Raw genomic sequence first — 48,521 nt, 5'->3', positions numbered from 1 at the left:
AGCTCCAGCTTCGACAACGCCAAGGAGCGCTCCTGGCAGGTGCGCCACGACTACAACTTCGCCGCCCTCGGCATCCCCGGCCTGACCCTGATGAACCGCTACATCAGCGGCGACAACGTGCAGACCGCCACCGTCACCGACGGCAAGGAGTGGGGCCGCGAGACCGAGCTGGCCTACACCATCCAGAGCGGAGCGCTCAAGAACCTGAGCATGCGCTGGCGCAACGCGACCATGCGTCGCGACTTCAGCAGCAACGAGTTCGACGAGAACCGCCTGATCTTCAACTACCCGCTGTCGATCCTGTAACGCCGCTCCACCCGTTTGCTCCTGTTACGGCATTTCCTTTTTGGCCCGTCCTCGTGACGGGCTTTTTTTATGCCGTGGCAGACCGGGTGGCGATTCGCAGCGTCCAGTCACGCTGCATCGACTCGCCCGGCGCGAGCCATTGCACGCCGTGCGCGGCGGGGTCCGGTTGATTGAGCGCGTTGTTCAGGTGCGACACCGGCTCCACCGCGAAGAAGCCATTGACGGCCGGCGGCGTGAACACCACCAGGTGATCGAGCCCGGCATCGGCCTCGAGCGCCAGCTCCAGCCCCCGCCGCGGCCAGCGAATCCGCGCCTGGCGGTTCCAGCCGGCGAAACAGTTGTCCAGGCCCGGTTCCTCGAGCGGCCGCGCCACGCTGAAGTCCCAGTCTGGCGGCACCGCGCCGGCCCGTGCGGGCAGCTGGTTCGCGTCGCCATGCCAGACCTGGTCCGCCACGAACTGCAGCATCACTGCGTCGTGCCGTGGGAAGTAGGGATGCCACCCCAGCCCGGCCGGCATCGGCCTCGCATCGAGGTTGTGCAGGCGCAGCTGCAACCGCAGCGCATCGCCGTCCAGGTGCAGGCGATGCTCGAGGCGGAAACCGAAGGGCCAGTCCTGGGCGCCTCCGGCCGTGTCGGCGTGGTGGGTGTAACCCAGCGTCAGGCTATCGGGCCGCTGCTCGAGCACCTGCCACTGGCGCTTCCAGACGACGCCATGAATGGGCAGGTCGTGATCGGGCGAGTTTCGCCTCAGCACGTGGCACTGCCCGTCGGCGCTGAACTGGCCACCACCCATGCGGTTGGAATACGGCGCCAGGACGAAGCAGCCGCTGCGCCGCACGCTGTCGGAACCATCCCAGGGCCGCAGGACGTCGAGGCCGCCGAAACGCAGGGCGGTAATGGCGCCACCGAGCGCCGGGCACAGCGACAGCTGCCAGTCGCCATGTTGCAGATGAAGTTCGGTCAGGGACGAATGTTCAGGCATCGAAGGGCTCCCGTGTCGAGCGCCAGATCATCGCATCTGCCGACCGACGGGTCGCGCTTTTTGCTCAGCGCAACAGCAGCAGCGGCGTACGGCTGGCCCGGATCATCGCGGTGGTGATGCTGCCGACGAAGAACTGGCGGATGCGCGAGTGCCCGTAGGCGCCCATCACCATCAGGTCCACGCCCTTTTCTTCCTGGTAGGCGTGCAGCGTGGGCTCGACTTCGCCCGAACGGATCGCGAGCTCGACCCTGAAACCGACGCAGCGCAGCCCCTCGCCCGCCGCTTCGAGCTGGGCGCGATTTTCCGGGGTATCGGCCTCGACCATCACCAGGTGGACCGGCAGCGAGGCGAACAGCGGGCTCGCCGCGAGCATGGCGACACCCTTGCGCGCGGTGGTGCTGCCATCGAAGGCCAGCATCACGCTGCGCGGCGCCGTGAAGTGCTCGGTGGTGACCAGGATCGGCCGGTGCAGGGTCCGCACCACGCTTTCCAGGTTGCTGCCGATGTGCTGCCCGAACAGGCCGCTGCCCTCGCCCTGCCGGCCGATCACCAGCAGTCGGAAGTCGTCTTCCAGCTCGCTGAGCGTATCGGCGAGATCGCCATGGCGCTGGCGCGTGTCGGCCTGCGGGACGCCCGCCTGGCGGGCACGCTCGCAGGCCGCCTCGAGCAATACCCGCCCGTGCTCGAGGGCCAGCTTGGCGCGCTTTTCATCGAGCGCCGCGAGCTCTTCGAGCAGGTATTCGCGGCTGCCCAGACCCAGGGTGCCGCTCAGGTCTCCCGAGACGGGATAGCGCCGCTGGTCGAGCACATGCAGGAAGGTCAGGGGGGCGCCGAGGGTGCTGCTGGCCCACGCCGCGCAATCGCACACCGCCGCCGCGGAAGGTGAGCCATCGATACAGGCCAGGACGTGGGACATCGCAGGTAGCTCCTCAGTGGCTCATCAGCTTGTCGATCGCGTCGGGCTTGTCCGCCACGCCGAAGCGATCGACCAGAGTGGCGCTCGCCCGGTTCAATCCCAGGACCTCGACCGCAGCGCCTTCGCGCCGCAGCTTGAGCACCACCTTGTCCAGCGCGCCAACGGCGGTGATGTCCCAGAAATGGGCACGACTGAGGTCGATGATCACCTTATCCTGCGCCTCCCTGAAATCGAACGCCGCCGTGAAGCGGTCGGCCGACGCGAAGAACACCTGGCCGACCACACGGTAGGTCCGCGTATCGCTGGCGGCATCCTGCTCGGAGGTCACGTCCAGATAGTGGGCGATCTTGTTGGCGAAGAACATGGCCGCCAGCAGGACCCCGACCAACACACCGTAGGCCAGATTGTGAGTGAAGACCACCACCACGACGGTGGCCACCATGACGATGTTGGTGGAGAGGGGGTACTGCCTGAGGTTGCGCACCGAATCCCAGCTGAAGGTGCCGATCGACACCATGATCATCACCGCCACCAGGGCCGCCATCGGGATCTGGCTGACCCAGTCGCTCAGGAACACCACCATCAGCAGCAGCACCACACCCGCGATGAGGGTCGACAGCCGGGTGCGCCCACCCGACTTCACGTTGATCACCGACTGGCCGATCATCGCGCAGCCGGCCATGCCGCCGAACAGGCCGGAGGCGATATTGGCCACGCCCTGCCCCTTGCACTCGCGGTTCTTGTCGCTGGAGGTGTCGGTCAGGTCGTCGACGATGGTCGCCGTCATCATCGACTCCAGCAGGCCGACCACCGCGAGCGCGGCCGAATACGGCAGCACGATCAGCAGCGTTTCGAGGGTCAGCGGCACCTGCGGCCAGAGGAACACCGGCAGGGTATCGGGCAACTCGCCCATGTCGCCGACGGTGCGGATGTCCAGACCCAGGACCATCGCCACCGCGGTGAGCGTCAGGATGCACACCAGCGGCGAGGGGATGACCCTGCCGAGCTTCGGCACGTAGGGAAACAGGTAGATGATCGCCAGGCCCGCCGCGGTCATCGCATAGACGTGCCAGGTGACGCCCGTCAGCTCCGGCAGCTGCGCCATGAAGATCAGGATCGCCAGGGCGTTGACGAACCCGGTCACCACCGAGCGCGAGACGAAGCGCATCAGCGACCCCAGCCGCAGGTAGCCTGCGCCGATCTGGAAGACCCCGCAGAGCAGCGTGGCCGCCAGCAGGTACTGCAGGCCGTGCTCGCGCACCAGCGTGACCATCAGCAGCGCCATCGCCCCGGTGGCCGCGGAGATCATTCCCGGGCGGCCACCGACGAAGGCGATGACCACGGCGATGCAGAACGAGGCATAGAGCCCGACCCTGGGATCGACCCCGGCGATGATGGAGAAGGCGATCGCCTCGGGAATCAGCGCGAGCGCGACCACCAGCCCGGAGAGCACGTCGCCGCGCAGATTGGAAAACCAGGTTTGTCGAATCGAAGAAAGCATCGGGGTATCCAGAACGAAGGCATCGCCACCCCAGGCGCGGGCGGACGGATGCGAAGGCTGAGCTGAAACAGGCTGCGGGGACGAAATCCATACACGGCAGCAGACGGCCGGCGCGGAGGCAGCGGTATTCGCGCGGCGAGGCGGGGGCGTGGCGCTATGGCGGACTGGGCTGCCAGGTGATGAACATGCGAGGGGTCATGCGTGGGTCGTCTCGATCGTGAGCGCTGGCGATTCTAGCCGATCGACCCGGGGGTCGCGACCCGCTCGGGCCGCCGGGCGACGACCGTGCGGCATCGGCGACGTCGGCCTGGCCGCCCGGTTGCGCGTCCGCGGCCGACGCACAACGCCAGGGCGGCCGCTAGACGGCAATGCTGCGGATGACCTGGATCAGGGTGTCCAGGTCCACCGGCTTGCGCAGGTGGGTGCCATAACCCGCCGCCTTGGCCTTTTCGACATCCTGCAGGGTGCCGTAGCCGCTCAGGGCGATGCTGGGGGTCGCGGCGTTGGTTCCACCCTGGCGAATCGCGCGCATCAGCTGGTGGCCGTCCAGGCGCGGCATGCCGATGTCCGAGAGGATCAGGTCGAAACGGGTCCCTTCGGCCAGGGCCAGGGCCTCTTCCCCACCCGGCGCGGTGGTGACCTCGGCGCCCTCGCTTTCGAGCAGCATCTGCAGGGTCTCGAGAATGTCTTTCGAGTCGTCCACCAGGAGGATGCTCAGCCCGCTCAGCTCACCCGGGCGCTGCGAACCCTGGGCCGCGTCGAGCTCGATTTCGGTCTGCAAGTGGATCGGCAGCCAGAGGCTGAAGCGAGCGCCGCGGCCGATGCCTTCGGAATAGGCCTCGATCTGTCCGCCATGGGCTTCGACCAGCTGCTTGACCAGCGCCAGGCCGATCCCCAGGCCATGCCTGGCGCGCTGGGCGTGCTGCATTTCGGCCTGTCCGAACATGTCGAACACCTTGGGCAGGAAGTCCTCGGTCATGCCCTGCCCGCTGTCGACCACGTCCAGTCGTGCCATGTCCCCTTCGCGGTCCAGCGTGAGCCGGATCAGCCCGCCCGAGGGGGTGAATTTCCAGGCGTTGTTCAGCAGGTTCCAGACGATCTGCTCGAGCCGGGTGGGATCGCCCTTGACGTACAGCGGCTGGTCGAATCGGATGACGTCGAAGGCCAGCCCCTCGCCATCGGCCAACGGCTGGAACACCGTCTCGATGCGCGACAGCAGCGCCTGCAGGTGCACGGTATCCATGCTCAGTCGCAGCTTGCCGGTGCGGATGCGCGAGACGTCCATCAGGTCGTCGATGATCTGCGACTGGCTGCGTACCGCGCTCTGGATCGCCTGCACCGCCTTGGTCAGCGAGGGCGCGCCACGTACCAGCGGCGAGCGCGCGATCAGGTCGCTGTTGAGTTGCACCAGGTTGAGCGGGTGCTTGAGCTCGTGGGAAAGCACGGCGAAGAACTGATCCTTCTGCAGGCTCGACGCCTGCACCGTCTCCAGCTCGCTCTGCTGCTGCGCCGAGCGCTGGCGCTGTTCGGTCACGTCGCGGGCGATCTTGGCGAAGCCGACCGGACTGGTATCGATCAGCGGATTGACCAGCCCGGTGCAGAACACCCGCGAGCCGTCCTTGCGGCGGTGCCAGCGCTCGTCGGAGGTCTGCCCGTCGAACAGCGCGTCCTGGCGCTCCTGCTCGGGTCGTCCTTGCTCGATGTCTTCCGGGGTGAAGATGATGTCGATGGACTGGCCGACCGCTTCCTGTTCCGTGTAGCCGAAGATCGCCTCGGCACCGGTGTTCCAGGTGGTGATCACCCCGGCGCAATCCTGGGTGATGATCGCGTATCCCCGGGTGCTCTGGGCCAGCAGCTTCATGTGCGCTTCGCCGGCGCGCATGCGCTCTTCGGCCTTGCGCCGCGCGGTGATGTCGAGAAAGGCGAGCACCGCGCCCTGGATACGGTCGTCCATCGTGCGGTAAGGCAGCAGCCGCGCCAGGTACCAGCGGCCGTCGTGGCTGGCCACCTCGCGCTCGACCAGGTGCAGCGCCTCGAAGGCCTCCGACGCGTCGCGGGTGAGCTGCGGATAGTCGAGCCGGTGGGTGATGTCGAGCAGCGAGCGCCCGGTGTCGTTGCCGATCACGTTGAAGATGTCGCGGGCCCGCGGGGTGAACCACTTGATGCGCATCTCCCGGTCGACGAACACGGTGGCGATGTCGGTGGAGGTGATCAGGTTCTGCAGGTCGTCGTTGATCTTGCTGGTTTCGTCGACCTTGGCCTTGAGCTCGGCATTCACCGTGATCAGTTCTTCGTTGATCGACTGCAGCTCTTCCTTGCTCGTCTCGAGCTCCTCGGTGGCCGAACGCAGCTCCTCGTTGATCGCCTGCAATTCCTCGTTGGAGGCCCGCAGCTCCTCGGTGGAGGTCTCCGAGTGCTCCACCGTGATCTGCAACTGTTCCTTGGTGCGCTGCAGTTCGTTCTCCAGCTGGGTCAGGACGCTGTCCTTGGCCGCGCCGTGGACGCGCTCATCGCCGCCCCCCATGACGTCCTCGACCTCGTCGAAGAGCACCAGCATGAAATCGTTGCCGGCCTCGTCATCGCGGAAGGGTCGCACCACCATGTTCACGTAGTAGGTCCGGTCGTCCCGTTCCAGCCGCACGCGCCTGGCCTCGACGCTCTTGCCGGTGTGTACGGCCTGGTAAAGCGCGGTGCGCAACTCCAGCCGCAACTCGGGCAGCACCAGCGCCGGCAGATTGAGCGACGGCTCACCGCCGATGTAGCGCAGGAAACGCCCCGCGCGGTCGGACATGTGCACGATTTCCGATTCGTGGTTGACCACGACGCTCGGCGGCGCGTACTGCTCCAGCACGCGCTGGTGCACGTCGGCGAAGGAGAAACGCTTGCGCCGATTGCGCGGCTCCTTGACCAGGGGCGACGGCATGCTGCTGGGCATCCCCTGCAGGGTGGTGATCGGCGAACGTCGCAGGCTCGAGGCCACGTCGAGGGCACGGTAGATGCGGTTCTTCTTGTCCACCGGGGCGAAGAGATGGGAACAGGCATCGGCCGTCTCGGAGCTGCCCAGGAACAGGTAGCCGCCCGGATTCAGGGCGAAATGGAAGATGCGCAACACTTCGCTCTGGATGTCGCGGTCGAGGTAGATCAGCAGGTTGCGGCAGGCGATCAGGTCGAGCCGGGAGAACGGCGGGTCGCGCAACAGGTTATGCCGGGCGAACAGCACCTTCTCGCGCAACTCCTTCTTCAGCCGGCAGTGGTTGCCCTCCTTGACGAAGAACTGGCGCATCCTCGCGGGTGGCACATCGGTCATGATCGCCTCGGGATAGAGGCTCGAGCGGGCGGTTTCCAGGGCGCGCTCGTCGATATCGGTGGCGAATACGTGCAGCGCGGCGTCGCTGTTCTTCAGGTACGCCTGCTCGCTGAGCAGCATCGCCAGCGAATAGGCCTCCTCCCCGGTGGAGCAGGCGGCGGACCAGATACGCAGCTCGCGCTCATCGGGGTCCCGGTTCGCGACGCGATCGAACAGCTCGGGTATGACGTCGCGCTCCAGCGCTTCGAAGGCGTCCCGGTCGCGAAAGAAGTTGGTCACCCCGATCAGCATGTCGTCGAGCAATGCCGGGGTTTCCTCGACGTTCTTGTGCAGGAACGCGGCGTACGACGGCATGTCGCGGACGGCGTTGACCTGCATGCGACGTTCGATCCGACGCAGCACGGTGGCCTGCTTGTAATGGCGGAAATCATGGCCGGTCCGGGTACGCAGCACGGTGAGAATGTCGCGCAGGGCGAGATCGACGGTTTTCGCCAGCGGACGCTCGCCGACCTGCTCCTCCGCGATTTCCGCCTCGGGCGCGAGCAGGGACGGCACTTTCAACTGCTTGATGTTGGTGGAAAGCTCGATCAGCCGCTGTGGCATGTCCACCACCGGCAGCACGATATCCACCTTGCCGGTCTCGATGGCGCTGCGCGGCATGGAATCGTACTCGGCATCGGCCGGCGACTGGGCCATGGTGATGCCGCCCTGCTCCTTGATACGCGCCAGCCCGACCGAACCGTCGGAGCCGGTGCCGGACAACACCAGGCCGATGGCATGGGAGTGGTGCACGTCGGCCAGCGTACGGAAGAACAGGTCGATCGCCACGTGCGCGCCGCGCTCGCGGGTCGGCTCCACCAGGCGCAGGTAGCCGTCGTTCATCAGCAGGTCGCTGGACGGCGGGATCACGTAGACATGGTTGGCCTCGATGGGCACCGCCTTGGTCACCTGGATCACCGGCATCCGGGTGACCGTCTGCAGGATGCGGTCGGCGCTGCTCTCGTGCTTGGGCGAGAGGTGCATGATGACGACGAAGGCCATGCCGCACTCGGCGGGCAGGTGCTCGAACAGAGACATCAGCACCTTGAGCCCGCCGGCGGAAGCCCCTATGCCGACCACCGGGAACTTCAGATCGCTGCGCACGGCGGCCGGGTTCAGGTTGGGGAGCTCTACGGAGTCGCTCATGGGTTCCTCAGGGACAGGTGGTCTTCGCATCGGCGATGACGATTGGCGGACAATACAGCAGTCCGCGAGGCGGCATGCGCTCCGGCCGAAAAAGGGTCCGGCAAAACCGGCGATGATAAGTGCGAGCCGACCGTTCGTCGGAAACAAAAACCCGCGATGGCCCTTTGCCGACGTAAAGCCGCTCGCCGTTGTCGATACCCCAGGCCTTTATCCGGGCGTGCGCAAGAAGCGATTCGACGAGCCTTCGGCCCTTCGTTCGCACGCCCCCAGGTCCACCTCCCGCGAGCACCTTTGGCACGCGGAGACGACACGAGCAGACTTCCTGACCTATGCCGCTATCGACGCCGGGCCGCCTGTCCCGCACCTTGTTCCTGACTTTGTTGCTGCTGCTTTGCACCGGGTTCGTCATCACCTCGCTGCTGAGCTACCACACGTCGCGCACGACCATCCGCAATACCATCGTCAACACCGAACTGCCGCTGACCTCCGACACGGTCTATTCGGAGATCCAGAAGGACCTGGTACGGCCGATCCTGCTCTCTTCGATGATGGCCCGCGACACCTTCGTGCGCGACTGGGTCCTGGGCGGTGAGCGCAACAGCGAGCAGATGACCCGCTACCTGGCGGAAATCAAGGAGCAGTACGGCGCCTATACCGCCTTTTTCGTGTCCGAGAACAGCCGCACCTACTACCAGGCCCAGGGCGTGCTCAAACAGGTCGATGAAGCCGAACCGCGTGACGCGTGGTATTTCCGCATGCGCGCAACGAGCGTCCCTTACGAGATCAACGCCGACGCCGACCTGGCCAACCAGGACAACATGACCTTCTTCATCAACTACCGGGTGCTGGACTACCAGGGTCGCTTCATCGGCGTGACCGGCGTCGGCCTGAGCGTCGACGCCGGGGTGACGATCATCGACGACTACCAGCGCCGCTATGCGCGCTCGATCTATTTCGTCGACCACGACGGCATCGTCACCCTGACCGGCAACAGCACCTCGCCGTACGCGCCGCGCACCGGGCAGTCGCTGGCCGAACTGCCGGGGCTGTCGGAACTGCTGGATCAGCTCTCGCCCGGCGAAAGCACGACCTTCGAATACGAGCGCGACGGCAAATCGCACTTCGTCAACGTGCGTTACCTGCCGGAGCTGGAGTGGTACCTGTTCGTCGACAAGCAGCAGGACGACATGTTCGACGACATCCGCCACGCCCTGCTGGCGAACCTCGTCGTCTGCCTGCTGGTGATCGCCCTGGTGATGCTCCTGGTGGGCAAGGTGCTGCAGCGTTACCAGGCGCGCATCACCTCCCTGGCCTCCACCGACCTGCTGACCGAGCTGCCCAATCGGCGCGGCTTCGAGCTGCTCGCCGGGCAGGCGCTGCAGGAAGCGCGGCGTGACCAGAGCCCGCTGATCACCCTGCTGATCGACCTGGACCACTTCAAGCAGCTCAACGACACCTACGGCCACCTGGCGGGGGACGAGGTGCTGCGCCGCTTCGCCGCCGACCTGCGCGGCCACCTGCGCCAGTCCGACATCCTCTGTCGCTGGGGCGGCGAGGAGTTCATCGTGCTGTTCAAGAACACCGACGCCGCCACCGGCCAGGGGCTGGGGGAACGGATTCGCGCCTTCGCCGAATCGCGTCACTATGCCTTCGGCGAGCAGGACATCACCCTCACCGTGAGTCTGGGCATGACCCAGTTGCACGCCAACGATTCGCTGGACAGCCTGATCGGGCGGGCCGATCGCGCGCTGTACCGGGCCAAGCAATCGGGCCGCAATCGCCTGTGCATCGAGAACGACGTCTAGCCGGGTGACGGCCGTCCGCGCATTCGTCGCGCCGGCGCGGCATCATGGCCGGCTCATGACAGACGAGGAACGACCCGCATGCCCCCGCTTGCCCGACTTTGCCTTCGCGCGCTGCTGGTCTGCGCAGCGCCGATCGGCGCTGCGCTGGCCGATGAGCCGCCCCTGACCCTCGAGATCGAGCAGCAGGCCCGCGCCGCCATGGCGCAGCACGGTATCGACGGCCTGGCGATCGCCCTCACGATCGATGGCCGGCAGCAGTATCACCCGTACGGCGTCGCCTCGCGGGACACGGGCCAGCCAGTCACGCCGGACACGCTGTTCGAAGTCGGCTCGGTGAGCAAGGTCTTCACCGCCACGCTGGCCGCCCTGGCCCAGGCCCAGGGGCGCCTGTCGCTCGACGACAAGGTCACCACCCACCTGCCCGGGTTGCGCGGCAGTGCCTTCGACGACATCAGCCTGCTGGAACTGGCGACCCATACCAATGGCGGACTGCCGTTGCAGCTGCCCGACGAAATCGACAGCGAAGAAGCCCTCACGGCGTACTTCAAGGCATGGCAGCCGGCCCACGCGCCCGGCAGCCAGCGCACCTACGGCAACCCCGGCATGGGCCTGCTCGGCAGGGCCGCCGCGGCGAGCCTGGGCGATCCCTACGCCCGCGCGCTGGAGCAGCGCCTGCTGCCGGCACTGGGCCTGTCCGACACCTATCTCGCGGTTCCGGCCGCCGCGCAGCCCCGCTACGCCCAGGGCTACAACCGGGACGACGCGCCGGTCAGGCTCAACCCCGGCCTGCTGGGCGACGAAGCCTATGGCGTGAAGTCCACCAGCCGCGACCTGCTACGGTTGGTCGAAGCCAACCTGGGCATCGCCGATGTCGGACAGGACCTGCGACGCGCGATCGCCAGCACCCACACCGGCTATTTCACCGTGGGGCCGATGACCCAGGACCTGGTCTGGGAACACTACCCCTACCCGGTCGCGCTGCAATCGCTGCTCGAGGGCAACGCCAGCACCATGGTCTACCAGAGCCACCCGGTCAGACGTCTCGATCCGCCTCAGCCGCCTCGGGAAGAGGTCTGGCTCAACAAGACCGGCTCGACCAACGGCTTCGGCGCCTATGTGGCGCTGGTGCCCTCGGAACGGATCGGGCTGGTGATCCTGGCCAACAGGAACTTCCCGATCGAGGCGCGGATACGCCTGGCGCACCGCATCATCGAGGCGGCGCTCCAGGCGCCACGACCCGAGGCGGCTAGCTTGGCTCGAGCAGCTCGTTGACGGCTTCGAGAATCGCGTCGAGGTTCGCGCCCTTGGCCAGGAAGCGATCGGCCAGGCTCTGCCTGACCAGATCCGGCGGCAGCGCCGCGCTCATCAGCAGGATGGGAATCGCGTCATAGGCGGCATCGGCACGAATCGAGCGAATCATCTCGGCGCCGTTCATCTCCGGCATCATGTAGTCGGTGATGATCAGCTCCGGGGGCTGCTGGGCCAGCAGCTTGAGGCCCTCACGACCGTTCGTGGCGACGATGACTTCGAAGCCTTCGTCCTCGAGCAGGAAGGTCATCAGCTTGGCAAGTCCCGGCTCATCCTCGACCAGCAGGATCAGCGGCGGACTCGCGATCCCTGAGTCACGCATCGTCAGCCCTCTCCCTGGGCTGACGATGCGGCCGCCCGATCAGAATGCCTTCGGTTCGCCTCATCGGCTCGCCGATCCGGACGCCGTCGGCGCCCACCGAGAACTCGAATACCCTCGGCTCGAAACCGCTTTCCCGCATCTTGATGATCGACAGGGTGCGGTACAGCGTCGATTCCAGCTCCGCGTAGCGCAGCAGCATGATGTTCTCGGCGATCGAAGAGATGGCCGAGTAACGAAAGCCGGGTTTGCTGTCGATCATGTCGTGCAGCTCGGCGGTCAGGAAGGTGGTCACGCCTTCGGCACGCAGCACGCTGGTCAGCGCCGTGAGGAATCGACCGAGGCGCGTGGTGTGCACCGCCGACTGTTCGAGCCCGTCGATGCCGTCGAAGAACAGCCGGCGCACGCCCTTGCGACGCACCGCCTCGAGCAGCCGCTCGGCCAGCTCGTCGATGATCTGCTCGGTCGACGGGTAATTGATGACTTCCACCGCGCCCGCGTCGATCAGCGCCGCCAGGTCCAGCCCCATCCCGGCGGCCCGGCGCGTGAGCCGCCGCGTTTCCTCGTGGAAGCTGAAGATCAGCCCCGGCTCCTGGACCGTGCTCTGGCAGACGAAGCTCAGGCCCAGGCTGGTCTTGCCCACGCCGGTGGGGCCGACCAACAGGGTCGTGGAGGAATAGGGCACACCACCTTCGATCATCTCATCCAGGCGCCGGACGCCGGTGGCCAGGCGCAGGTCCGACATCTCCGGTGCCAGCGCATCGCCCGCCACCGCCTCCAGCCGCGGAAAGACCCGGAAACCGTCGCTGCCGATGCGGGTCATGTGGCGCCCGAGCACGAAGCCGCTGCCGCGGAACTTGCGCACCCGCAGGTAGCGGTAGGTGCGCGATTCCTCTTCGGCGCTGAGCAGCTCGATCCAGCCGTCGACCATGGTGAACTCGGGGCTGCCGGACAGCCGCTGGCTGTTGGTCAGCAGCAGCACGGTGCAGCCGGCCACATCGGCGAACACCGACACGTCATTGACGAACTCGCGGAAGGTCCGCTCCGACTCGCCGTTCTCTTCGAGGGCGAACAGCCCGTCGATGATGATCAGCGAGGCACGCTGGCGTTTGCTGTTGCGGGCGAGGAATCGCAGGATGCCTTCCAGGCCGTCCTTGCGCAGGGTATCGAAGGCGCTTTCGTAGTAGACGTTGTCGCCCACCTGGCTGCTGTCCATGAAGTCCATCTTGCGCAGATGGCGCAGCAGGCGGTGATGGGTTTCGGCGAGCAGGGTCACGTACAGCGAGCGTTGGCCGCGTTTGGCCCAGTTGAAGCAGATCTGGTTGGCGAGGATGGTCTTCCCTTCGCCCGGACCGCCCTGGACGATGTACACCGCGCGCGTCAGCAGGCCGCCATTGAGTACCTGATCCAGACCGGGCACCCCCGTTGGGACGTGTTGCAGGTCCAGTTCCTCGTCTCGCTCGATCTCTGTCACAGGGTTGTCCGTAGTTCGGTTGCAGTGTCGGCGGAGTCTAACAACCTCGGCCCGTCTCGTCCTCCCGCCACCCGAAGCGGTCATGACGGCCCCGGATGCGCCTCAGGCCGGGCGATCGGTGCCGATCGGCAGCGCAATGGGGAGAGCACTGGCCGGCCATATCACAGCATTTAATCGAGTAGTGAGTCTCATTTATCGGGAAAAATTTTATCGCCCGCCCATGGATCGCTTCTCCAGGCGGCTTATCATCGCCGGCGCATTTCTCCTTACCCTGCCCCGAGTTTCCCATGCCACTGCCGCTGGACCTGGCGATCGATCCCGCCATTCTGCTTGCCCTTGCCTGCGTCGCCTTTCTCGCCGGATTCATCGATGCCATCGCCGGAGGCGGCGGCCTGCTGACCGTACCCGCCCTGCTCACCGCCGGCCTGCCGCCCCATCTGGTGCTGGGCACCAACAAGCTCAGCTCGACCTTCGGTGCCGCGACCGCCAGCTACACCTTCTATCGCCGCAAGCTGTTCGACCCCAGGCAATGGCGCAACGGCCTCGTCGCCACGCTGATCGGAGCGCTGATCGGGGCCATCGTCGCGCACTGGCTGCCGGCCGAATGGCTGAACAAGATGCTGCCGGTGGTGGTGTTCGGCTGCGGCCTCTACCTGCTGTTCGGCAAGACCCCGGACGCCCCGCTCAATGCCGACGCCCCCATCCCGCGCCGCCGGCAGTGGCCCCAGGGCCTGGGCCTGGGCTTCTACGACGGCGTGGCCGGCCCCGGCACGGGCGCCTTCTGGACGGTCAGCAGCCTGCTGATGTATCCGCTGGACCTGGTGCGCGCCAGCGGCGTGGCCCGCAGCATGAACTTCGTCAGCAACGCCGCCGCGCTGGTGGTGTTCATCGCCTTCGGCCAGGTGCAATGGGTACTGGGGCTGTGCATGGGCGTCTCGCTGATGGCCGGCGCCTACCTGGGCGCCCACACGGCGATCCGTGGCGGTTCGCGCTTCATCCGCCCGGTATTCATCTGCGTGGTGCTGGCGCTCACCGCGCGGCTGGTCTGGCAGCACTGGCTCGGCGCGGCCTGAGCCTTCAGCCGGCCGGCGGCTCCATCAGCAGCTCCGGCACCGGGCGACCGGCGATCAGCTGCTCCTCGACCAGCCGGATCACCGCGGCCTCGTCCGGCACCCGGTACCAGGCGCCCGGCGGATAGACACTCAGCGTGGGCCCCAGGTCGCAGGGAAACTGGCAGTGCGTGCGGGTGATGTGCACACCCCCGGCGCCCTCGAGGCGGCCGGCGGCGACCAGTTGCTGGCGCAGCGTCTTCCACAGTGCCAACGCCCCACGCCGCGTGCAGCGCGGCCCGTTGCACAGCAGTACGCGATAGCGGTGCGGCGGAATGCGCGACCAGTCGTGGCTGTCGGCCAGTGCCGGGACGGCCTCGCAGCCCAGATGCCGCTCGCGCAGGGCGATCAGCGCCGCCAGCCCCGCCTCGTCACGCTCCGCGCCCTGCGCCGCGACGAACACACGGTGCGGTGCGCCGAGCCGGGCCAGCTCGCCGCGCAGCCAGTCCAGGTAGGGGCTCGAACTCTGCGGCTCCATGTCCACCAGCAGCAGCGCCCCGTCATCGGCCGCCAGCGCCTCTGCGACCCGCTGCCAAAGCGCCTCGAAACCCTGGGTGGTGTCGACGATGTCAGCCAGCGCCGCCTCGCCGCGCAGCGCCACCAGTTGACGCTGGAACAGCTCGGCCAACGAGCCGTGCGACAGGTCGGGGCCCACGAAGAGGACGCGGGAATAGAACGAAGCGTTGTCGACGACCATGTGCGTGCCCGAAGCCGGAGGGCGTGACAGTCTACCGAGCGTTTGGACGAGTTGTCAGCGCTACGGCGCCAGCGCCTGCCACAACGCATCGACATCGCCGAAGGTACGATCGACCGGGGCCAGCGCCGGGCGCGCCAGGATGAGTACCGGGAGCCTGCGCTCGCGGGCGACCTGCAACTTGGGCTCGGTGGCGGTCCCGCCGCTGTTCTTGCTGATCAGCACGTCGAAGCCGCCGGCCTCGAACAGCGCCCGCTCCTGCTCCAGGCGGAACGGGCCGCGCGCGGCGATCACGCGCGCCCGCTCGTTGCCCGGATGGGGATCGAGCATGCGCAGCGTCCAGAACTGACCGTCCGGAATGCCATCCAGATGCCCGAGCGCCTCGCGGCCAAGGGTGAAGAAAGGCCGCCGATAGCCTGTCAGCGCCTGGCTCAGCGCAGGCCAGTCGGCGACTTCGCGCCAATCGTCACCGACGGCCGCCTGCCAGCCCGGCCGATGCAGCGCCCAGCACGGGATGCCGGCCTGCCGGGCGGCCCGGGCCGCGTTGGCGCTGATCTGCGCGGCGTAGGGATGGGTCACGTCGAGCAGCAAGCCGATGCCCTCGCGGCGCAGATAGTCGGCAAGCCCCTCGGCGCCGCCGAAACCGCCGACCCGCACCTCGCAGCGCAGGTCGTCCGGCACCCGGCCCAGCCCGGCCAGGCTGTAGACATGATGCGGCCCCAGGCGCCGGGCAATGGCCAGCGCATCGCCCACCCCGCCGAGCAGCAGGATGCGGGTCATGGGTCCGCTCCCGCCTGACCGACCAGATTGCCCTGGCGGTCGATCGCGAAGACCTCCAGGCGCACCTGCGGCGGAACGATGCCACGGGCGAACCGCAGCGCATGGCGACAGACCTCGTCCCCCAGGTCGATGCCCTGCGCCGCCGCCAGCGCGAGCGCCTGCTGGCTGGTATTGGCCTCGCGCATGGCCTGCTGCAGCGCCTCGTCGCCACCGAGTCCCGCGGCCCAGCCGGCCAGTTGCGGCAGGTCGATGCTGGAATGGCGGCTGTGCAGATCGAGATGGCCGGCCGCCAGCTTGCTGATCTTGCCGAAGCCGCCGCAGAGGCTGAGCCGGGCCACCGGCGCCTTGCGCAGGTGCTTGAGCACGGCGCCGGCGAAGTCGCCCATCTCGATCAGCGCGGTGTCGTCCAGGCCGTAGCGTCGGCGCATGGCGTCTTCGCTGGCATTGCCGGTGCAGGCCGCCAGGTGGGTGAAGCCGTTGGCGCGCGCGACATCGATCCCCTGATGGATCGAGGCGATGTAGGCCGCGCAGGAGAAGGGCCGCACGATGCCCGTGGTGCCGAGGATCGACAGCCCGCCGAGAATCCCGAGCCGCGGGTTCATCGTCTTGAGCGCCAGCTCCGCGCCGCCTTCGACGCCGATGGCCACCTCGAAGCCGCCGCCATAGCCCGCCTCCAGCGCCAGCTGTTCGAGGTGGCCGCCGATCATCTGCCGCGGTACCGGGTTGATCGCCGGCTCGCCGACCGCAAGCACCAGCCCGGGCCGGGTCACGGTGCCGACGCCGGGGCCTGCGAGAAAACGCACGCCGGGCTGCGGGACCAGCCGCACCCGGGCGAACACCAGCGCGCCGTGGGTGACGTCCGGGTCGTCGCCGGCATCCTTCAGCGTGCCGGCTTCGGCGCCGTCTTCCCAGGCCCGGCAGAACGTAAGACGCATCAGCACGCCCTGCCCTCGCGGCAGCACGATCCGTACCGCATCGGACGCCACGCCCTGCAGCAGCAGCCGCGCCGCCGCGAGGCTGGTGGCGGTGGCGCAGCTGCCGGTGGTGTAGCCGCTGCGCAGCGGCGCCGGCTTCTCGGGCGTTTCCTCACGCATGGCCGGAAAACCGCTGCAAAGTCATAAGCACCGGCATCATTCCTTGCGCACGTCGAGCAGCGTGATCGGCAGCGCGCTGCGCCAGGTGTCGAAGCCGCCCAGCGGTTGTGCCTGGGCGAGGCCGATACGGGTCAGCTCGCCGCCGTGGCGATCGCGCCAGTCCACCAGCCTCGCCTCGCCCTGCAGGGTGACGGCATTGGCCACCAGCCGCCCGCCGGGCACGAGCGCTTCCCAGCAGCGCTCGAGCACGCCCGGCAGGGTCACGCCGCCGCCGATGAAGATGGCATCCGGGCGTTCGAGCCCCGCCAGCGCGGCAGGCGCTGCGCCGGCGACCAGCTGCAGCCCCGGCACGCCCAGGGCATCGCGATTGCACGCGATCAGCCGCTGGCGGCTCTCGTCGGCTTCGATGGCAATGGCCCGGCAGCGCGGGTGCGCACGCATCCACTCGATGCCGATCGAGCCGCAACCGGCGCCCACGTCCCAGAGCAGCTCGCCGGGCTGAGGCGCGAGCCGCGCCAGGGTGATCGCCCGCACATCGCGCTTGGTCAGTTGGCCGTCATGGCTGAATGCGCTGTCGGCAAGGCCGGTCGTCAGCGGCAGCCGCGCCGCGTCGTCGCCCGCCAGGCATTCGATGGCGAGCAGGTTCAGTGCCTCGACCGGCGTTGGCATCCACGCCTGCGCCAGCCCGTCGATCCGCCGCTCGCGCTCCCCGCCCAGGTGTTCCAGCACGGTGATCCGGCTGGGCCCGAAGCCACGCTGGCGCAGCAGCTCGGCGACCGCGGCGGGGCTGCTGCCGTCATTGCTCAGCACCAGCAGGCGCGCGTCGGGATAGAGGTGGCGGTTGAGCAGGGCCAGCGGCCGCGCCACCAGGGACACCAGCTCGACGTCCTGCAGCGACCAGCCCATGCGCGCCGCCGCGAGCGAGACGGACGACGGCGCCGGGAACACCTGCATCTGCTCCGGCGTCACCGCACGGGTCAGGCTGGCACCGACGCCGTACAGCATCGGATCGCCACTGGCGAGCACGCACAGCGGCCGGCCCTGCCGTTCAAGCACGGGCGCCAGGGAAAACGGGCTGGGCCAGGGTTGCCGAGCGGCACGCAGGCAAGGGGGCAGCAGCGCCAGCTGGCGAGGCGCACCAACGATCAGTTCGGCATCGAGCAGCGCTCGCCGCGCGGACTTGCCGAGCCCGGCGTAACCGTCTTCCCCTATTCCCACCACTGTCAGCCACGGCGTCATGCGTGCTCCTCGTCCGCCCGGGCGGTCCCCGGTCGCGGTTGGCTTGTCCCGGCCCAAAACGGGCATAATATCGCGTTCGTCGGTGCTACATCGGGCAATGCCCCATGAGCCGAAGAGGGAACACGGGAGAATCGATTCCAACCGTGGCTGCCCCCGCAACTGTAAGCAGCGAGTTCGCCGCATTTTTGGCCACTGGATCACCGGGAAGGCCGCAGACGAACCCTGACCTGCCAGCCAGGAGACCTGCCGACGAAACTGGTCGCGAGTGCCAACATCGGGCGGGGTGTACCGATGCCGAAATCCTGTCGCCGGGGTTTCAGGTTCGGTCGCCGCGTCTCGGGTTTCCAGGTGACCGAGTGAAACATGTAACCCTATCCCCCATGCCGCCCGCCTCCGCGTGCCCGGGGCTGCTCCGCATCGTGCCGGCCCTCGACGGCGGCATCTGCCGGGTCAAGCTGGCCTGCGGCCAACTCGGCGTGGCCCAGGCCTACAGCATCGCCGATGCCGCGACGCTCTGCGCCAGCGGCGTGCTCGAGCTGACCAACCGCAGCAACCTGCAGATCCGTGGCGTGCGCTCCGAGGACAGGGAGCGCCTGATCGACCGCCTGCTCGCCGCCGGCCTCGGCCCCCGGGACGCGGCCGCCGACGATGTGCGCAACCTGCTGGTCAGCCCCGCCTTCGGCCTCGACGAGACCGCCCTGCTGGATATCGCGCCGCTGGCCGGGCAATTGCTCGAGCATCTGCAGAGCCGCCCGGCCTTTCGCCAGTTGTCGCCCAAATTCGCCCTGCAGCTCGACGGCGGCGAACGCCTGGCCGTGCTCGATCACCCGCACGACCTCTGGTTGTCGGCCGTGCCGATGGGCCAGGAAATCGGATTCGCCTTCGGTCTCGCCGGCTGCCCGACCGACACGCCGTTGGGAGTGGTCCCGGCCGATGCGGTACTGGCGCTGGTGGATGCCGTGCTGGAGAGCTTCATCGAACTGGCCCGGCCACCGCAGACGCGCATGCGCCACCTGCTCGCCACGGTGCCCGCGACAGCCTTGATGGCGCGCCTGCAGGCACGTCTCGGCGCCTCGCTCACCGTTCCCACCGTCCAGGCGCCGCGCTGCGAGGCCGTCGGGCGCGTACCACTCGGGGTCATCCGGCAACGCCAGCCGCAGCTGCGCATGATCGGCGCGGCACCCACGCTGGGGCGGATGACCGCCGAACAGCTGCGCGCCGTGGCCGATGTCGCCGCTTCCCATGGCGACGGCACCCTGCGCCTGACGCCCTGGCAGAGCCTGCTGCTGCCCAACGTTCCCGACGCGCTGACCACCGAAGCGGCCCGGCAACTGGCCAACCTGGGCCTGCACCTGGCAGATGACGAACCGCTGACCCACCTGGTGGCCTGCACCGGTGCCGCGGGCTGCGCCAAGGGCCAGGCGGACACCAAGGCCGACGCCTTGAAGCTCGCCGACCACCTGCGCCAGAGCCGTGCCCGCCCCGACGTGCACCTGAGCGGGTGCGCACGCGCCTGCTCGAGCCCGCAGGTCGCGACCTATACGCTGCTGGCACTGCCCGACGGCCGCTACCAGCTGTTCCACCGCGAGCCGGGAGCGGCCGGCTTCGGCGAAGTCCTGGCCCCCGCGCTCACCATCGACGAGGTCGCCGAATGGTTCGCCGACCGCTCCGATCCAGGAACCCATCAATGATCGACTACATCCGCGACGGCCAGGAGATCTACCGCAACTCCTTCGCCATCATCCGCGCCGAGGCCGACCTGTCCGGCATTCCCGCCGACCTCGAGAAACTCGCGGTCCGGGTGATCCACGCCTGCGGCATGGTCGATGTGGTCGAGGACCTGCGCTTCTCGTCGGGCGCCGGCCGCGCCGGCCGCGAGGCCCTGCAGCGAGGCGCGGCGATTCTCTGCGACGCGCGGATGGTGGCCGAAGGCGTCACGCGCGCCCGTTTGCCGGCGGACAACCCGGTAATCTGCACCCTGCACGACGAACAGGTCCCAGCGCTGGCCAAAACCATGGGCAACACCCGCTCGGCCGCCGCGCTGGAGCGCTGGCGCGAGCACCTGGCCGGCAGCGTGGTGGTGATCGGCAACGCGCCCACCGCACTGTTTCATCTGCTGGACATGCTCGACACCGGCGCGCCCAAACCCGCGCTGATCATCGGCATGCCGGTCGGGTTCGTCGGCGCGGCCGAATCCAAGGACATGCTCGCCGCCGACAGCCGCGGCGTGCCCTTCGTGATCGTCCAGGGCCGGCGCGGCGGCAGCGCCATGGCGGCCGCCGCGGTCAACGCCCTGGCCACGGAGATCGAATGATGCGCGGACGTCTGCTCGGCCTGGGTGTCGGCCCCGGCGATCCGGAACTGATCACCCTCAAGGCGCTGCGCCTGCTGCGCGCAGCCCCGGTGGTCGCCTACTTCGTGGCCAAGGCCAAGGCCAACCGCGGCCAGGGCGGCAACGCCTTCGCCATCATCGAGGCGCACCTCGACGAGGCTCAGCAGCGCATGCCGCTGGTCTATCCGGTGACCACCGAAGCCCTGGCGCCGCCGCTGTCCTACGAGGACGTGATCAGCGACTTCTATGACACCTGCGCAGTGAAGATCGCCGCCAAGCTGGATGCCGGCCGCGACGTCGCGGTGATCTGCGAGGGCGATCCGCTGTTCTACGGCTCCTACATGTACCTGCACGACCGCCTGGCCGGCCGCTACGAGGTCGAGGTGGTGCCCGGCGTCTGCTCGATGCTTGGCTGCGCCTCGGTGCTGGGCACCCCGCTGGTCTACCGCAACCAGTCGCTCAGCGTGCTGTCCGGCGTGCTCGACGAAGCCGAACTCGAACACCGGCTGCGCGAGGCCGAGGCCGCCGTGGTGATGAAACTGGGGCGCAACTTCGACAAGGTCCGCCGGGTGCTGCGCAAGCTGGGCCTCGATGGGCGCGCCCACTACGTCGAGCGCGCCACCATGGCCGAGCAGAAGATCGTGCCGCTGGACGAGGTGGAGCCGATGTCCTCCCCCTATTTTTCGATGATCCTGGTGCCGGGCGAACCATGGCGCGGATGACGAACCGGCACCACCTTCATCGGGAAGCCCCTGCCGAAGCGGCAGGGCCCCGGTCCGTGGCGAATCGCGGTCAAGACCACTCCCACGACAGCAAGGCGATGCGGTGGGGAGCGGTCGGGGACGCCTGGTCTTGACCGCGGAAAGGCCTCCAGAACATCTCGGCCCTCCCACCACTAGCCGATGATCTAAACCATCAGCCCCCACCCGGCTGCAAGAGAAGCATCCATGAACCCTGCCATCGTCATTCTCGGCACCTCCGCCCTGCCCGCTGCGCGACGCGTACAGGCGCTTTATCCGCAGGCGCGAATCCACGGCCTTGAGGGTCGTGTCGAAACGGCCGACCGCCACTATCAGGACTTCGGCGAGACCCTGCGCGCCCTGTACCGCGCAGGGCAGCCGTTGATCGTGCTCTGCGCGGCCGGCATCGTCATCCGTGCCCTGGCGCCCCTGCTGACGGAAAAAGGCGCCGAACCACCGGTGCTGGCCCTCGCCGAAGACGGCAGCACCGTGGTTCCGCTGCTCGGCGGACTGGCCGGCGTCAACCGCCTGGCCCGCGAACTCGCCGCCCACCTGGGCGTGGCGCCGGCCATCACCACCAGCGGTGAACTGCGCTTCGGCACTTGCCTCTTGGAGCCGCCACAGGGCTACGTGCTCGCCGACCTGCAGCAGGGCAAGCGCTTCGTCTCCGACCTGCTCGGCGGCCAGACGGTACGCATCGAGGGGTCGGCGCCCTGGCTGGAGACAGCGTCACTGCCGCGGGAGAACGATGCGACCCGGGTCATCCACATCAGCCCGCAGCGCCGCACGATGCGACGCGACGAGCTGTTGATCCACCCGCAACAGGTTGCGGCGCTTGTCGTCAGGCCTGGCGCCGATCTGCCGGCCCGGCTTCACCGCGCTTTGGAGGATGCGGACCTCGCGCCACAATCGCTGGCGTGTCTGCTCGCCGAGGCCCGCTGGATGGCCGACGCCGGACTGCACGACGCCGCCGCCCAACTCGGACTGCCGCTGCGCTTCGTCGACGGAGAAGCCGGCCTCCCCCCACCTCACGCCGAGGGCGAAGGTTTGAGGTTGCTGCTGGCCGATCAGCCGCTGGACCCGGATCGACTCGGCCGCCGACGCGGTCGCCTGAGCGTGGTCGGCCTCGGCCCCGGCGCCGCCGACCTGATGACACCCGCCGTTCGCCAGGCCCTGGACGAGGCCGAGGACGTGCTCGGCTATGCCACCTATGTCGACATGGCCGGCCCGTTCCGCCCGGACCAGCTGCGGCATGCCAGCGACAACCGCGAAGAGCTGCAGCGCGCCCGCCATGCCTTCGAACTGGCGGCACAAGGGCGCCGGGTGGCGGTGGTGTCGTCCGGCGATCCGGGGGTATTCGCCATGGCCGCGGCCGTGCTCGAAGCCCTCGAAGGCGACGACGACCCGCGCTGGCACGCCGTCGAGCTACAGATACTGCCCGGCGTCTCCGCGGCCCTGGCCGCCGCCGCCCGCGCCGGCGCGCCGCTGGGCCACGACTTCTGCATGATCTCGCTTTCGGACAACCTCAAGCCCTGGACCCAGATCGAGAAACGCCTCGACCACGCCGGCGCGGCGGACCTGGCGATGGCCTTCTACAACCCCATCTCCCGGGCGCGGCCCTGGCAGCTGGGACGCGCCCTGGAGATCGTCCGCCGCCACCGCGGCCCCGAGACCCTGGTCGTGCTCGGTCGCGACGTCGCCCGCCCCGCCGAATCCCTGCAGGTCCTCACCCTGGGCGAACTCACGCCGTCCATGGTGGACATGCGCACCCTGGTGATCGTCGGCTCCAGCCAGACCCGCCGCTTCGCCCGTGCCGACGGCGGGCAATGGGTCTACACGCCCAGGTGGTATCCGCAGGATTGAGGCCGCGGGCGCCGATGCCCGCATCGCATCACGCGAGCTGCGCCTCGATGGCGGCCTTGTCGATGACGGACCAGACGTTGCGAATCCGGCCCTGCTGGACCTCGTAGAACACGTTCTCGGCAAAACGGACCCGCTTGCCGTTGACCGGCAGACCGAACAGCTCGCCGACCGGCGTGCAATCGAAGCACAGCCGGGCGGCGACCTGCGGAGGCTCGACGACCAGCCGATCGATGACGAAACGCAAGTCCGGGATGGCGCGAAAATCGCCTTCGAGCATGTCCCGGTAGCCCGACAGTCCGACTCGCTGGCCGTTGTAATGGACGTCCTCGGCTACGAACTGGCCGAGTGCGAGCCAGTCCTGTCGATTGAGGCAGTCGAGATAGCCACGGTAGAAATCGGAGAGTGCCTGGGTATTCACGGATGCCTCCTCGTTGAAGAGCGGTTCGGGTTGGATGCGCTGCCGACTCGGCAGTAGAGCACGCGGTCGCTGGGTTCGTTCGCGGCCCGGTGGCTGCGGTGGCATGCGCTAGACTCGCGCCTCGCCCACCCGTCATCAAGGAATTCTCCCGCGTGCCCAGCCCTGCCATTCGCCCCGCCAGCCCCGACGACTGCGGCCTGATCCTCGAGCTCATCACCGATCTGGCCCGCTACGAGAAAGCCGAACACGAAGTGCTCGCCAGTGCCGATGACATCCACCGTTCGCTGTTCGGCGACGAGCCCGCCGCCAACGCGCTGATCTGCGAGATAGACGGAGCCGCCGTGGGCTTCGCGGTGTACTTCGTCAGCTACTCGACCTGGCTCGGCAAGCCCGGCCTGTACCTGGAAGACCTCTATGTGAAACCGGAACACCGTGGCTCGGGTGCCGGCAAGGCACTGCTGCGCGAGCTCGCCGCACTGGCGGTGGCCAAGGGTTATGGCCGCTTCGAGTGGAGCGTGCTGGACTGGAACGAGCCGGCCATCCGCTTCTACCAGAGCATCGGCGCCGAACCCCAGGCCGAATGGGTCCGCTACCGCCTGGATGGCGAAGCCTTGCAGCGTTTTGCCAACGGCGGCTGAGGCCACGGCGTCCTGTTGAACAGGTTCGAACCGCTGGAGACTCACCAACCCGCCTGAGGCCTGGCCGGTGCGAGATCCTCGAGGTGCCGGTATTCGGCGCCCAGCGCCTCGGCCAGTTGCCGGGCGCGCCCCAGGCGGATCGGCGCCAACTCGATGTCCACCAGCAGCGTCGGGCATGGGCTCGCGGACAGCCCCGGCCAGTCGCGCAGGCGACCGTCGGTGAGGATCAGCTGGCGCTTATGCTCGGACGGTTTGAGGCGTTGTCGGCGCTGGACCCATTCATGGGCCAGCTGCAATGCGCGAATCAGCGGCGTTCCGCCACCCGCTCCAAGCCCATCCAGCCAGCGCCGCAATTGGCCGGACGCCTTCTGTCCCTGCACGTGCCAGCGCGGCTCGGCGCCCTGGGCATCGAGCACGGCGAGCCGCGCGCGCTGGCGGTAGGCCTGATCGACGAGTTCTGCCAGGAGGCCCTTGGCCTGCGTCAGTGCCCCGCCTCGGGCGGTCGACCCCGAGGCATCGACGATGATCACCCAGAGTTCGGCGGGCCGGGCGCCGCGTGGCCGTCGTTGCAGGTCGGCCAGCGTGCGCGGGCGCCCGCCGAGCAGCGTCGCCGGCCAGTCGACCGCACCGCGCTCACCGGTACGCCGCGCGCCGCTGCGAACGCCCGATTGGGGGCCAGGCCTGGGTAACGCATCCGCACTCCTTGGCGTGCGTGGGCGGATGCTCAGGGCTTTTTTGGCCAGCGTGGCGGCTCGCGGCGCTCGCCGATGCGCTGCGGCCGGGGTGGCAGCTCGCCCCATTGGCCTTCGCCCTGGCTCGGGTCCTGCGCATCGGTGCCCTGTCCGGCCTGGGGCGGTGGCGGCGGCTGCATGGCGGGCGCCGGATCGCGGCGGCGATGGCGCAGTACCAATGGCTCCACGGCGTCGATGTCCTGCTGTTCGATCTCGCGACCACCGCGCCACGCCGCGTGGGCACGCGCGGCGCGCAGCCAGACCAGGTCGGCGCGCAGGCCATCGACGCCGGCGGCGAAACAGCGATGGGTGATCTCAGCCAGCGCCGCATCGCTCAGGGGAACGTGAGCAAGCCTGTCACGCGCGGCGAGACAGCGCTGGGTCAGCGCGTCCTGCACCTCGCGCCAGGCTTCGACGAACCCCTGCGGGTCGGCATCGAACGCCAGCCGCCGCCGCACGATCTCGGCACGCTCGGCCGGCGCCGGCTGGCCGTCCAGCGCGAGGTTCAGGCCGAAGCGATCGAGCAGTTGCGGGCGCAACTCGCCCTCCTCGGCGTTCATGGTGCCGATCAGGACGAAGCGCGCCGGATGGCGGTGGGAAATGCCGTCGCGCTCGACGTGATTGACGCCGCTGGCCGCAGCATCGAGCAGCAGGTCGACCAGATGGTCGGGCAGCAGGTTGACCTCATCCACATAGAGCACGCCCCCGTCGGCCTTTGCCAGCAGACCGGGCGAGAAGGCGGCACGCCCCTCGCCGAGGGCGGTGTCCAGGTCCAGCGTGCCGACGATGCGCTCCTCGCTCGCCCCCAGCGGCAGGGTGACGAACGGCCCGCCGGGCAACAGGCCCGCCAGGCCCCGCGCCAGAGTGGACTTGGCCATGCCGCGCGGGCCTTCGATCAGCAGCCCGCCGATTGCCGGATCCACCGCCACCAGGCACAGCGCCCGCTTCAGCGCATCGGCACCGACGACGGCGGCGAGGGGAAAATGAGGCGTGTCGGTCATGGCGGCATCCGGCGGTGGGCAAAGGCGCCATTGTAGGGCAGCGCGGCGCCGCCCACCGAGGTCAATCGCCGCAACGGGCGCCGGGGCGCGCAAAAACAGCGGTTGAACCGTCGCGGCCGATGGATTACCTTCGAAACCCTCTCAACGGAGCTTTCCATGTCGTCGTCCCCTTCCCTGTCCCGTCCTCGCCTCGGTGCCCCTCGCACCGCGATCGCGCGTGGCCAGGCACTCGTGGCGGCCGTGGGTTATTGCTTTTATGGGTATTGGTTTAGCCAAAGGCGCGCCTGATACCCCACAGGCGCCCTAGCAAGACAGGGTCGCCACCAGACAGTTTCTCGAAACCCCCGGTCGGCAACCCGACCGGGGGTTTCTTTTTTTTTTTACGGCTGAAAAGCCACCGCAACCGAGGATCCGAGCATGACCGCCTACAACCGCTACTACGCCTATTACCGCTACGACTGGCGATTTACCCAGGGCAGCCCTGCCCATGCACTCAATCGAACATCCCATCGCCCCAGATAGCGAGCCGCGCGCGGATGACCGCGCAGGCCCAAGGAAGCCATCATGTCCGTAGCCGCAACCACCCGTTCCGCCCAGAAGCCCGCCACCGATCTGCACCTGGTCGTCCCGCCGACCCGCCGCCAGACCCAGCCCCTGCCAAGCGCCGCCCAGTTGCGCGAGCAGCTCCCGCTGACACCGCACCTCGCCCGCCAGGTCCAGCAACAGCGTCACGCCATCCGCGCCATCCTCGACGGCCACGATCCGCGCCTGCTGGTGGTGGTCGGGCCCTGCTCGCTGCATGACGAAAAGGCCGTGCTGGAATATGCCGAGCGCCTGGCCGCACTGAGCCAGCGCGTGGGCGACCGCTTGCTGCTGGTGATGCGTGCCTACGTGGAGAAGCCGCGCACCACGGTGGGCTGGAAAGGCCTGGTCTACGATCCGGCGCTCGACGGCAGCGGTGACATGGCCGAGGGGCTGCGCCTGTCGCGCCAGCTGATGCTGAAGCTGCTGGAGCGGGGCCTGCCGCTGGCCACCGAACTGCTGCAGCCGATGCTGGCCGGCTACTTCGACGACCTGCTCGGCTGGGCTGCGATCGGCGCACGGACCAGCGAATCGCAGGTGCATCGCGAACTGGTCAGCGGGCTGGATCTGCCGGTGGGGTTCAAGAACGGCACCGATGGCAGCCTCGGCATCGCCTGCGACGCCATGCGCTCGGCGGCCCATGCACACCAGCATTTCGGCGTGGACGGCCAGGGCCGCCCGGCGCTGGTCCAGACCGGCGGCAATCCGGACACCCACCTGGTATTGCGCGGCGGCCACGCCGGTCCGAACCATGACGCGGCCAGCATCGCCCGGGCCCGCGCCGAACTGGAACGCCAGGGGATCGAGCCGAAGATCATGGTCGACTGCAGCCACGCCAACAGCGGCAAGAATCCGCAGCGTCAACCCGAGGTGCTGCGCAACGTGCTCGACCAGCGCCTGGCCGGCGACGGCTCGCTGCGCGCGGTCATGCTCGAGAGCCACCTGTTCGACGGCGCCCAGAGCCTGGGCGGCGAGCTGCGCTACGGCGTGTCGATCACCGATGCATGCCTTGGCTGGGCAGGCACCGAACGCCTGCTGGTGGAGGCGGCCGTGCGCATGCGGCATCTGGTATAGCGATCGGGAAGGCGGCGCGGCGAGCGGCGCTTCGCGGTCGAGACTGGGCGTCCCCGACCGCTCCCACAGAGGACCTGGCTCGCCCCGGAATGCGGGCCAACCACATTCCGTGGGAGCGGGACTCGCCCGCGAAGGGCACGACGCAGATGTTCCTGCTGAAACCGGGCCCCGCTTCAAGCTTCAAGCTTCCCCACTGTCCACCAGCAGATTCTCCAACGCCTCGCGGTAGTCGCCGGGGTTCTGCCAGAGGCCTCGCTGCTGGGCTTCGAGGAGGCGTTCGAGCATGTCCTGCAGGGCGCCGGGGTTGTGTTGCTGGATGAAGTCGCGGGTGTCGCGGTCGAGCAAATAGGCGTCGGTCAGGAGCGCGTACTGGTGGTCGTCGACCAGCCCGCTGGTGGCGTCGAAGCCGAACAGGTAGTCGACCGTGGCGGCGAGTTCGAAGGCACCCTTGTAGCCGTGGCGCTTCATGCCGGCGATCCACTTGGGGTTGGCCGCCCGGGCGCGCACCACGCGCGCCAGTTCCTGTTTGAGGCTGCGGATGCGCGGGCTGTCCGGCTGGCTGTTGTCGCCGTGATAGCTCGCCACCTGCAGGCCGCGCAGGGTTTCCACCGCCGCCAGCATGCCGCCCTGGAACTGGTAGTAGTCGTTGGAATCGAGCAGGTCGTGTTCGCGGTTGTCCTGGTTCTGCAGCACCGCCTCCAGCCGCTCCAGCCGGTCGCCGAAGCGCTCGCGTGCCGGTGCGCCTTCGGCATCGCCGCCGTAGGCATAGCCGCCCCAGTTCAGGTACACCTCGGCCAGGTCCGCACGCTCGTGCCAGAGCCGACCTTCGACGGCGTTCTGGATGCCCGCGCCATAGGCGCCGGGCTTGGAGCCGAACACCCGCCAGCCCGCCTGGCGCCGCGCCTCGGTTTCGCTCAGGCCGTCATCCTGCAGGCGCAGGGCATCGTCCCAGACGCGGGCCGACAGCGGATTCATGTCGTCCGGCTCGTCCAGATCGGCCACGGCCTGCACCGCCTGGTCGAACAGTCGGATGAGGTTGGAGAAGGCATCGCGGAAGAACCCCGACACACGCAAGGTCACGTCCACCCGCGGCCGGCCGAGCTGTTCCAGTGACAGAATCTCGAAGCGTTCTAGGCGCTGGCTGCCGGCCTGCCAGACGGGTCGCGCGCCGATCAGCGCCATGGCCTGGGCGATGTCGTCTCCACCGGTGCGCATGGTCGCGGTGCCCCAGACGGAGAGCCCCAGACGGCGCAGATGGTCGCCGTTGTCCTGCAGGTGGCGTTCGAGCAGGCGGTCCGCCGACTGCACGCCGATGCGCCAGGCGGTCGGGGTCGGCAGATTGCGCACGTCGACCGAATAGAAGTTGCGCCCGGTCGGCAGCACGTCGAGCCGGCCGCGGCTGGGCGCGCCGCTCGGGCCGGCCGGGACGAAGCGGCCCTGCAGCGCTGCCAGCAAGCCACCGATTTCGGCCGGGCCACTGCCATCGAGCAAGGGTGCGATACGCTCGCGCAGCTCCACGAGGATCGCCGCCACCTCGTCTCCAAGGCTCAGAGTCGCATCGCCCGACAGGCTCCGTTCGATCAATTCCAGCGCCAGTTGCTCGAGCCGCTCGCGGGTATCGCCGCAGCTGCGCCAGGGTTCGTCGCCCTGCCTCTCCAACAGCGCGGGACGAGGTCCCAGCCAGGGGCTCGCCATGTCGCAATCGAGCGGATCGAAGTCCAGCGCCAGCGCGCGGGCCAGCGCCCGCAGCAGGCTGGCGTTGCCGCCAACGCCGTCGCCACGGGGGATGCGCAACAGGGACAGCAAGGTGTCGCGACGCAACCGGCCCCGCGGCGACTCGCCGAACACATGCAGGCCGTCGCGAATCTGCGATTCCTTGAGGTCGCACAGGTAGGCGTCGAGCTGTGGCAGCCAGCTGTCCGGGTCTTCGTTCAGCTGCAGGCCCAGCTCGCGGTCGAGTTCGGTGGCGCGCACCAGCGCGAGGATCTCGGCACGCAGCTCCACTGCGCGGCGCACATCCAGCTGGCTCGCTTCGTAGTATTCGTCGGCCAGGCGTTCCAGGTCGCGCAACGGTCCGTAGCTCTCGGCGCGGGTCAGCGGCGGCATCAGGTGGTCGATGATCACCGCCTGGGTGCGCCGCTTGGCCTGGGCGCCCTCCCCCGGATCGTTGACGATGAAGGGATAGACGTTCGGCAGCGGGCCGAGGATCGCGTCCGGCCAGCAGGCCTCGGACAGCCCGACACTCTTGCCGGGCAGCCACTCCAGGTTGCCGTGCTTGCCGACGTGAACCACCGCGTTGGCCGCGAAGGCCTGGCGCAGCCAGCAGTAGAACGCCAGGTAAGCGTGTGGCGGCGGCAGGTCGGGGTCGTGATAGACGGCCGCCGCGTCCACGCCGTAGCCACGCGCCGGCTGGATGCCGACGAAGGTCAGGCCGAAGCGCAACCCTGCGACCATCAGCCGCCCGCCTCGGTACATCGGGTCCTGTTCGGGCTCGCCCCAGCGTTCGCGCACCGCTTGCTGGTTGGCCGCGGGCAGGCGGGCGAAGAAGGCCCTGTATTCGTCCAGCGCCAGGCTTTGCATGCAGGGCCGCAGGTCGTGGCCGTCGGGGTCGTTGGTCACGCCGCCGAGCAACTGGTGGATCAAGGCCGTACCGCTGTCCGGCAGCCCTTCGACCGGATATCCCTGCGTCTGCAGCGCCCTGAGGATGTTCAGCGCCGCGGCCGGCGTGTCCAGCCCCACGCCATTGCCGATGCGCCCGTCGCGGGTCGGGTAGTTGGCGAGTACCAGCGCGACGCGCTTGTCCGCGTTCGGCAGGCGCGCCAGCTCGCACCAGCGACGCCCCAGTTCGGCGACGAAATCCATGCCCGGCAGGTGGGCGCGGTAGCAGACCACATCGCTCTGGCTGCGCTCGCTGCGCCAGGCCAGATCCTTGAAGCTGATCGGCCGGGTGATCAGCCGGCCATCGAGTTCGGGCAGCACCACGTGCATCGCCAGGTCCCGCGTGCCCAACCCCTGCGGGTTGGCCTGCCAGGGCTCCAGCCCGTCCAGCGCGCAGATGGCCTGCAGCACCGGCACGTCGCGTCGGAACGGCCGCAGGTTCGGCGCCTCGGGGTTGGACTGGGCGAACCCGGTGGTGTTGATGATCAGGGCGGCGTCGCTGTCGTCCAGCCAGCGTTCGACCTGTGCCAGGCAGGCGGCCTCCTTGAGGCTGGCCACCGCGATGGGCAAGGGGTTGAGGCCCTGGGCCTGCAACCGCCCGCAGAAGCTGTCGATGAAGGCGGTATTGGCCGCCTGTACCTGGGTCCGGTAGAACAGCAGCGCCGCCACCGGCCAGCCAGGCGTCCACCCGGCGCGCCAATGATCGAGCGTCGCTTCGGCATGTGCCGGGTGATAGAGCCCCACCCGCGGCAGGGCCTGTGGCTCCTGCCAGGGATAGTCCCGGCCAAGCCAGCGCGAGGCGATGCAGTGGAACAAGTGCCGTGCGTTGTCCCTTCCGCCCTGGCGCAGGAATTGCCAGAGGCGCTCGGCCTCTTCAGGCGCGACGGTGCTCAGGCCCGTCAGCTCCGGATCGGGGCTGTCGTCCCCCGGCACCATGATCACCTGTGCGCCCTGCGCGCCGAGTTCGACCAGTCGCTCGATGCCGTAGCGCCAGTAACTGACGCCACCGTGTACCGAAATCAGGATGACCCTGGCGTGCTGCAGCACCTGGTCGACGTAGAAATCCACCGACGCGTTGTTGCCGAGCTGTGCCGGGCTCGCCAGCCGCAGGCTGGGGTAGTCGCCCGGAAGGCCTTGCGCGGCCTCCGCCAGCAGCGACAGGTGCGAGTCGCCGGTACAGAGGATCACCAGCTCGGCGGGCGTCTGCTGCAGGTCGGCAATGCTGTCGGCCGGCAGCTGGACGCCGGGCTGGGTGCGCAGGAGGTGCATCAGGAGCAGCAGCTTGGCGCGGGAAACCTGAAGCTGGACAGGGCTCGGCTCCGGATCGGCATCGAGTGTCGAGCGGGTGATTCCAGCTTCCGGCGCCCCACTTGCGGCTTTTGGTTCATGCCAGCGCCGCCGTCAGCTCGGCGCCGATGGCCTCCTGATCCAGATCCTGGCCGATCACGACAAGACGTGTAAGGCGGGCTTCCTCGGCGCCCCAGGCGCGGTCGTAGTGCTTGTCGAAGCGTTTGCCGACGCCCTGGATCTGCAGCCGCATCGGCTTGCCCGGTACGCTGGCGAAGCCCTTGATGCGCAACACGCCATGGCGGGCGACGATGCCTTTGAGCGCCTGCAACAGGCGCAGCTCCTCGACCTCGGGGAGGTCAATGGAAAAGGAATCGAACTCGTCGTGGTCGTGATCCTCACCCTCCAGATCATGGTGCGTCTTGCGGCTGTCGATGTGCAGCTCGGTCTCGCTGTTGAGGCCCAGCAACACCGCCAGCGGCAGGTCACCGCCCTGCGCCTCGACGACCTTGACCGACTCGGGCAGCTCCGCGGCCACCTGCGCATGCACCGCCTGCAGGGCGTCGTATTCGAGCAGGTCGGTCTTGTTCAGGATCACCAGGTCCGCGCTGGCCAGCTGGTCGGCGAACAGTTCGTGCAGAGGGGATTCGTGGTCGAGGTTCGGGTCGAGTTTGCGCTGCGCGTCGACCTGTTCAGGATGGGCGGCGAAGGTTCCGGCGACCACGGCCGGGCTGTCGACCACGGTGATCACCGCGTCCACCGTGCAGGCGTTGCGGATTTCCGGCCAGTTGAAGGCCTGCACCAACGGCTTGGGCAGCGCCAGGCCGCTGGTCTCGATCAGGATGTGGTCCAGCTCGCCGCGACGGGCCACCAGCTCGCGCATCACCGGGAAGAACTCTTCCTGCACGGTGCAGCAGACGCAGCCGTTGGCCAGCTCGTAGACACGGCCACGGGCTTCCTCTTCGCTGCAGCCGATGCTGCACTGCTGGAGGATCTCGCCGTCGATGCCCAGCTCGCCGAACTCGTTGACGATCACCGCGATGCGGCGGCCCTCGGCGTTGTCGAGCATGTGCCGCAGCAGGGTGGTTTTGCCGGAACCGAGAAAGCCGGTGACGATGGTGACGGGGAGCTTGGTGTGGGTTTTCATGGCGAGGTCCTGCTCAGATCGAAGGGATCGACGAACAGGCAGGCAGGACAGCCGAACGGAATTCGGCATGCACCACCGGATCACCCCGCCCGGTTGTCGAACGCGTTGACGAGGCAGGTCTCCTGGCTCACGGCCGGGCGGCGATGCTTCGCCGCCGCGCCCTTCGCCTTCCCGCTCTCGCAGTGGCTTTCGAAGGGGTACGGACCGTTCACAGTTGCGGGGGCAGCCACGGCTCGACCGTGTTCCCTCTTAGCTCCGGCGCCAGGCCGGAGAACCTCGAACGAGCGAAGGCTACGCAGTGCCCGCGGGGCGGTCAATTGCCCGATTGACGCTCGCGCGCCCTTCATGATGTTCTAGAAAAGTCGTTTCAGGTGCCTCGCGCCGCCGTGCGCAAGGTGAAACGGGAAGCCGGTGGGCCCTTCCGACAGGGCGAGTCCGGCGCTGCCCCCGCGACGGTAAGCGAAGGTCGGTTCTCGTGAGCACTGTGCGGATGCCTCGCATGGGACGGCCGATCCGGTGCTGTCCACGACAGCCCTTGCAAGCCCGGAGACCGGCCTGAAACCCTTTGGCAAACCCGCGGTGGGCGGGCGTGCGCCGGATGCCAGCTGCGCCTGGCCGCCCTCGCCGCGTCCTTCTGCCATTCCCCTTCCAGAAGGCTCGATCATGTCCAGCGGCATCCCTTCGCCCCCTTCCCGCGCGCGTCTCGGCACGCCTCGCCAGGGCCTGCCAGGCATCGCCTCGCGCCGCTCCGCGAAGGGGCCGCAGCATGAATAGTCCGCTCCATGTCGCCGGTCTCGGCTGCCGGCGCGGCTGTTCGATGGACGCGTTGCTGGCGCTGCTCCAGGCTGGCCTGCAAGCCCACGGATTGCGCCTGGAACAGATCGCCAGCCTGGCCACCAGCACCCACAAGCGCGACGAGCCCGGACTCTTGCGGCTGGCCGATCACCTGGGGTTGCCCCTGGCGCTGTTCTCGGCCGAGCAGCTGCAGCCCTACCAGCATCGGCTAAGCGCCGCCTCGCCAAGGGTCCTGGCAATTACCGGCAGCGCCGGCATCGCCGAAGCCTGCGCGCTGGCACAGGCGCACGCGCTAAGCGGCAGCGAGGCGACACTGCTCGGCCCCAAGCGCAGCAGCCCGGTGGCCAGCCTGGCGATCGCCTCTTCCCCTCCATTACCTGCGGAGCCCGCATGACGGTCTATTTCATCGGTGCCGGACCCGGCGACCCCGAGCTGATCACGGTCAAGGGCCAGCGCCTGCTGCGCCAGTGCCCGGTCATCCTCTACGCCGGCTCGCTGGTGCCTGCCGAGGTGCTCGAAGGCCACCGCGCCGAACAGGTGGTCAACACCGCGGAGCTGAACCTGCGGGAAATCATCGAGCTGATCCACGCCGCGCACCGCAATGGCCGGGATGTGGCCCGGGTGCATTCCGGCGACCCCTCGCTCTATGGCGCGATCGGCGAGCAGATCCGCCAGCTGCGGGCGCTCGACATCCCTTTCCAGATCATTCCTGGGGTGACCGCGACCGCCGCCTGCGCGGCCCTGCTGGAGAGCGAGCTGACCCTGCCGGACATCTCCCAGACGCTGATCCTGACCCGCTACGCCCATCGCTCGCCGATGCCCGAGGGCGAGCAGCTGCATGATCTGGCGCGCCATCGCGCGACCATGGCCATTCACCTGGGCGTGAGCCATCTGGCGCAGATCGTCGCCGAACTGCTGCCGCACTACGGGCCCGACTGCCCGGTCGCGGTGGTGCATCGGGCGAGCTGGCCGGACCAGGACTGGGCCTGCGGAACGCTCGCCGATATCGAAGAGAAGGTGCGCGCCAAGGGCTTCACCCGAACCGCGCTGATCCTGGTCGGCCGGGTATTGGGCGCCGAGGCGTTTTCCGACTCGGCCCTCTATCACGCCGAGCACCGCCACCTGTACAGGCCCTCCTGAGACCGCGGGCCCGCGGCCGACCCTGCACCGGCGGTCACCGCGCGGGAGCGTCGGCGGCGTGTCCGCGGTCTGTGGTTATCCAAGGCCCGACGGGCTGCCAACGGCGCACGCCGCCGCATCGAGACAAGGAGCCCCCATGCAGAAAGGCACAGCACTCATCGTCGGTATCACCGGCATTTCCGGCTACAACCTCGCCAACGTCCTGCTCGCCAGTGGCTGGACGGTGTATGGCCTGGCCCGCCGCCCGCAGGCGCAGGACGGCGTCACTCCAGTGGCCGCCGACCTGCTCGACCCAGACGCCACGAACAAGGCGCTGGACGGCCTGCCGATCACCCATGTGTTCTTCTGCACCTGGACGCGCCGGGCCACCGAGAAGGAAAACGTCGAAGCCAACGGCGCCATGATGAACAACCTCTGCCAGGCACTCGGCAAGGCGCCGGTACAGCACATGGCGCTGGTCACCGGCACCAAGCACTACCTGGGCTCGTTCGAGAACTACGGCAGCGGCAAGGCGGAAACCCCGTTCCGCGAGAGCGAGCCACGCCAGAGCGGCGAGAACTTCTACTACACCCTCGAAGACATCCTGTTCGCCGCCGCCGAGCGCCACGGCTTCGGATGGAGCGTGCATCGGTCCCACTCGATGATCGGCCAGGCCGGCGGCAGCAACGCGATGAACATGGGCGTGACCCTCGCGGTATACGCGAGCCTGTGCAAGGAAACCGGCCAACCGTTCGTATTCCCCGGCTCGCGGGTGCAGTGGGACAGCCTGACCGACGTGACCGACGCGGGCCTGCTCGGCCGGCAGATGGAATGGGCGGCGCTATCGCCTGCGGCGCGCAACCAGGCGTTCAACACGGTCAACGGCGACGTGTTCCGCTGGCGCTGGATGTGGGGCGAGATCGCCGCGTTCTTCGGGTTGGACGCGGCGCCCTTCCCCGAGCAGCCGATGCCGCTGGAGGCTTGCCTGAAGGACGCCGCGCCCGAGCAATGGCGCGCCATCGCCCAGAAACACGGGCTGCGGGAGCCGGACGTGGATCGCCTGGCGTCCTGGTGGCACACCGACGCCGATCTCGGCCGCGAGATCGAGTGTCTGAACGACATGACCAAGAGCCGCGAACTGGGCTTTCTCGGCTATCACGACAGCCGAGCGAGCTTTCTGGAGCTGTTCACCCGCCTGCGCGCCCAGCGGTTGATTCCCTGAACCAGACGGGTCGGGCGTGCGTTGCGCGCCTGGCGGCATGACCCTAGCCCGGCAGGCCTCCCAGATAGGCGTCGATCTCGGCGGCGGTGCTTCGCGCCGAACGCATCACGCCGATCAGGGTGGCCGACGCCGATCCGGTCCAGTCGCCATACCCCACCAGCCATAGACGTGGCTGACGCAGCGACCGGGTTCCCTCGATCGCGACCCGGCCGTCGTCCTCGATCACCCCGAGGCTTCGCAGGTGATCGAGCGCGGGACGAAAGCCGGTGCACCAGGCCACCGCATCCACCGCCGACTCCCGCCCATCGGGCCAGACCACGCCACGGCGGGTGAAGCGCACGAACGGCCGCACCGCCTGCTGCAAGACGCCCCGTTCACGGGCTTCGCGTACCGGCGGCACCATCACGATGTCGCCGAAGCCTCCCGGCAACTCGTCGACCGGTTCGCCCGCCTGCTGTGCCTTCCAGCGCGCGGTGGCGCGTTCGAAAAGCACATGCCCATCGACGTCGTCCGGCAGAAACCGGGGCACTTCCTGCGTCACCCAGGTGCAGTCCGCCCACGACGACAGTTCCGCGAGGATCTGCGCTGCGGAGTTGCCGGCCCCCACGATCAGCACCCGCTTGCCGGCCAATGCCTGCGGCTCGCGGTAGTCGGCCGAATGCATCTGCAACCCTTCGAACCGCCCGGCCCCCGGATAGGCCGGTACATAAGGCCTGCGCCAGGTACCGGTGGCGCTCACCAGCGCACGGGCCTGCCAGCACGAACCGCCGGTTTCGACCTTCAGCCCATCCCCGTGGACGGTGACCGCATTCACCTCGCAGGGCCGCTTCACCGGCAGCCCGTAGCGCTGCTCGTAGCGCGTGAGGTAGTCGATCACCTCGTCCCGCGTGGGATAGCCCTCGGCGGCCCTGGGCATCATCCAGCCGGGAAGCGAACTGGAGGTGGAAGGCGAGAACAAACGCAGGGAATTCCAGCCGTGCAGCCAGGCACCGCCAGGGCGGGGCTGGTCATCGAGCAGCACGAACGAGCGCTGGGTTCGGCGCAGAAAATAGCCGACGGCAAGGGCGGACTGCCCGCCGCCCACGACGGCCACATCGACCTGAACGCATTCACCCATGCCGCTGCCCCCATCCGCGAAAGGGGCAGCATAGGGCTTCGTGGGTGAACGATTGAAGAGCAGGGTCCGGAAGAAGGCCGGACCGCCGCGATTCCGCTCCTTCGGCGTTGCGGATACTCAGTTCTGCGAGCCGCAGACGTCGGCCAGCTTGCGATAGGCGATGGCGTTGCGCTGTCCGGCCGAGTCGATGTACGTCATCTCGCTGGTCACGACCTGGCAGAAACGCGTGCTGGGTTCCTGGATCGAGACCACCTTGGCGATGTCCAGCGGCATGCCGTAGCGATAGCGCGTCGCTTCCGTTTCGCTGGCGCCGTCCGCGTGGGCGATGCTCGCGCACAGCGCGGTCAGTGAAAGCATGGCGGCAGTAACGAAGTTGCGGGTATTCACGTTCATATCTCCTGTAATCGTCGCCCCTCCTGGGGGCGGCCGATTCGAATTGTTTAAACTGCCCAGCCTCGAGCGATACAAAACTTCGCGATAAACACGAAGTTCGCATACATCGATGGATTCAACAGCAGAGCCAATGTGTTCGCCAACTGACTGATTGCATTGGAAATCTTTCTTCTTCAGCGATGAGAAGGGATTCTAGACAGGCGAACCGGAGATAGAAGTTGGCAATAACCAAAGTCTCGATTGACGATTTTATCTTGACAACTATAGGGAACTTGATTGCAACTCTTAATATCCATTCAAGTTAAATGGAATGACCAGGTGATATAAATAACGCAAGCGAAGATAAACTATGAAGCACGTTGGGTTTTCCAATCGGCAGACGCTTCTGTCGACGAACGAGCGAAATGGCTGACGAGCCCCAAACAAACCAGTTGAGCGGTTCGCGGCGCGCGCTTATGCTGCGCAACTTCAGCACGCAGCTCGGGCCGGCGGAAACACCGCAACGCCCCGCTACGTGCCGGTGAACACGGGAGAGACTGCTTCACTGCAGCGCCGAAGGAGCAACCGCCCCGGAAACTCTCAGGCAAAAGGACCGTGATCACATTCGCACTCTGAAGAGCCGCCGGAGCTTTCGTCGACCGGCGCACCGAAGGAGCAAGCGGGCCATCCCCGCGAAAACTCTCAGGTTCAGGACAGAGGGGGCGCTCGCTGCGCATGGGCGCACGGGCTCAACCCTCGACGTCTTTTGGGAACCTGAACCATGAAAACCATCGCAATCATCGGCGGCGGCATCACCGGCGTAACGACCGCCTATGCCCTGGCCAAGCGCGGCTTCGACGTCACCCTGCTGGAAAAGCACCGCTACGCGGCCATGGAAACCTCCTTCGCCAACGGCGGGCAGCTGTCGGCCTCCAACGCCGAGGTCTGGACCCATTGGTCGACCATCCTCAAGGGCATCAAGTGGATGCTCAAGAGCGACGCCCCCCTGCTGGTCAACCCCAAACCCAGCTGGCACAAGCTGTCTTGGTTCGCCGAGTTCATCGGCTCGATCCCCAGCTACCAGAAGAACACCATCGAGACCGCACGCCTGGCCATCGCCGCGCGCGAGCATCTGTACGCCTGGGCCGAGGCCGAGGGGCTGGATTTCGACCTGAAGAAGGAAGGCATCCTGCACATCTACCGCGACAAGGCCGGCTTCGACCACGCCGGCACCGTGTCGCAGCTGCTCGCCAAGGGCGGCCTGGAGCGTCGCGCCGTGACCCCGGAAGAGATGCGCGCCATCGAGCCGACGCTGGCCGGCAACTACTACGGCGGCTACTTCACCCAGAGCGATTCGACCGGCGACATCCACAAGTTCACCCATGGCCTGGCCCTGGCCGCCATTCGCCTGGGCGCCAAGTGCCTGTACGGTCAGGATGTACGGGGCGTGACCACCGACAGTCGCCAGGCTCACGTGAGCATCGGCCAGGGTGATGCGGTCCAGACGCAGACCTTCGACGCGGTGGTGATCTGCGCCGGCACCGCCAGCCGTGCGCTGGCCGCGCAGCTGGGCGACCGGGTGAACATCTATCCGGTCAAGGGCTATTCGATCACGGTCAACCTGCTCGACGCGCAGAGCCAGGCCTCGGCGCCGGTGGTGAGCCTGCTGGACGACGAGACCAAGCTGGTCACCAGCCGCCTGGGCGACGACCGGCTGCGGGTAGCGGGGACCGCCGAGTTCAACGGCTACAACCGCGACATCCGTGCCGACCGCATCCGCCCGCTGGTGGAATGGGTCAACGAATGCTTCCCGGGCGTCAGCACCCGCAGCGTGGTGCCCTGGGCCGGCCTGCGGCCGATGATGCCGAACATGATGCCCAAGGTCGGCCGCGGCAGCTCGCCGTGCGTGTTCTACAACACCGGCCACGGCCACCTGGGCTGGACCCTGTCGGCGGTCACCGCGGACATGATCGGTGACGTGGTGCTCGAATCCATGGGCCGCCCCGCCCCGATCACCCAGCCGATCCCGGCCTGACCGCCCCGTGGGAGCGGTCTCGACCGCGAATGGCCCCGGACTGGATCAACCCTCTGCGGGGTGCTCCGGCCCTTGAAAGCTCGCGGTCGAGATCAGCCGCACCCGACCGCTCCCACACCCCCGTGGGAGCGGTCTTGACCGCGAATGAGCGAATACCCTGAATTGCCCAGGCCGCGGCAAGCTCAGTGCAGCGGCCGAGGCTGCGCAAGCCAGTTCAGCAATTCGGCTGCGGGCATGGGCCTGGCGAACAGGTAGCCCTGCCCTTCGTTGCACCCCCATTGCTTCATCAGCGCCTGCACCTCGGCGCTTTCGATACCCTCGGCGACGACGCAATACCCCAGCTGCCTGGCCAGGCCGATCATGGTCCTGACCACCCGCTTGTCCTTGTCGGCCGACAACAGGTTGCGCAGGAACGACTGGTCCAGCTTGACCGTATTGGCCGGCAGGTCGCGCACGTAGGCCCAGTTGCTGTACCCGGCACCGAAGTCGTCCAGCGCCACCTCAACGCCCAGCGCGCGGATACGCTCGAGCTGCGCCCGCACCGCCTCGGGGTTGCGCATCAGGGCGCTCTCGGTGAATTCCAGCTCGAAGCCGCTCGGGTCTATGCCCAGGCGTTCGAGCGCCGCCGCCAGCTCGTCGGTGAACAGGCTTTCGTCCAGATCCGTGGCCGACACGTTGATCGCCAGCTTGAACCGCAGCCCCTGCCGTTGCCAGAGCGCCAGTTGCCCCAGGGCATTGCGCAGCACCCACAGGCTGATCGGCCGTATCAGCGCGGTCTTTTCCGCCAGCGGGATGAATTCGGCCGGACCGATTTCGCCCAGCACCGGGTGCGTCCAGCGAATGAAGGTTTCCACCGAGGTGCAGCGGCCGCTGTGCAGGTCCACCCTCGGCTGGTAGACCAGCCTGAACTGATCGCCCTTGCGCACCGCCTCGGCCAGCGCACTGAGCAGCTTGAACGCGCGCTGCTGGGCAAAATCCTGCTGCGGCGAGTAATAGGACCAGGGCACGCCGCGTTCGCGGGCCTCGTCGGCGCAGCTGACCAGCAGGCGCAGCCAGTCCCCGCGCGTTTCGTCGGCGGCGCTCAGGTGCAAGGCGCCGATGCCGAGCTGGGTACGCACCGGGATCTCGCCGCAGATCACCGGTTCGTCGAACGCCCTGGCCACGCGAGCGAACAGCGCCTCGGCCTGATCGAGCCGTGTCTGGTCGAGGATGAAGGCGAAGCGGGACGGGCTGATCTTGTAGAGCTCGACGCCGGGCAGCTCTTCCTGCAGGCGTGTCTTGATCGCCAGGACCAGCGACCTGGAAAAGGTGAAGCCCAGCGCCTTGACGATGTCGTTGTAGAACAGCGGAGAAATCACATCGGCGGCCACCAGCAGCAGATCGTGTCCGTCCGCGAGCAGATGCTCGACGTCCTCTTCCAGGCGGAAGCGGTTGAACAGCCCGGTCGGCGTGTCCACGTAGCTGGCATCGTGCATGTGCTCGATGCGGCTCATCGCCAGCTTGCCGAGCCGCCGGAGCATGTCGACCTGCTCCTCGCTCAGCGGGGGCCTGGGCTTGGTGTCGATGATGCACAGGGCGCCGAGTCCGAGCGAATCGGCCGTGGTCAGCGGTACCGCCGCATAGAACCGCACCCCGGGATCGCCCACGACGTAAGGGTTGTCCCGGAAGCGCTCGTCACGTGCCGCATCGCATACCAGGAACAGGTCCTCTTCGAGAATCGCATGGGCGCAGAGCGAATGCTCGCGCGGCGTCTCCTGGACATCGATGCCGACCCGGGCACGAAACCACTGGCGGTGTCGGCCGATGATCGAGACCAGGGCGATGGGCACGTCGAACACCTGCGTAGCCAGCCCCACGATTTCGTCAAAAACCTCATCGGGCCTGCTCTCCAGCAGGTGGAGCTCCTGAATCCTGGCCAGGCGCCTGGACTCGTTGGCGGGAAACGCAGCGGACTTGGCCATTCAGGACCCCCTTCTGCACGCTCACTGGCTGCGCCATGGCAACCGAATACACGGGCCGACGAAGAAACCGGCACGACCCATAGCTGAGACCACCAAAGGATCGCAACGGTTGCCCCGAATTGCCGCGAATGCGGCGTCGGACAGGATTCTTCCTTGCGTCCGCAGTGGTAAGCCTAGTCCCTGGCTACGGGACCGCGCGCCTGGAGGCGGCCAGCCGGGCCGGGAGTCGCACCCGGCGGTCGCCTGCCCGCGCCACGCCTGGGCTGCAGCCAACCGGAACGGTTGCGACAAGGTGTTTCCAGTGGCGCCGCAACCAAGAGGGTGAGCCCCGACGGGGCCTTTGGGGTCAGACGGGGTTGAGCACCGCCCCGTCATCGAGAAACGCCTGCAGATTGGCCAGCAACAGCTCCTCCATGGCCAGGCGCGTCTCCTCGGTGCCGCTACCGACGTGCGGCAACACCACCACGTTGGGCATCTCGCACAGGGCGGCCGGCACCCTGGGCTCGCTGGCGAAGACATCCAGCCCCGCACCGCCAAGCCGACCTTCCTGCAGGGCCGCGACCAGCGCCGGCTCGTCGACCACCGAACCCCGCGCGACATTGATCAGGATTCCCTTGGGGCCCAGTGCATCGAGCACCGGACGGTCGATGAGGTTCTGCGTCTGCGGCCCGCCCGGGCAGGTCAGCACGAGAAAATCGGCCCAGCGCGCAAGCTCGACCAGGTCCGCCTCGTACCCGTAGGGGCTGCCCGCGACGGGCCGGCGGTTGTGATAGCGCACCGGCATGTCGAACCCCGTCGAGCGACGGGCGACCGCCTCGCCTATCCGGCCCAGCCCGACGATACCCAGCCGCTTGCCGCTGACCCGACGGCCCAGCGGAAAGCCGCTGACGCCCCAGCGCCCTTCACGCACATAACGATCGCCATGGGCGATCAGGCGTGCGCTGTCGATGATCAGGCCGAACGCGAGATCGGCCACGCAGTCGTTCAGCACGTCCGGTGTATTGCTCACCGGGATGCCACGTGCCCTGGCGGCATCCACCGCGATGGCGTCGTAACCCACACCGAAGCTGCAGATCGCCTTGAGATTGGGCAAGCGCTCGATTACCGAGGCCGGGCAACCGAAACGCGCCGAGGTGATGACGATCTCGATACGCGCGCCATGCTCGGCGAGCAGCGCTTCGGCATCGCCCTGCCAGTACGGCAGAACCTCATGCGCAGCGGCCAGGCCCTGATTGAAGCGATCGGTCAAAGGTCCCATCTGGAGCATGCAGGTCATCGGTAGTCCCCGGTGTGATTGGCTGGCGTGAGGCAGGTCCCTGTATAGCACGCCAGCCAGGACCGGACGCTAGAGCAGCCCTTGCAAGGCGCCGCAGGCCGCCAGCAGCGGCACGACGGGCAAGACCCAGCGCGAGCGCCAGGCCAGCAGCAGCACCAGCAGCATGCCGGCGAGCATCACCAGGCACAGCCAGACGACCGTGCCGATTTCCCCGCCCTGGCTGTTGACGCACAACCATAGGGCGAAACCGAAGCAGCCGGCCGCCAGCAGGCGCAGGACGGGCTTGCCCGGCAGGCGGGTATCGGCACGCAGCAGCGCCCCGCGATGACGGCTCATGGTCAGGCACAGCAGGGTCATGGCCAGATAGGCCGCGGCGAAAGCCAGTAGTAACACGCTCATGCCTCCTGCACCTGCTCGGTCCGACCCCGCACCGCGGCGCGATCCGGTGCCGCGCTCAGACGCCAGGCGCAGGCAGCGCAGATCAGGCCCGCGACAATCAGGAACAGGTCCACCGAGGCCAATGCCCAGTCGGCGCGCGCCAGGCTGGCAGCCAGATGCCCGCCCTCGGTCAGGCCATTGAGCAACGGCAAGCCGAGCGCGAGCACCGCGCCGAGCACCAGTTGGTCGCGCAGCAACCGGCGGCTGTGCTGGCGTCGCAGTACGGCCCAGAAGGCGATCAGCAGCCAGGCGCCGACGAACACCCAGCCTTCGGCGACGGCGCGCTCGGCCAGGGTCGTCGGGATCAGGCGATTGCCCCACAGCAGCGCCAGGCTGGCCAGCGGCAGACCGGCGAACACCGCCGCGTTGAGCGCGCGCACCCAGGCCAGGCTCGCATCGCCGCGCGCCTCGCGCTTGGCCAGCCAGACCTGCAGACCGCCGACCAGCATGGCGCAGCCGCACAGCCCCATCAGCAGGTACAGCAGGCGCACCAGGCTGCCGCCGAACTGCGCCATGTGCAGGCCGGCCAGCCAGACATAGGCGCGATAGCCCGTGGACGCCTCCTGGCGATTGAGCAGCTCGCCCGTGGCGGCGTCGTAGGTGAGCGTGTCCTGCGGCGAACCGATGCGTGACTGATCGAGGCGACGGATGTCCACCACCGCCGAGGCATCGTCGGGGTGATGCACGCTGACCCAACCCACTGGAGCGCCGCCCCATTCCTGACGCGACTCGGCGATCAGCGAATCGAGCGACACCGGCGCCGCCGCCGGCTGATGCAGCTCGTCGCGGTGGTAGCTGCCCATCACTTCGCCGAAATACTGCATCACGTTGCCGGCATAGCTCACCTGCGAGGCGGCCGGCATGTAGAAGGCGACGAAGATCGCCACGCCGGTATAGGCCAGCACCAGGTGGAACGGAAAGCCCACCACGCCGAACAGGTTGTGGGCGTCGAGCCAGGCGCGCTGCCCGTTGGCCTTGGGCCGCAGGGTGAAGAAGTCCTTGAAGATCCGCCGGTGGATGATCACGCCGGACACCAGCGCGACCAGCATGAACATGCCGGCCAGGCCGACGATGTACATGCCGATCTCGCCAGCGTGCAGGTTGTAGTGCAGCTTGAAGAAGAAATCACCGCCGACCGTCTCGGGCATGGGCTCGGGCTGCGCGCTGCGGGGATCGAAGGCGACGTTGTGGAAGGTCTCGGTGCCGTCCACTTCCCAGCCGAGCCGCCAGTAGGGCTCCCGCGCGGTCGGGCCGTGCATCCAGAACGCATGCAGCTCCTCGCTGACGTTGCGCTGCAACCAGCCGCGCACGTCATCGGCGCTCAGGCTCGACGCCGCCCCCTCGTGCAGCGCCGGTCGCATCCAGCGGCTGAGCTCCTTGTCGAAGCAGGCGACGGTACCGGCGAAGATGATCACGTAGAGCAGCCAGCTCGGCAGGAGGCCACCCCAGGTATGCAGGCCGGCCATGCTTTGGCGCAGTTTCATGGACGGGTCCTCCAGTCTCCGGAAAAGAAGGCGGCCAGGCACAGCACCGTCGTCAGCCCCACCAGCGACAGCCACACCCGCGTGGCGCTGCGCGCGGCGAACACGTAGACGACCACGGCCGTCCAGACGGCGAAGCTGGCCAGGCTGGAAAACACCACCCGGTCAGGACGCGCCAACGGCAGGTAGACCGCGAGGAAGGCGGTCACGCCGTAGGCCACGGCATAGCCGCCCACCAGCGCGGCGAGGATTCGCGATGCAAGGGCCCAGCGGGCTTTGTTGAATGTCACGTTCACGTGGTGCTTCCTACGTTCGGGCCGCTCGGGCGGCTGCGTGTCAAACCGGAATCAAAAAAGCTATAGCTCGCCGCGACCCTCTTCGGAGACGCACATGCGAGCGCGCCGTCGGCGTGGACTCGCTGGTGGCCAATCTCGCCACAACGCACGAGCCCGCGATGCGGCAGAAAAGTGGGGACTACCGTGGGTGCATCACCGTCGATAAGAACGCGCATGATATTGATAAATGTTTCTATTTAGAAGACAAAACATGTCTATCCAAGCGTGTTTTTGGAGAGCGGCAAGAACGGCTCAGGCTGGGTGCAAGAGCGTGTGGGGAAAGCCGTTCGGGTGATGGTGATTGCGTGCAGCACCCTGAGCACGGCGTCGTCTCCTTCGCGGTCAAGACCGCGAGCTTTTTAGCGATCGATGCCCCAACCCGTATCCGGCATGGAAGGCCAGCAATCAGGAAACGATCACTTTCGCGGTCGAGCTAGAGCACCTTGCCCGGATTGAACAGCCCGGCCGGATCGAGCGTCTGCTTGATCGAGCGCATCAAGGCCAGTTCCAGCGGGTCCTTGTAGCGGGCCGCAGCGGCGCGTTTGGCCTGGCCCAGGCCGTGTTCGGCGCTGATGCTGCCGTTGAAGCGGGCCGTGGCGTCGTAGATCACCTGCATGATCGCTTCGTGCTGTGCCTTGAAAGGCGCGTCCTCGCTGCCCACCGGCTTGCTGATGTTGTAGTGCAGGTTGCCATCGCCGACATGGCCGTAGCAGACGATGCGCACGCCGGGAAAGCGCTCGAGCAGCTGCCGGTCGGTCTCGTCGATGAAACTCGGGATGCAACTGACCGGAACGCTGATGTCGTGCTTGAGGCTCGGCCCCTCGTGGTTCTGCGCTTCGGAAATCCCCTCGCGCATCGTCCACAGCGCCTTGACCTGCGCCCCGCTGGAGGCGATCACCGCATCGAGCGCGATGCCGCGTTCGAACGCCTCGCCCAGCCCCGATTCCAGTAGCACGTTGAGCGGCGCATCGGGTTGCGTGTCGCCGAGTTCGATCAGCACGTACCACGGATGGCGCTCACCGAACGGATCGCTGCAACCGGCGACATGCCGGAGCACGAACTCGACGCTTTGCCGGGACATCAGCTCGAAGCCGGTGAGCCGGTCGCCACACAGCCCGCGCATGATCCCGATCAGCTCGATGGACGCTTCGCTGCTGGGCAGGGCGACCCAGGCGGTAGTGGTGCTGCGCACCGCGGGGAACAGCTTGAGCACCGCCGCGGTGATGACCCCGAGGGTGCCCTCCGAGCCGATGAACAGCTGCTTGAGGTCGTAGCCGGTGTTGTCCTTGCGCAGGCCTCGCAGGCCGTTCCAGACCTGCCCGTCGGGCAGCACCACTTCCAGCCCCAGGGTCAGCTCGCGCATGTTGCCGTAGCGCAACACGGCGGTGCCGCCCGCGTTGGTCGCAAGGTTTCCGCCCACCGTGCAGCTGCCTTCGGCGCCGAGCGAGAGCGGAAACATCCGGCCGGCCGCGACGGCGGCTTCCTGCAACTGCTGGAGGACCACGCCCGCCTCGACGGTGATGGTGTCGTTCTGCGGATCGACCTGGCGGACCCGTGTCATGCGGGTGAGCGACAGCACGATCTGTTCGCCCGAGGCATCCGGAATCGAGCCGCCGCAGAGCCCGGTATTGCCGCCCTGCGGCACCAGCGCGACGCCAGCCTGATGACACAGGCGAACCACCGCCGCGACCTCCTCGGTGCTGGCCGGCCGCACCACCAGTGCCGCCCTTCCCCGGTAGGCGTTGCGCCAGTCGCTGAGGTAGCGGGCCATGTCCTGCGGGTCGCGCACGAGGCCGGCAGCGCCGACCACCTGCTCCAGACGATCGATCAGTTCAGCGGTCAGTGCCGTCATCGGTGTTCTCCAGGCGGGCACCGGAAGCCGAATCCGGCTCCGGCGCAGGGGATGGACGATGCAGGAAACACCCGCCGCCAGACGCAGCGGGCCGTCGCATCAGGTGATCGGCGCGGGGTTGAACAGGACGATGTCGTTGTGCAGTTTGTGCTGCTCGGCCCAGGTCTTCTTGCGGCCGCTGGCGACGTCCAGGTAGTAGTGGAACAGCTCCCAGCCGAGGTCCTCGATGCTGGCGCGGCCGGTGGCGATGCGCCCGGCGTCGACGTCGATCAGGTCCGGCCAGCGCTCGGCCAGCTCGGTGCGGGTCGACACCTTGACCACCGGCGCCATGGCCAGCCCATAGGGCGTGCCGCGACCGGTGGTGAACACGTGCAGGTTCATCCCGGCGGCCAGTTGCAGCGTCCCGCAGACGAAGTCGCTGGCCGGCGTCGCGCAGAAGATCAGCCCACGGCTTTCCACCCGCTCGCCCGGCCCGACCACGCCGTTGATGGCACTGCTGCCGGATTTTACGATCGAGCCCAGCGACTTCTCGACGATGTTCGACAACCCGCCCTTCTTGTTGCCGGGCGTGGTGTTGGCGCTGCGGTCGGCGGCGCCGCGCTCCAGGTACTGGTCGTACCAGTCCATCTCGGCGATCAGCGCATCGGCCACCTTGGTGGTTTCGGCCCGCGCGGTGAGCATGTACACCGCATCGCGCACCTCGGTGTTTTCCGAGAACATCACCGTCGCCCCGGCACGCACCAGCAGGTCGGAGGCAAACCCCAGCGCCGGGTTGGCGGTGATGCCGGAGAAGGCGTCGCTGCCGCCGCACTGCATGCCGAGGATCAGTTCCGAGGCCGGTACCGTCTCGCGGCGGCGCTGATCGAGCTTCTTCAGGCGGGTTTCGGCCAACGCTATGATCTGCTCGATCATCTCGCCGAAACCGGTAGTGGACTCCTGCAAGCGATACAGCCAGGGATCGCGCAGGTCCACCGAGGGGTCGCCCTCGTGCATCACCTGCTCGGCCTGCAGCTTTTCGCAGCCGAGGCTGATCACCAGCGCTTCGCCGCCCAGGTTGGGGTTGCGCGCCAAGTTGCGCACGGTGCGGATCGGGATGTAGGCGTCGCGGGCGTTGATCGCCACGCCGCAGCCGTAGCTGTGGGTCAGCGCCACCACGTCGTCGACGTTCGGGTATCTGGGCAGCAGTTCGCGGCGAATGCGCGCGACGGCGTGCTCGAGCACGCCGGTGACGCACTGCACGGTGGTGGTGATGCCCAGGATGTTGCGCGTGCCGACGGTGCCGTCGGCGTTGCGGTAGCCCTCGAAGGTGTAGCCCTCCAGCGGCTCGAGCCTGTCCGGCACGGCGTTGGCGCGCGGCAGGCTGTCGAGTGGCGGCGCGCTCGGCATGCGCAACTGGGTTTCCTTGACCCAGCTGCCGCGGCGCAGGGGCTCGAGCGCGTAACCGATGATCTGACCGTAGCGGCGCACCGGCTCCCCTTCGGGGATATCGACGAGGGCGACCTTGTGGCTCTGCGGAACCATCTCGACGGTGACCAGGCCATCGTCGAACCGGGCACCGGTCGGCACTCCACCGTCGTTGACCACGACCGCGACGTTGTCGGCGGCATTGAGGCGGATGTAACGGGGCGAATCTTGGTGTTGGATCAGTTGCACGGTTTCGTTCATCTCGGTCTCCGGTTCGCCCGGTCTCATTGTTGTGCTGTTCAAGTTCCGTGTCGATCGGACCAAGAAGTTCGCGATCGAGCCCGCTCCCACGGGCCTGCGCGGCGTCTGTGGGAGCAACTGTCTTGTTAACTGGTTTCAGTCCTCCACGGAGTATTGTCGCGCAGCATCGCGTTCAGCCTGATCAAGAGCACACGCATGCAAGCCACCAGGGCAACCTTGGCGCACTTTCCGCGTTGTCGCAGCAAATGGTAGCGTTGTCTGAAATCGACCTGGCTGCGCACCACGGACCATGTCGCCATGTACAGCACGCGGCGGATCGCGGCGCGGCCGCCTCGGATGCTGCGCTTGCCTGCCTGCTGGCCA

39 protein-coding genes and 5 riboswitches are annotated in these 48,521 nt (G+C 67.9%); of the genes, 14 read left to right on the top strand and 25 right to left on the bottom strand.

What is annotated here, in order from left to right:
- Window positions 1-306: OprD family outer membrane porin (locus DN824_RS18775; protein ID WP_138409877.1), on the top strand; the 306-nt coding region annotated here is incomplete at its 5' end.
- Between the two features lie 67 nt (window positions 307-373).
- Here the strand turns inward: DN824_RS18775 and DN824_RS18770 are convergent.
- The 4 genes from DN824_RS18770 to DN824_RS18755 all read right to left on the bottom strand — a co-directional run bounded on the left by DN824_RS18770 (window position 374) and on the right by DN824_RS18755 (window position 8,197).
- Window positions 374-1,288 (bottom strand): aldose 1-epimerase, encoded by a 915-nt coding sequence (locus tag DN824_RS18770; protein ID WP_138409876.1) that lies wholly within the window; start codon window positions 1,286-1,288, stop codon window positions 374-376.
- Between the two features lie 64 nt (window positions 1,289-1,352).
- Window positions 1,353-2,204 (bottom strand): universal stress protein, encoded by an 852-nt coding sequence (locus DN824_RS18765; protein ID WP_138409875.1) that lies wholly within the window; start codon window positions 2,202-2,204, stop codon window positions 1,353-1,355.
- A 13-nt stretch (window positions 2,205-2,217) separates the two neighbouring features.
- Window positions 2,218-3,705: a SulP family inorganic anion transporter gene (locus DN824_RS18760; protein ID WP_138409874.1), complete on the bottom strand. Its 1,488-nt coding sequence runs from the start codon at window positions 3,703-3,705 to the stop codon at window positions 2,218-2,220.
- A 358-nt stretch (window positions 3,706-4,063) separates the two neighbouring features.
- Window positions 4,064-8,197: a CheR family methyltransferase gene (locus DN824_RS18755; RefSeq protein ID WP_138409873.1), complete on the bottom strand. Its 4,134-nt coding sequence runs from the start codon at window positions 8,195-8,197 to the stop codon at window positions 4,064-4,066.
- A 329-nt stretch (window positions 8,198-8,526) separates the two neighbouring features.
- Between DN824_RS18755 and DN824_RS18750 the strand changes: the two genes are divergently transcribed.
- The gene (locus DN824_RS18750; protein WP_138409872.1) at window positions 8,527-10,002 is read left to right on the top strand and encodes a sensor domain-containing diguanylate cyclase; all 1,476 of its coding nucleotides are present in this window, start codon (window positions 8,527-8,529) and stop codon (window positions 10,000-10,002) included.
- 78 nt (window positions 10,003-10,080) lie between these two features.
- Entirely contained in the window at window positions 10,081-11,274 is a 1,194-nt protein-coding gene (gene ampC, locus DN824_RS18745) for a class C beta-lactamase (RefSeq protein ID WP_138409871.1), read from the top strand.
- On the opposite strand, the gene DN824_RS18740 is transcribed toward ampC, so the two are convergent.
- Window positions 11,249-11,632 (bottom strand): response regulator, encoded by a 384-nt coding sequence (locus tag DN824_RS18740; RefSeq protein WP_138409870.1) that lies wholly within the window; start codon window positions 11,630-11,632, stop codon window positions 11,249-11,251. The genes ampC and DN824_RS18740 overlap by 26 nt on opposite strands.
- A complete protein-coding gene (locus DN824_RS18735; RefSeq protein WP_241664001.1) occupies window positions 11,625-13,103 on the bottom strand; it encodes an ATPase domain-containing protein in 1,479 nt (492 codons plus the stop codon). Before DN824_RS18735 ends, DN824_RS18740 begins: the two co-directional genes overlap by 8 nt.
- 293 nt (window positions 13,104-13,396) lie before the next feature.
- Here DN824_RS18735 and DN824_RS18730 point away from each other — a divergent pair, with 293 nt between their 5' ends.
- Entirely contained in the window at window positions 13,397-14,176 is a 780-nt protein-coding gene (locus DN824_RS18730) for a TSUP family transporter (protein WP_138409880.1), read from the top strand.
- 4 nt (window positions 14,177-14,180) lie between these two features.
- On the opposite strand, the gene DN824_RS18725 is transcribed toward DN824_RS18730, so the two are convergent.
- From DN824_RS18725 to cbiE, 4 genes are read right to left on the bottom strand one after another with little or no spacing between them, the layout of a single operon-like run.
- Window positions 14,181-14,909, bottom strand: a complete 729-nt coding sequence (locus tag DN824_RS18725) for a (2Fe-2S) ferredoxin domain-containing protein (protein ID WP_138409868.1) — start codon at window positions 14,907-14,909, stop codon at window positions 14,181-14,183.
- Window positions 14,910-14,969: 60 nt separating this feature from the next.
- Window positions 14,970-15,686, bottom strand: coding sequence for a cobalt-precorrin-6A reductase (locus DN824_RS18720; protein WP_138409867.1), 717 nt, complete (start codon window positions 15,684-15,686; stop codon window positions 14,970-14,972).
- Window positions 15,683-16,780, bottom strand: coding sequence for a cobalt-precorrin-5B (C(1))-methyltransferase (locus tag DN824_RS18715; protein ID WP_138409866.1), 1,098 nt, complete (start codon window positions 16,778-16,780; stop codon window positions 15,683-15,685). Before DN824_RS18715 ends, DN824_RS18720 begins: the two co-directional genes overlap by 4 nt.
- A 36-nt stretch (window positions 16,781-16,816) precedes the next feature.
- Window positions 16,817-18,019 (bottom strand): precorrin-6y C5,15-methyltransferase (decarboxylating) subunit CbiE, encoded by a 1,203-nt coding sequence (gene cbiE / locus DN824_RS18710; RefSeq protein WP_138409865.1) that lies wholly within the window; start codon window positions 18,017-18,019, stop codon window positions 16,817-16,819.
- 63 nt (window positions 18,020-18,082) lie between these two features.
- Window positions 18,083-18,284: riboswitch (cobalamin riboswitch) on the top strand.
- 115 nt (window positions 18,285-18,399) lie between these two features.
- Here cbiE and cobG point away from each other — a divergent pair.
- From cobG to cobJ, 4 genes are all read left to right on the top strand, one after another.
- Window positions 18,400-19,710, top strand: a complete 1,311-nt coding sequence (cobG, locus tag DN824_RS18705) for a precorrin-3B synthase (protein WP_138409879.1) — start codon at window positions 18,400-18,402, stop codon at window positions 19,708-19,710.
- The gene (locus tag DN824_RS18700) at window positions 19,707-20,333 is read left to right on the top strand and encodes a precorrin-8X methylmutase (RefSeq protein WP_138409864.1); all 627 of its coding nucleotides are present in this window, start codon (window positions 19,707-19,709) and stop codon (window positions 20,331-20,333) included. Before cobG ends, DN824_RS18700 begins: the two co-directional genes overlap by 4 nt.
- Window positions 20,330-21,073: a precorrin-2 C(20)-methyltransferase gene (locus tag DN824_RS18695; protein ID WP_138409863.1), complete on the top strand. Its 744-nt coding sequence runs from the start codon at window positions 20,330-20,332 to the stop codon at window positions 21,071-21,073. Before DN824_RS18700 ends, DN824_RS18695 begins: the two co-directional genes overlap by 4 nt.
- 225 nt (window positions 21,074-21,298) lie before the next feature.
- Complete coding sequence (cobJ, locus tag DN824_RS18690) at window positions 21,299-22,954, top strand: precorrin-3B C(17)-methyltransferase (protein WP_138409862.1); 1,656 nt, start codon at window positions 21,299-21,301, stop codon at window positions 22,952-22,954.
- A 28-nt stretch (window positions 22,955-22,982) separates the two neighbouring features.
- On the opposite strand, the gene DN824_RS18685 is transcribed toward cobJ, so the two are convergent.
- Window positions 22,983-23,372 carry an ester cyclase gene (locus DN824_RS18685; RefSeq protein WP_241666737.1) on the bottom strand — a complete coding sequence of 130 codons (390 nt, stop codon included), beginning with the start codon at window positions 23,370-23,372 and terminating at the stop codon, window positions 22,983-22,985.
- A gap of 152 nt (window positions 23,373-23,524) precedes the next feature.
- Between DN824_RS18685 and DN824_RS18680 the strand changes: the two genes are divergently transcribed.
- Window positions 23,525-24,010 (top strand): GNAT family N-acetyltransferase, encoded by a 486-nt coding sequence (locus tag DN824_RS18680; RefSeq protein ID WP_138409860.1) that lies wholly within the window; start codon window positions 23,525-23,527, stop codon window positions 24,008-24,010.
- Between the two features lie 41 nt (window positions 24,011-24,051).
- Here DN824_RS18680 and DN824_RS18675 read toward each other — a convergent pair whose 3' ends face one another.
- Both DN824_RS18675 and DN824_RS18670 read right to left on the bottom strand, forming a co-directional pair.
- Window positions 24,052-24,810 (bottom strand): vWA domain-containing protein, encoded by a 759-nt coding sequence (locus DN824_RS18675; RefSeq protein WP_138409859.1) that lies wholly within the window; start codon window positions 24,808-24,810, stop codon window positions 24,052-24,054.
- Window positions 24,735-25,742, bottom strand: coding sequence for a magnesium chelatase ATPase subunit I (locus DN824_RS18670; protein WP_138409858.1), 1,008 nt, complete (start codon window positions 25,740-25,742; stop codon window positions 24,735-24,737). The genes DN824_RS18675 and DN824_RS18670 overlap by 76 nt, the downstream gene beginning before the upstream one ends.
- A gap of 564 nt (window positions 25,743-26,306) precedes the next feature.
- Here DN824_RS18670 and DN824_RS18665 point away from each other — a divergent pair.
- Complete coding sequence (locus tag DN824_RS18665) at window positions 26,307-27,398, top strand: 3-deoxy-7-phosphoheptulonate synthase (protein WP_138409857.1); 1,092 nt, start codon at window positions 26,307-26,309, stop codon at window positions 27,396-27,398.
- Between the two features lie 180 nt (window positions 27,399-27,578).
- Here DN824_RS18665 and cobN read toward each other — a convergent pair whose 3' ends face one another.
- Both cobN and cobW read right to left on the bottom strand, forming a co-directional pair.
- Entirely contained in the window at window positions 27,579-31,325 is a 3,747-nt protein-coding gene (cobN, locus tag DN824_RS18660) for a cobaltochelatase subunit CobN (RefSeq protein ID WP_138409856.1), read from the bottom strand.
- Between the two features lie 115 nt (window positions 31,326-31,440).
- A complete protein-coding gene (gene cobW / locus DN824_RS18655) occupies window positions 31,441-32,490 on the bottom strand; it encodes a cobalamin biosynthesis protein CobW (RefSeq protein WP_138409855.1) in 1,050 nt (349 codons plus the stop codon).
- Between the two features lie 95 nt (window positions 32,491-32,585).
- Window positions 32,586-32,784, bottom strand: a riboswitch (cobalamin riboswitch).
- A gap of 58 nt (window positions 32,785-32,842) precedes the next feature.
- Window positions 32,843-33,063, top strand: a riboswitch (cobalamin riboswitch).
- Between the two features lie 193 nt (window positions 33,064-33,256).
- Here cobW and DN824_RS18650 point away from each other — a divergent pair.
- The 3 genes from DN824_RS18650 to DN824_RS18640 all read left to right on the top strand — a co-directional run bounded on the left by DN824_RS18650 (window position 33,257) and on the right by DN824_RS18640 (window position 35,626).
- Entirely contained in the window at window positions 33,257-33,679 is a 423-nt protein-coding gene (locus tag DN824_RS18650) for a cobalamin biosynthesis protein (RefSeq protein WP_138409854.1), read from the top strand.
- Window positions 33,676-34,425 carry a precorrin-4 C(11)-methyltransferase gene (gene cobM, locus DN824_RS18645; protein ID WP_138409853.1) on the top strand — a complete coding sequence of 250 codons (750 nt, stop codon included), beginning with the start codon at window positions 33,676-33,678 and terminating at the stop codon, window positions 34,423-34,425. The genes DN824_RS18650 and cobM overlap by 4 nt, the downstream gene beginning before the upstream one ends.
- A 136-nt stretch (window positions 34,426-34,561) precedes the next feature.
- A complete protein-coding gene (locus DN824_RS18640) occupies window positions 34,562-35,626 on the top strand; it encodes an SDR family oxidoreductase (protein ID WP_138409852.1) in 1,065 nt (354 codons plus the stop codon).
- A 43-nt stretch (window positions 35,627-35,669) separates the two neighbouring features.
- Here the strand turns inward: DN824_RS18640 and DN824_RS18635 are convergent, their stop codons facing one another.
- Both DN824_RS18635 and DN824_RS18630 read right to left on the bottom strand, forming a co-directional pair.
- Window positions 35,670-36,743, bottom strand: coding sequence for an ArsO family NAD(P)H-dependent flavin-containing monooxygenase (locus DN824_RS18635; RefSeq protein WP_138409851.1), 1,074 nt, complete (start codon window positions 36,741-36,743; stop codon window positions 35,670-35,672).
- 117 nt (window positions 36,744-36,860) lie between these two features.
- Window positions 36,861-37,130 carry a DUF2790 domain-containing protein gene (locus tag DN824_RS18630; RefSeq protein ID WP_414718422.1) on the bottom strand — a complete coding sequence of 90 codons (270 nt, stop codon included), beginning with the start codon at window positions 37,128-37,130 and terminating at the stop codon, window positions 36,861-36,863.
- A gap of 523 nt (window positions 37,131-37,653) precedes the next feature.
- Window positions 37,654-37,741: riboswitch (glycine riboswitch) on the top strand.
- Window positions 37,742-37,743: 2 nt separating this feature from the next.
- Window positions 37,744-37,836: riboswitch (glycine riboswitch) on the top strand.
- 60 nt (window positions 37,837-37,896) lie between these two features.
- Here DN824_RS18630 and DN824_RS18625 point away from each other — a divergent pair.
- Window positions 37,897-39,150 carry a D-amino acid dehydrogenase gene (locus DN824_RS18625; RefSeq protein WP_138409849.1) on the top strand — a complete coding sequence of 418 codons (1,254 nt, stop codon included), beginning with the start codon at window positions 37,897-37,899 and terminating at the stop codon, window positions 39,148-39,150.
- Between the two features lie 182 nt (window positions 39,151-39,332).
- Here DN824_RS18625 and DN824_RS18620 read toward each other — a convergent pair whose 3' ends face one another.
- The 8 genes from DN824_RS18620 to DN824_RS18585 form a co-directional block, all read right to left on the bottom strand.
- A complete protein-coding gene (locus tag DN824_RS18620; protein ID WP_138409848.1) occupies window positions 39,333-41,111 on the bottom strand; it encodes a putative bifunctional diguanylate cyclase/phosphodiesterase in 1,779 nt (592 codons plus the stop codon).
- 346 nt (window positions 41,112-41,457) lie between these two features.
- Window positions 41,458-42,387: a 2-hydroxyacid dehydrogenase gene (locus DN824_RS18615; protein ID WP_138409847.1), complete on the bottom strand. Its 930-nt coding sequence runs from the start codon at window positions 42,385-42,387 to the stop codon at window positions 41,458-41,460.
- 69 nt (window positions 42,388-42,456) lie between these two features.
- Window positions 42,457-42,786: a DUF3325 domain-containing protein gene (locus DN824_RS18610; RefSeq protein ID WP_138409846.1), complete on the bottom strand. Its 330-nt coding sequence runs from the start codon at window positions 42,784-42,786 to the stop codon at window positions 42,457-42,459.
- Entirely contained in the window at window positions 42,783-44,309 is a 1,527-nt protein-coding gene (locus tag DN824_RS18605) for a PepSY-associated TM helix domain-containing protein (protein WP_138409845.1), read from the bottom strand. Before DN824_RS18605 ends, DN824_RS18610 begins: the two co-directional genes overlap by 4 nt.
- Window positions 44,306-44,602 (bottom strand): DUF3649 domain-containing protein, encoded by a 297-nt coding sequence (locus DN824_RS18600; protein WP_138409844.1) that lies wholly within the window; start codon window positions 44,600-44,602, stop codon window positions 44,306-44,308. The genes DN824_RS18605 and DN824_RS18600 overlap by 4 nt, the downstream gene beginning before the upstream one ends.
- A gap of 472 nt (window positions 44,603-45,074) precedes the next feature.
- The gene (locus tag DN824_RS18595) at window positions 45,075-46,493 is read right to left on the bottom strand and encodes an FAD-binding oxidoreductase (protein WP_138409843.1); all 1,419 of its coding nucleotides are present in this window, start codon (window positions 46,491-46,493) and stop codon (window positions 45,075-45,077) included.
- A gap of 99 nt (window positions 46,494-46,592) precedes the next feature.
- On the bottom strand, window positions 46,593-48,146 hold the full coding sequence (garD, locus tag DN824_RS18590; RefSeq protein WP_138409878.1) for a galactarate dehydratase: 1,554 nt from the start codon (window positions 48,144-48,146) through the stop codon (window positions 46,593-46,595).
- A gap of 137 nt (window positions 48,147-48,283) precedes the next feature.
- Window positions 48,284-48,521: transposase (locus tag DN824_RS18585; protein ID WP_138409842.1), on the bottom strand; the 238-nt coding region annotated here is incomplete at its 5' end.

It is taken from the genome of Stutzerimonas nosocomialis, assembly GCF_005876855.1.
GTDB lineage: Bacteria > Pseudomonadota > Gammaproteobacteria > Pseudomonadales > Pseudomonadaceae > Stutzerimonas > Stutzerimonas nosocomialis.
The sequence above is the reverse complement of the archived record's forward strand: the minus strand, read 5'-3'. Positions and strand labels throughout refer to the sequence as shown.

Coding starts and splice junctions, on each gene's coding strand:
- DN824_RS18770 (WP_138409876.1), bottom strand. CDS start 1,288: ATGCCTGAACATTCGTCCCTGACCGAACTTCATCTGCAACATGGCGAC.
- DN824_RS18765 (WP_138409875.1), bottom strand. CDS start 2,204: ATGTCCCACGTCCTGGCCTGTATCGATGGCTCACCTTCCGCGGCGGCG.
- DN824_RS18760 (WP_138409874.1), bottom strand. CDS start 3,705: ATGCTTTCTTCGATTCGACAAACCTGGTTTTCCAATCTGCGCGGCGAC.
- DN824_RS18755 (WP_138409873.1), bottom strand. CDS start 8,197: ATGAGCGACTCCGTAGAGCTCCCCAACCTGAACCCGGCCGCCGTGCGC.
- DN824_RS18750 (WP_138409872.1), top strand. CDS start 8,527: ATGCCGCTATCGACGCCGGGCCGCCTGTCCCGCACCTTGTTCCTGACT.
- ampC (WP_138409871.1), top strand. CDS start 10,081: ATGCCCCCGCTTGCCCGACTTTGCCTTCGCGCGCTGCTGGTCTGCGCA.
- DN824_RS18740 (WP_138409870.1), bottom strand. CDS start 11,632: ATGCGTGACTCAGGGATCGCGAGTCCGCCGCTGATCCTGCTGGTCGAG.
- DN824_RS18725 (WP_138409868.1), bottom strand. CDS start 14,909: ATGGTCGTCGACAACGCTTCGTTCTATTCCCGCGTCCTCTTCGTGGGC.
- DN824_RS18720 (WP_138409867.1), bottom strand. CDS start 15,686: ATGACCCGCATCCTGCTGCTCGGCGGGGTGGGCGATGCGCTGGCCATT.
- DN824_RS18715 (WP_138409866.1), bottom strand. CDS start 16,780: ATGCGTGAGGAAACGCCCGAGAAGCCGGCGCCGCTGCGCAGCGGCTAC.
- cbiE (WP_138409865.1), bottom strand. CDS start 18,019: ATGACGCCGTGGCTGACAGTGGTGGGAATAGGGGAAGACGGTTACGCC.
- cobG (WP_138409879.1), top strand. CDS start 18,400: ATGCCGCCCGCCTCCGCGTGCCCGGGGCTGCTCCGCATCGTGCCGGCC.
- DN824_RS18700 (WP_138409864.1), top strand. CDS start 19,707: ATGATCGACTACATCCGCGACGGCCAGGAGATCTACCGCAACTCCTTC.
- DN824_RS18695 (WP_138409863.1), top strand. CDS start 20,330: ATGATGCGCGGACGTCTGCTCGGCCTGGGTGTCGGCCCCGGCGATCCG.
- cobJ (WP_138409862.1), top strand. CDS start 21,299: ATGAACCCTGCCATCGTCATTCTCGGCACCTCCGCCCTGCCCGCTGCG.
- DN824_RS18675 (WP_138409859.1), bottom strand. CDS start 24,810: ATGGGGCGAGCTGCCACCCCGGCCGCAGCGCATCGGCGAGCGCCGCGA.
- DN824_RS18670 (WP_138409858.1), bottom strand. CDS start 25,742: ATGACCGACACGCCTCATTTTCCCCTCGCCGCCGTCGTCGGTGCCGAT.
- DN824_RS18665 (WP_138409857.1), top strand. CDS start 26,307: ATGTCCGTAGCCGCAACCACCCGTTCCGCCCAGAAGCCCGCCACCGAT.
- cobN (WP_138409856.1), bottom strand. CDS start 31,325: ATGCACCTCCTGCGCACCCAGCCCGGCGTCCAGCTGCCGGCCGACAGC.
- cobW (WP_138409855.1), bottom strand. CDS start 32,490: ATGAAAACCCACACCAAGCTCCCCGTCACCATCGTCACCGGCTTTCTC.
- DN824_RS18650 (WP_138409854.1), top strand. CDS start 33,257: ATGAATAGTCCGCTCCATGTCGCCGGTCTCGGCTGCCGGCGCGGCTGT.
- cobM (WP_138409853.1), top strand. CDS start 33,676: ATGACGGTCTATTTCATCGGTGCCGGACCCGGCGACCCCGAGCTGATC.
- DN824_RS18640 (WP_138409852.1), top strand. CDS start 34,562: ATGCAGAAAGGCACAGCACTCATCGTCGGTATCACCGGCATTTCCGGC.
- DN824_RS18635 (WP_138409851.1), bottom strand. CDS start 36,743: ATGGGTGAATGCGTTCAGGTCGATGTGGCCGTCGTGGGCGGCGGGCAG.
- DN824_RS18625 (WP_138409849.1), top strand. CDS start 37,897: ATGAAAACCATCGCAATCATCGGCGGCGGCATCACCGGCGTAACGACC.
- DN824_RS18620 (WP_138409848.1), bottom strand. CDS start 41,111: ATGGCCAAGTCCGCTGCGTTTCCCGCCAACGAGTCCAGGCGCCTGGCC.
- DN824_RS18615 (WP_138409847.1), bottom strand. CDS start 42,387: ATGACCTGCATGCTCCAGATGGGACCTTTGACCGATCGCTTCAATCAG.
- DN824_RS18610 (WP_138409846.1), bottom strand. CDS start 42,786: ATGAGCGTGTTACTACTGGCTTTCGCCGCGGCCTATCTGGCCATGACC.
- DN824_RS18605 (WP_138409845.1), bottom strand. CDS start 44,309: ATGAAACTGCGCCAAAGCATGGCCGGCCTGCATACCTGGGGTGGCCTC.
- DN824_RS18595 (WP_138409843.1), bottom strand. CDS start 46,493: ATGACGGCACTGACCGCTGAACTGATCGATCGTCTGGAGCAGGTGGTC.